A 44,405-nucleotide genomic window follows, 5' to 3' on the forward strand; every position below is an offset into this window, starting at 1 on the left:
TCCTGGTCCGGTGCGCGCCGGAGTCCCGGGCGATGCGGAACGCGGCCACGGCACGCTCCTCGGCTCCGGCCCCGGCGTCGGCGGCGTCGGGGCGCAGCGCGGCGGCGAAGCGGGCCTCGAACTCGGCGCCGGCGGTCGCGTCGCCGGGTGGGACCGGTCCGTCGACGAGGCCGGCCGGGTGCGCGTGCCGGCGCCGGGGCGGCCCGTCGCCGCTGTGCCGTTCACCCATGTCCGTTCCCGTTCCTGGTCCGTCCGGCCCGGCCGCGCGGATCCGCCGGGCGCCTCGCTCCACTGGTTCTCGTGGAGGTATACGGCCGGTGGCCGTCGCCGTTCATTTCGACTCCCCCAGCGTCCGGGGGCCGTCATCCGTCACACCCGCGTCCGCGGCGTCCCGGGCGCCCAGTTGGCGGGCGAGCCGTTTCAGGCCCCGGTAGGCGGCCGTGCGCACCGCGCCGGGGCGCTTGCCGAGCACCCGGGCGACGGCGGGGCCGTCGAGGCCCACGACCACCCGCAGCAGGACCGCCTCGGCCTGGTCGCGGGGCAGTCCGCGCAGCAGGGCCAGGGCGCGCTCGGTCGACAGGGACTCCAGCGCCTGCTCGTACGTGCTGTGCGGGCCCGGCAGTTCCAGTACGTCCTGTTCGAGCGCCGTCCCCCTGGGCCGTACCCGCTGTCGGCGCAGGTGGTCCAGGGCCCGGTGGCGGGCGATGGTCGCGGTCCAGCCTCGGAAGCCGGCGCCGTCGCCCTTGAACCGGCCGAGGTCGCGGGCTATCTCCAGCCAGGCGTCGGAGGCCACGTCCTCCGCGTCCTCGCCGACGAGCCCGCGCAGATAGCCGAGCAGGCCCGGCTGCACGATCCGGTAGGCCACCGCGAAAGCGCTCTCGTCACCGTCCTGGGCCCGCGCGACGGCCGCGCCCAGCTCCCCGTCGCGCGCCTGCTGGCGACGGGGCTCTCGTCCCTGGCCCAAGAACCGTCCTCGTCCGTACCGGCGGCACGGGCCCGGGCCCGTGCCCACGTCGACTCGGCATGGCGCGACACGACCGTCCGTGTCCCATGCCCCACGGTGATCAGCGCCAGGGCGCACGGATGTGTCACAGCCGCGGGCACACGGCTGTCGGTGCCCCGCCCCCATGACCGGTGCGTGCGGCGCACGGCGATCGCTGGTCATCCGTGCCCGCGGGGCGCTCGCCGATCAGCCGGCTCAGCCGCTCAGGCCCAGCACCTGCGGGTCGTCGCCGGGGAAGTTCCCGGGCATGCCCGGGACGTCGATGGTGCGCCCGTACACGCCGGCCAGGAACGCGGCGGCGCCGACCGGAAGAACTCGAACCAGTCGGCGTTGTCCGTGCGGACGACCACCGGCCACGCGTCAGCAGCCCCGGCACACGCCACCGCGTCATCGACGGAAGCGCGGCCTCCAGCTCTTCGAGGCTCGTCATGTCGTCCGCCGATCCGTGGCTGTGGCTGTGGGGGCTGACCTTCACGAGTCGCCCGCCCGCACCACGGAGTGACGTCTGGTCAGGTGCGTGCGCTGTCCAAGTGGCACCCGTGACTCGTGGTGCCGTCGTGATTCTTGTCTAGGGGTGGGGTAGTTGAGTCCTCGCAGGACCCATGCGTACAAACCGCTCAGTCTGAAGAGACGGGCGTGGCTGACGGCCGGTGCGGTCGTGCTGAGCGGAGCCGGCATCGTCACGTACGCGATGGCGGACCCGGCGGCGCGGTCCGGCGGCGGGCAGGGCCGGGCGCCGTCGGTCCACACGCTGAAGCTGGAGAACCGGGGCTCGGGCAGGAGGGGCCTCGGGCAGAAGGGCACCGACCGGTTCAGCGCCGTCCTGCTGACGTGGAACGACGCCGACGCCGAGGCCAAGGGCACTCCGGAGGTGCGCACCCGGGACCGGGAGAGCGGCAGGTGGTCCGGCTGGCAGAAGCTGCCGGACGACCCGTACCAGGCCGACGGCGCGGAGGCCGCCCGGGCCGGGAGCGACGTGCGCGGCGGTACGGCCTCGCTGTGGACCGGTGACTCCGACGGCGTCCAGGTGCGCGTGGTGAAGGCCGACGGCACCGAGGCGGGCGGCCAGCCGTCCGGCATGGACGTCAAGCTTCTGGACCCGGGCACGGATCCGGCGAGCGGCCCGCGGCCGGCCGCGTTCGTTGCGGAGACGACGACACCCGGGCCGGCCGGCTCCTCGGCGTCGGACACGCCCGCGCCGACGGACCCCGCGCCCTCCGGGTCGCCCGAGCCCACCGGCACGGTGTCGGCCCCCGAGTCGGTGTCCGCCTCCCCCTCGGTGTCCGACTCCGCCTCCCCGTCCCCGTCCAGCACGGTCCCGGCCCCCGTCCCGTCCACGGTCGCCAAGCCGCCGGTCATCACGCAGGCCGAGTGGGGCGCCTCCACCGCCTATGACGGCACGCCGAGCTACGGCACCGAGATCAAGGCGGCCGTCATCCACCACACCGGCGTCGACAGCGACAACACGCTGTCGTGCGCCGACTCGCGGGCCCGGATGCGGACCATCCAGCAGGAGCACTTCTCCCGCGGCTACTTCGACATCGGCTACAACTTCGTCGTCGACCGCTGCGGGCAGATCTTCGAGGGCCGCAGCGGCGGCATGGACCTGCCGGTGGTCGGCGCGCACGACATCGGGTTCAACACCGACACGGTCGGCATCTCCTACATCGGCAACTACATGACGGCGCGGCCGTCGCGGGCCGCCCTGGACTCGATCGCCCGGGTCGTGGCCTGGAAGTTCGGGATGTACGGCGTCGACCCGACCGGCAAGGTCACGCTCGCCTCGGGCAGCCCGAAGGGCCAGGACGGCAACCTGGTCGACAAGGGGCAGCAGATCACCCTGCCCCGGGTCTTCGGGCACCGCGACACCAACGCCACGGCCTGCCCCGGCGACAACCTCTACAAGAAGCTGGCGCTGATCGCCACGCTCGCGAAGACACCGGGCGTCTCGCACGCGCTGTCCACCTCGGACGTCGACCGGGACGGCCTGCCCGACCTGGTGGCCGGCACCCCGAAGGCGAACTCGGTGACGGTCGTGCCGGGCGGCACCGCCGGACCGGCCGTCTCCAGGAAGGTCACGCTCAGCCAGAGCAGCCCGGGCGTGCCCGGCACCTCCGAGACCGGTGACGGCTTCGGCGCCGCGACCGCCTGGGGCGACGTCAACGGCGACGGCTACGCCGACCTCGTCGTCGGCGCGCCCGGCGAGGACGACACCAGCGGCCACGCCGACCGGGGTGCGGTGACCGTGCTCTACGGCCCGGCGCTGAACTCCGGCTACTCGTACACCACCTCCGGGGGTGTCACCTCGACCGGCGCCAAGCTCGGATCGACCGTCGCGGTCGGCGACTTCAACGGGGACGGCAAGGCGGACGTGTTCGCGGCCGGCACCGGCAAGGGCGGCGACTGGAACGCCCGGCTCACCGGCGGCGCCACCTCCGCCGGCACGCTGACCACGGCCACCGGCGCGGTCGCCTACCTGGACGCGGCGACCGGCGACTTCAACCGCGACGGCTACGCCGACGTGGCGCTCAACTACCGGGACACGGGCGGCGCCGGACGCGTGGTCAGGTTCGCGGGCTCGGCGAGCGGTCTGACCAAGGTGGGCGTCATCTCGGTCAAGGGCGGCCGCGCGGTCGCCGCGGGCGACGTGGACGCCGACGGCTACGACGACATCGTCGTCGGGCAGCCGTACGCGAGCGAGTCCGCCGGCCGGGCGGGCGGCCAGATCACGCTGGTGCGCGGCTCGGCGAGCGGCTTCACCACGACCGGCATGACCACCGTCCACCAGGACACCGCGGGCGTCCCCGGCGCCGACGAGTCCGGCGACGCGCTCGGCGCCTCCGTCTCGCTCGGCGACTACGACGGCGACGGGTACCCCGACGTGCTCGCGGGCCTGCCCGGCGAGGACATCACCCGGTCCGGCGCGAACCGCTCGAACGCGGGCTCCGCGCTGCTGGTCAAGGGCGGCGCCACCGGCCTGACCGGCTCCGGCGCGATCGCCGTCTCGCAGGACACCTCGGGCGTCCCCGGCTCCACGGAGACCGACGACAAGCTCGGTTCCTCGGTGTCGCTGACCGACCTGTCCGGGTACGGGCGCGCCGATCTGGCGCTGGGGGTCGCGGGCGAGGACGGTGGCGACGGCATCCTGATGTACCTGCCGAGCAGCAGCACGGGGCTCGGCTACGCGCAGACGTCGGTGCTGAGCGGCAAGACGCTCGGGACACCGGCCGCCGCGGCGCTGGGCACGGCCCTGACACCGTAACCGCGCCGCGATCCGTCCGGCCGGGGCCCGCTCGCACGAGGGGGTCCCGGCCGCACGTGGGTCAGCCGGAGGCGGACGCGTCCCGGCACAGCAGGCGCAGCGAGCCCTGGCCGGCGTAGCACCGGCGGGCCTCGTCGAAGGGGTCCCAGAGCCGGCCGTCGGGCGTGCGCAGCCAGTGGTCGCCGCCGCTCGCCCACCACTCGGCCCCGGTCTGGCGGACCACGACCTCGCCGGCGTAGGCGGCGAAGCCGCGCAGCACGCTCTCGACGGCCGCGTAGGGCGGTTCCTCGCGCCGTATCTCCTCGATCATCCGGTCCACCCGCCACAGGCTCTGCGCCGAGTAGTCGAGCCGCAGCCGGGCACCCTCGCGCATGGTGGCCACCGCGTCCGCCGCCCACCGCACGGGTTTCGCCGCGGCGTGCGGCCTGGTCTCCTGGTGTGCTGTCACATACTGCGCTGTCACATAGGAAAGAGCGGCCGGAACCGCCCATCCGTCACCCGGATCCGGGCTGTTTCAACAACCGTTCCAGGACCACCGCACCGCCACCGCACGACGCTCACAGGACTCACCCGCGAACGAGGTTTGGGGGAAGGGCCCGCAGGACCGGAGCGCGCCCGCGAGCGATGCCGCGGCCCGGCCCCGGGGTCAGCCGCGGCTGCGGGCTCGGCGGGAGACCACCGCACGGAGTACGCGGCGGCCCTCGACGGACACGTCCAGGGCGCCGCGCAGGCCGTTCGTGCCGTGTTCGGCGAGCAGTTCGAGGACGGCGACCTGGCGCCGCAGCTCGGCGGCGACCAGCGGGGAGGTTTCCTCGGCGCCGCCCGCCCGGCCGGCCTCCAGCGCCTCGGGCGACGGGCTCTCGCCTGGAGCGGGGTCCAGCAGCCGGTGGATGTGCAGGGAGGCGACGGAGCAGGCGTCGGCCCAGTCCCGTACCGCCTCGCCGGTGCGCTCGGCCGGGGCCGCGTCCAGCATGCGGCGGGCGAGCGCCGCCGCCTCGTCCTCACCGGTCCCCTCCGGGCCGAGCGCGCCCCGGGCCTTCTCCAGGCCGCCGGCCCACGCGGAGCCGTCTGCGAGGCTCGCCCAGAGCGGGCGCAGCACCTCGTCGTCACCGCCCAGCAAAGGCACGCACCGATCCAAACAGGCCAGCCCGCTCGCGGCCAGCCCGCGCTCGTCGGCCTGCGCGATCAGTTCAACCAGGCTCATGAAAGCCTCCCTCGCCAGGGCGCCGCCTTTACGGAGCCCGCACTTCCCCTTACTGCGTGCGACGGCGAGAGACTGTCACAGCAGAGCGTTTTCAGCCAAGAGCCGGGACAGGGATCGGTTGCGCGAGCGCCTTGCGGTGCTGCATCCGGGTCAGTCGCAGCACGAGGAGCAGGGCGAGCGCGGCGGCCGCCATGTCGGCGGTGTCCACGGCCATCGACTCGACCGCGGCGTTACGGAACTGCGCCGCGGTGTGCGCGGAGTCGTAGTCGTCCGAGATGAGCACCTGGGCCGTGGTGGACACCAGCCACAGCGCCCACCAGGCGTTGACCAGCCCGTGCCGGGCCGGTCCGGCGCCCGACCGGCTGGCGTCCCAGATGTCCAGGACGACCCGGCGCGGGTACCAGAGGTTCGCCAGGGGCACGATCCAGCCCGCTATCACCCAGGCACGCGCCTTGCTGTGGCCGTCGGGGCTGAACACCTCGGCGTTCACCCGCAGCCGGTACAGCCAGCACAGGAACACCACCCCGCAGGCCAGCCACAGCAGCGTCTGCGCGACCCCGGAGAGCAGGTACAGGGTGTCCGCGCGGTGCGCGGTGCCGGACGGCGTCCCGGTGCCGAAGGGCGAGGCGCCCGCCGCGAGGCCGTCCGCCCTCCGGCGGACCTCCAGACCGGCCCCGACGGCGCACGCGTCGCTCAGCATGACCAGCCCGAGCAGCGTGACCGTGGCCCGGCCCAGCCCCAGCGGTGAGCGCAGGCGTGCGACGGACATGATGGTGACCCCCCGTGTTCCCGTGTGTGCGGCACGCGGAAGATACGGCCCGTCACGCCCGCACGTCCACCAAGGGACTCGCGCGGAACTCAGCCCAGCCGGTCCGCCAGTGCCTTGAACTGCGTCCAGGACAGCGCGGGCGCGCCCGGGTCCCACAGCTTCTGCACGGTGGCCCGGAGCGGCATCCGGATCCCGGCGGCGACCTGCGCCTCGGTCTGGGCGTTGGGGAAGTCGGACCAGACCGCGAACACCCCGCCGAGGATCTGCGGGTCGTAGCGGGCCGGTACGGGGGTCGTGCCGCGGAGCACCCGGGGGGTCCACTGCTCGTAGATGCGCTGCCCGGTCGGGTAGACGAAGGTCTGCGGCTGTCCGAGGACGTAGTACAGGAACTCGTCGTTGTAGTTGATCACCTTGCGGCCGGTGCTCAGGTACTCGAGCGGCTGCCGGGCGCCGATCTCCTTGCCGGTCCAGTAGGCGACCTGGAGGTCCTTGGCCGGCTGCACGGAGGTGTTCCGGAAGAAGCCGTCGTTCCAGGCCCGCATGGTGCGGTGGTGGGCGCGCACGGTGGCGGCGCGGTCGTTCAGCCAGCCGGCCGCGAGGTCGGAGACCTTCGCGCCGGAGCCGTACTTCTGCCGGGCGGCCGCGGCGAGCTGCGGGAAGGACGCCTGCGGGTCGGAGACCGTCAGCGCCTGGTACTCGTCGCCGCCGAGGTGCCACTTGCCGCCGGGGAAGACTCCGGCGTACTCGTTCAGCAGGTCGTCGACGATCTTCGCGGAGCCGGCCTTGGAGATGTCGATCGCGCCCCGCGTCGCGACCCCGTTCACGTTGCGCAGCTGCAGGTCGGGGTGGGCGGCGATGACCGCGCCCAGGTGGCCGGGCGAGTCGATCTCGGGCACGACGGTGATGTGCCGGGAGGCGGCGAGGTCGACGATCCGCTTGACCTGCGCCTTGGTCAGGTGGTCCTTGGAGACGATCTCCGGATGGCTGCTGGACTCGATCCGGAACGCCTGGTCGTCGGAGAAGTGAAGTCCCAGCTCGTTGAACTTCAGGTCCCCCAGCTCGCGCACCCGGTCCTCTATCCAGGACGCGGAGTACGGCTTGCGCGCGATGTCCAGCATGAAGCCGCGCACCGGCTTCGCGGGGGCGTCGCGGACCACGCCCTCCGGGGCGGTGCCGCCGCCGTGGACCTCCTGCTTGAGGGTGCGGGTGCCGTAGAAGACGCCCGCGTCGCCCGGCCCGCTGATGTCGACCCGCCCGCCCTTGACGGTCATGGAGTACGACTCCTGGTCGCCGCCGCCGCCCAGCGCGAGCCGGAGGTCGCCGGCCCGTACGTCGTTCTTCCGGCCCGCGTACGACAGGCCCAGCTCGCCGGCTATCAGCCGCCCCTCGTCGGCCAGCCGCGGGTCGCTCACCACCACCCGCTCGCCGTGCCGCGGCTGCCAGCCGGGACCGCGCGCGGCGGTGTGCGAGCGCACCGCGGGTATGGTCCGCGGCGCCCGGGAGAGCGGGTAGGTGCGGGTGGGCGTGGGGCTGCTCGGCGCGGCGGCGCGGCCGGTCGCCCCGGTGGAGGCTCTGGGGGCCGGGGAGGTCTGCGCCACATCCGCGCCGGGTCTGGCGCCACCGTCCGCCGAGGCCCACACGCCGACGCCCACGCCGAGCGCGACGGTCCCCGCGAAGGCGGCGGCCACGACCGCCCGCTTCCGCCTCACCTGCTGCGCCGACACCCGGCGCCTGTGCTGGGTCACTCAGCCAACGTACGGCCGATCGACGGCACACCCGTCATCGAGCCGTTCCGAAACTCTCCCGTTCGAGTGAAATTCGGGCATCCGTCGGACACAGACTGACCACTCTCGATAACGTGGCGACACAGCCTTCACGACATCCCCTGCCACACCACATGTGACGCGAGGACCCACGCTGCCTGCGCACCGCCTGCCGTACCTCCCCAAGCCGCTGGACGCCTTCAACGCCGCCCATGCCGACGAGGCCTGCGCCCTGCTCCAGCACTGCCTGCGCAGCCTGCGCTGGGCCCGTCGCATCGCCGACCACCGCCCCTACCCGGACCTGGGCTCTCTCCTGGCGGCGGCGGACGAGGCGGCGTACGACCTGTCGCCGGCCGATCTGGCCGAGGCGCTGGCGGGAGAGTCGCTGCCCGAGCTGCCGGAGGACACCTACTCGGCCGCCCACATGGCCCTGAGCGCGGCGAACGCGGCCTACGAGGCGAAGTTCGGGCACACGTTCGTCGTCTTTCTGGGTGACGTGCCCCCGGAGGAAAGCCTCGATCACATTCTCGCGGGCATCCGGTCACGATTGGCGAACGATCCCGAGGAGGAGCGCGTCATGGCGGCGGAGGAACTGCGCCGCCTCGCGCGGGGCCGGCTGACGGACTTCCTCAGGGGCGCGGGAGCCTGCGCGCCCGCGGGCCCGGCGCGGGGCATGAGCAGTCCGAACGCGTCCGCACCCGGCACATAGCGGTACACGCCACCCCAGCAGCCCACTCCGCTAGCCCAACCGCGTGCCACTTTGATCACACAAGTAGGCCCCCCGTAAACCGCACGGCGGCGCACGGATACGATGCTGGGGGCCGGTGGACCGTACCCGGCCGGGCCCGACCGACAGTGAAGCCGGCGCGGCCCTAGTCCCCGCTCCCGGAGGGTTCTTCCGTGCCGGCTGGAACGCTGTACCGCGGCCGGGAAGGAATGTGGTCCTGGGTGGCTCACCGAGTCACCGGCGTCCTCATCTTCTTCTTCCTGTTCGTTCACGTGCTGGACACCGCTCTCGTGCGTGTCTCCCCCGAGGACTACGACAAGGTCGTAGCCACGTACAAGACGCCGATCGTCGCGCTGCTGGAGTACGGCCTCGTCGCCGCCATCCTCTTCCATGCGCTCAACGGCCTGCGCGTCATCGCCGTCGACTTCTGGTCGAAGGGCCCGCGCTACCAGAAGCAGATGTTCTGGACCGTGATGGGTGTCTGGGTCGTCCTGATGGCCGGCGCGATCTACCCGGTCCTCGGCCACGCCGCCCGTGTCCTCTTTGGGAGCTGACGCCGATGTCCACGACTGAATCCCCCGCGTCCGGCGTCGGCCCCGTCGAGGGCGCGCCCGTCCACACGGTGGACAACCCGGCCCCGCTGATCGAGGCGCCGCGCAAGCGCACCAAGAAGTCCCCCAAGTCCACCCGGGGCAACTTCGAGCTGGCCGCCTGGCTGTTCATGCGCCTGTCCGGCGTCGTGCTGGTCGTCCTCGTGATCGGCCACCTGCTGATCCAGCTGGTGCTCGACGGCGGTGTCTCCAAGATCGGCTTCGCCTTCGTGGCCGGCCGCTGGGCCTCCCCCTGGTGGCAGGTCTGGGACCTGCTGATGCTGTGGCTGGCCATGCTGCACGGCGCCAACGGCCTGCGCACGGTCATCAACGACTACGCCGAGCGGCCTGCCTCCCGCATGTGGCTGAAGGCCCTGCTGTACACCGCCACGGTGTGGACCATCCTGCTGGGCACGCTGGTGATCTTCACCTTCGACCCGAACATCCGCTAGGCACGGGGCTGCGAGAATCATGAAGATCCACAAGTACGACACCGTCATCGTCGGCGCCGGTGGCGCCGGTATGCGCGCCGCCATCGAGTCGACGAAGCGCAGCCGCACCGCCGTGCTGACCAAGCTCTACCCCACCCGCTCCCACACGGGCGCAGCGCAGGGCGGCATGGCCGCAGCGCTGGCGAACGTGGAGGAGGACAACTGGGAGTGGCACACCTTCGACACGGTCAAGGGCGGTGACTACCTGGTCGACCAGGACGCCGCCGAGATCCTGGCGAAGGAGGCCATCGACGCCGTCCTCGACCTGGAGAAGATGGGCCTTCCGTTCAACCGGACGCCCAACGGGACGATCGACCAGCGCCGCTTCGGCGGTCACTCCCGCAACCACGGCGAGGCCCCGGTCCGCCGGTCCTGCTACGCCGCGGACCGCACCGGCCACATGATCCTCCAGACGCTGTACCAGAACTGCGTCAAGGAGGGCGTGGAGTTCTTCAACGAGTTCTACGTCCTGGACCAGCTGATCACCGAGGTCGACGGCGTCAAGAAGTCGGCCGGCGTGGTGGCGTACGAGCTGGCCACCGGCGAGATCCACATCTTCCAGGCGAAGGCCGTGATCTACGCCTCCGGCGGCACCGGCAAGTTCTTCAAGGTGACGTCGAACGCGCACACGCTGACCGGTGACGGCCAGGCCGCCGTCTACCGCCGCGGGCTGCCGCTGGAGGACATGGAGTTCTTCCAGTTCCACCCGACCGGCATCTGGCGCATGGGCATCCTGCTGACGGAGGGCGCCCGTGGTGAGGGCGGCATCCTCCGCAACAAGGACGGCGAGCGCTTCATGGAGAAGTACGCGCCGGTCATGAAGGACCTCGCGTCCCGTGACGTCGTCTCCCGCTCCATCTACACGGAGATCCGTGAGGGCCGCGGCTGCGGTCCCGAGGGCGACCACGTCTACCTCGACCTCACGCACCTCCCGCCGGAGCAGCTGGACGCCAAGCTCCCGGACATCACCGAGTTCGCGCGCACCTACCTCGGCATCGAGCCCTACACGGACCCGATCCCGATCCAGCCGACCGCGCACTACGCGATGGGCGGCATCCCGACCAACGTCGAGGGTGAGGTCCTGGCGGACAACACCACCGTCGTCCCGGGTCTGTACGCGGCCGGCGAGGTCGCCTGTGTCTCCGTGCACGGCGCCAACCGCCTCGGCACCAACTCGCTGCTGGACATCAACGTCTTCGGCCGCCGTGCGGGCATCGCCGCCGCCGAGTACTCCCACAAGGCCGACTTCGTCGAGCTGCCGGAGAACCCGGAGTCGCTGGTCGTCGAGCAGATCGAGCGGCTGCGCACCTCCACCGGCAACGAGCGGGTCGCCACGATCCGCCGCGAGCTGCAGGAGACCATGGACGCCAACGTCATGGTGTTCCGCACCGAGCAGACGATCAAGACGGCCGTCGAGAAGATCGCCGAGCTGCGCGAGCGCTACCGGAACGTGGCGATCCAGGACAAGGGCAAGCGGTTCAACACGGACCTCCTGGAGGCGATCGAGCTGGGCAACCTGCTCGAGCTGGCCGAGGTCATGGCGGTGTCTGCCCTGGCCCGCAAGGAGTCCCGCGGCGGTCACTACCGCGAGGACTACCCGAACCGCGACGACGTCAACTTCATGCGCCACACCATGGCGTACCGCGAGGTCGGCGCCGACGGCTCGGAATCCGTCCGTCTCGACTACAAGCCGGTCGTCCAGACCCGCTACCAGCCGATGGAGCGTAAGTACTGATGGCTACCCCTGTTCTGGACAAGGCGGACGCGGCCGGCCAGCCCGAGCCCGGCTTCGCCGACTCCCCCTACATCACCGTCACCTTCCGGGTCCGCCGGTTCAACCCCGAGGTCTCCGCCGAGGCGACCTGGGAAGACTTCCAGCTGGAGATCGACCCGAAGGAGCGCGTCCTCGACGGCCTCCACAAGATCAAGTGGGACGTCGACGGCACGCTCACCTTCCGCCGGTCGTGCGCGCACGGCATCTGCGGCTCGGACGCGATGCGGATCAACGGCAAGAACCGCCTGGCCTGCAAGACGCTGATCAAGGACATCAACCCCGAGAAGCCGATCACGGTCGAGCCCATCAAGGGCCTGACGGTCCTGAAGGACCTGGTCGTGGACATGGAGCCGTTCTTCCAGGCGTACCGGGACGTCATGCCGTTCCTGGTCACCAAGGAGACGAACGAGCCGACCCGCGAGCGGCTGCAGTCCGCCGAGGACCGCGAGCGCTTCGACGACACCACCAAGTGCATCCTGTGCGCCGCGTGCACGTCGTCCTGCCCGGTGTTCTGGAACGACGGCCAGTACTTCGGTCCGGCCGCGATCGTGAACGCCCACCGCTTCATCTTCGACAGCCGTGACGAGGCGGGCGAGCAGCGCCTGGAGATCCTCAACGACCGCGACGGCGTGTGGCGCTGCCGCACGACCTTCAACTGCACGGACGCCTGCCCGCGCGGTATCGAGGTCACCAAGGCGATCCAGGAAGTGAAGCGCGCGCTGATCACGCGTCGCTACTGATCCCCCAAGGCACAGCTCCGCGGAGCGCCTTCAGGAGCCCCACCGGACCCGTTCCGGTGGGGCTCCTCGCATAGGGGTGAGTTTCCCCCTTAATGTGACGACATGTCAGACGAAGAGTCGTACGAGCTGCTCGGGTTCGACAACGCACTGCTGCCCGTCGGGGACCTCACGGAGGCCGTCGGGTTCTACGAGCGGGCCGGGTTCACCGTCGGGTTCCGGTTCGACGAGGGCGGGATCGCCCAGCTGAAGGTGGGCGGCGAGACGCCCGGCATCCTGCTGCGCGTCGAGGAGGGCCTGGGGCACCGGCCGCCGCCGTGGCCCCCCGCGCGCCTGTGGCTGGAGGTGCCGGACGCGCGGGCGGCCGCGCGGGAGCTGGCCGCCGCCGGGATCGCGCCGCTGGACGAGGTGTTCTCCGTGGCCACCGGCTGGACGGTGGAGATCGCCGATCCCTGGGGCAACGTCCTGGGCTTCACGGACTACAGCAAGCGCCCGGCGCTGGGCCGCCGGGGCTGAGACGCGGTTACGCGGACCTGCGCACGCCCTTGAGTTGAACATGTTCAAAAGCAGGGCTACAGTCATGCACTGTCAGCGTTTTGAACGCGTTCAAGAAGGGGTGGGGCATGGACCGCACCGTCATCGCCTACGTGATCTACCTGGCCGTCAGCATCGCGCTGACCGTCTGGGTGGCCCGCACGCTCAGCCGCAACGGCCGGATCTTCCTGGCCGACGTGCTGCGCGGCGACGAGAAGCTCGCCGACGCCGTCAACCACCTGCTGGTGGTCGGCTTCTATCTCGTCAATCTCGGCTTCGTGGCGCTGTACCTGCACGGCAGCGGGGACATCGACGACACCCGCGGCATCTTCGAGGCCCTGTCGGCCAAGCTCGGGGTGGTGCTGCTGGTGCTCGGCGCGATGCACCTGGGCAACGTGTACGTGCTCAACAAGATCCGGCGCCGCGGGATCCTGGAGCGCGAGCAGCGGCCCCCGGTCGGCCCGCAGGGCTGGCTCCCGCCGACGGCCGGGGCGTGAGCGCCGTGACCGAAGCGCAGGACCGGGGCGCCGCCGGCGCCCCGGTCCTCGGGCTCACCGTCCTGTACGACGCGGAGTGCGGCCTCTGCGCCCACCTGCGCGACTGGCTGGTACGGCAGTCGCAGCTCGTGCCGCTGGAACTGGTGCCGGCCGGGTCGGCCGAGGCCCGCCGGCGCTTCCCCGGGCTCGACCCGGCGGCCACCCTCGACGAGGTCACCGTGATCGGCGACGCCGGACAGGTCTACCAGGGCTCCCGCGCCTGGATCGTCGTCCTGTGGGCACTGCGCGAACACCGCCCGCTCGCCCACCGGCTGAGCACCCCGGCCGGGGCCCGGCTGGCCCGCGGGGCGGTGCTGGCGGCGGCGAAGTGGCGGGGCGCGCAGTGGGGCGGGAAGTCGTACCGGCGGACCGACGGCTGGTCGTACGACCGGCACACGGGCTGGACCCACAACCCGCCGACCTGTGGCGGCGGCTCCTGCCCCACTGGTTAGGCTCGTGCCGTGCCCGCGAAGAACGAAGGCCCCGAAGCGGCCGGCCCCCAGACCAAGTCCGAGCAGACCCGAGCGCTGATCCTGGAGACCGCGATGCGGCTCTTCCAGGAGCGCGGCTACGACAAGACGACCATGCGGGCCATCGCCAAGGAGGCCGGCGTCTCCGTCGGCAACGCCTACTACTACTTCGAGGGCAAGGAGCACCTGATCCAGGGCTTCTACGACCGGATCGCCGCCGAACACCAGGTGGCGGTCCGGGAGATCCTGGACCGGGAGACCGATCTGGAGGCGCGGCTCGCGGGCGTGCTGACCGCGTGGCTGAACATCGCCGAGCCGTACCACGAGTTCGCGGTCCAGTTCTTCAAGAACGCCGCCGACCCCGACAGCCCGCTCAGCCCGTTCTCCCCGGAGAGCGAGCACGCGCGGGAGCAGGCCCTCAGCGTCCACCGGGAGCTGCTGGCCGGGTCGAAGGCCAAGGTCGCGCCCGAACTGCGGGACGTGCTGCCGGAGCTGATGTGGCTGTCCCAGATGGGCCTCGTGCTGTACTGGATCTTCGACCGGACCGAGGGCCGCGAGCGCAGCTACCGGCTGGCGCGCCGGGGGGCCCGGCTGACCGCGCGCGGCGTGGCCCTGGCCCGGTTCCGGGTGCTGCGCCCCCTGGTGCTCGAAGTCCACGAGCTGTTCACGGACTTCCTGCCGGGCATGACGAGGGCGCTGCCGGACCCGGCGGCCAGGGCCGGGCGCGAGGACGCGGGCGAGGGCTGAGCCCTCACCCGCGGGGCGTCAGATCCACTGCAGGCGCCACAGGCGGAACACGCCCGTGCCGTCCGAGAGGTACTGCCCGCCGCCGACGTCCTCGGTGCTGACCACGTACTCCTTGCGCTGCCACAGCGGGATCAGCGGCACGTCGGAGGCCACGTCCGCCTGGATGCCGCGGAAGTCGTTCGCGGCCCGTGCGCGGTCGGGGTACTGCTGGCTGTCCTGGATGAGGTGGTCGACGGCCTTGCTGCTGTAGCCGGTGCTCATCGTGGAGCCGGTCCCGACCAGCGGGGAGCCGAAGGTGTCCGCGTCGGGGTAGTCGGCCACCCAGCCGACGGCCCACGCGTCCATCTTTCCGGCGGCCCAGCGCTTCTGGAAGTCGGTCCACTCGTAGCCCTGGACGTCCACCTTGAACAGCCCGCTCGCCTCCAGCTGCTGCTTCAGCTCCGCGGCCTCCTCCGCGCCGGCGCCACGGTTGCGGCCGTAGCCGAGGGTGAAGCGCACCGGCACGCTCACGCCGGCCTGGAGCAGCAGCTCCCGCGCCTTCTTGGCGCTCTGCGTCGGGTAGGTGTCGAAGAACGACGTGGTGTGGCCGGTGATGCCGGTCGGGATCAGCGAGTACAGCGGGTCGACCGTGCCCTTGTACACCTTGACGGACAGCCGCTCGCGGTTGACCAGCCAGGCCATCGCCCGGCGCACGCGCACGTCGTTCAGCGGCGAGTTCGTGCGGGTGTTGAGGTAGAGGTTGCGGGTCTCGGAGCTGTCCGACACCGTGACGCGCTGCTTGGGATCGCTCGGGTTCAGCTCGGAGAGCACGCCCGGGGGCAGCGTCCGGGTGGCGACGTCGACCTGCTTGTCCGCCCAGGCGCTGCTGAGCTTCTGGGAGTCGGCGTAGTAGCGCAGCTCGATCGGCCGGCCGGTCCCGCTCAGGTAGCCGTTGTAGTTCTTGTACGGCGCGAGGTCCGCCTTCTTGTTCACCGTGTAGGCGGTCAGCGTGTACGGGCCGGTGCCGTCCACACCGTTGCCCGTGCGCAGCGAACGGGCCGGATACGCCTCCTTGTCGACGATGGAGCCGGCGCCGGTGGCCACCTTCAGCGGGAAGGTGGCGTCCGGCGTGCGCAGGTGGAAGCTGACGGTGGTCGCGTCGTCGGCGGTCACCGAACCGAGGGTGGAGAACAGGGACGCCGGACCGACGTCGGAGTTGATCTTCTTCACCCGCTCGAAGGAGTACTTCACGTCCTCGGCGGTCATCTTGCGTCCGCTCGGGAAGGTGATGTCGTCCCGCAGCCGGCACTGGTACGTCCTGAGCCCGCCGCCCTCGAAGACGCAGCTCTTCGCCGCGTCCGGGACCGGTTCGACACCGCCCGGCTCGAAGGTCAGCAGCGTCTGGAACACGTTGCTGAACAGGGCCCAGGATCCGGCGTCGTAGGCGCCGGCCGGGTCCAGTGACGTGACCGCGTCCGTCGTGCCGACGGTGATGGTCTTGTTCGTGTCGTCCTGCGACGGCAACAGTTGCCAGCCGCCGATTCCCACGACCGCCAGTACCAGCAGTGTCACGAGAATGCGCATGCGAACAGATCGCATGGTGGTGCCCTCCCCAGGCCCGCCAAGGCCCTACCCCTGGCACAGCACAAAAATGGCCACTCCCCATAGTGGCGCGGCTCACCTAATCACACGTGTTTCACGCGGGGGAAGAGCAATCCGGCGGTATGTGAAAGAACTTACCGAGGCGTTGTTTGCCCCGGGTTTCACAGCCTCTGCACAGAGTCTCAGGCGCGCGTCGAGGCCAGCTCGACGACCGTCACGTCCGAGGGCGCCCCGACGCGCGTGGGCGGTCCCCAGGCTCCGGCGCCCCTGCTGACGTAGAGCTGGGTGTCGCCGTAGCGTTCGAGACCGGCCACGGTGGGGTTGGCGGCGGCCGCGACGAGGTTCCCGGGCCAGAGCTGGCCGCCGTGGGTGTGGCCGGAGAGCTGCAGGTCGACGCCGTACCGGACGGCCTCGTGGATCTGCACCGGCTGGTGGGCGAGGAGCACGCACGCGCGTGTCCGGTCCCGGTCGCCCAGCGCCCGGCCGAAGTCGGGCCCCCGGCCCTCGCTCTCCCCTTGCAGGTCGTTGACCCCGGCCAGGTCGAAGTGGGGCAGCTCGGTGCGGGCGTTCTCCAGCGGGTGCAGGCCGAGGGTGCGCACCTCGGCCACCCACTGCTCGGCGCCGGAGAAGTACTCGTGGTTGCCGGTGACGAAGTAGGCGCCGTGCCGGGCGGTGAGCCCGGCCAGGGGCGCGGCGGCCGGGCCCAGGTCCTTCACGCTGCCGTCCACCAGGTCGCCGACGACGGCGATCAGGTCCGGCTGGGTGGCGTTGACCGTGTCGACGACCCGCTGCGCGAAGGAGCGCCCGAGGACCGGCCCCAGGTGGATGTCGCTGACGACCGCGATCCGGAAGCCGTGCGCGGCGCGCGGGAGTCTGGCCAGCGGTACGGTGACGCGCTTGACCCGCGGCCCGCGCAGCACCCCGTAGGTGCCCTGCCCGACGGTCCCGACGGCGGCGGCCGCGGCGGCCCCGCCGACCACCCGGGAGACGAACAGCCGCCGGGAGGGCGTGGGCGCCGCCCGCTCGGGTCCGGCCGCCCGCTCCGGCTCGCGCGGGGGCTCGGGTGCGCCCGGCGGGGGCCCCTGGGCCGGTACGGTCTGCGGCGCGGGCACGGCCGTCGCCCCGGGGGCCGGCCGGCGGGCGAGGAACCGCCGCAGCAGGGGCCGTACGGCCTCTCCGGCCGCCACCGCGAGCAGCAGGTACAGCGCCAGCGCCATCCACAGGAAGCCGGGCCAGGCGAGGGCGCGCTGGAGCCAGAAGGGTGCGCCGGAGCGTTCGGCCACCAGGGCCGTGATCATCAGCAGCGGTCCCGCGACGAAGACCGCGGTCCCCGCGCGGCGGGCGGGGCCCGGGCCGCGGGTGGTGTCGCGCACCAGGCGCCGCCACACGTACCAGTGCCCCAGTACCAGGACGGCGAGCGCGACCAGCGCGGCGAGGACGAAGACGACGATCACGCCGGTGTGTCCCCCGCTATGAGGTGCGGCGCAGGGCGCGCAGACCGCGCAACCCGATGACCCCGATGACCGTCCCCCATACGAAGGAGACGACGGCCAGCAGCAGATGCACCCAGAAGTAGGCGGTCGGGTGACCGTCGTCGAAGGCGAGGCCGCTGCCGTCCTTGACCAGGTTCTTGACGAAAGTGACCCAGATGACCCAGCTCCACACCCCGAAGGCGAGCAGGAACCAGGAGACCGGGCGGCTGAGCTTCATACGGACAGTATCGCCGTCCGCCGTCCGGTTCCGTGTCCGGGGTGGGGTGCGAGGCGGGACTTCGCGGCCGGTGACCGGTACGTTTCCGACCGTGCCCGCAACCGAGAAGGCCGCCAGGCGAGCCCTGCCGGTCACCACCGCCGCGCTGCTGTCCCTCTCCGTCACCGCCCCGGCCGCCTTCGCCGCCCCGACCCCCTCGACCGGCCCGACGGCCACACCCCCGGCGCAGATGTCTCAGGTCGGCGGCGCCCGGCTGGGACAGCCCGGGACGCAGGTGGACCTCGCCGTCGGTGCGCCGGTGCTCCCCAAGGACCTCACCGCCCGTTCCTGGATCGTCTCCGACGCCGAGTCCGGCGAGGTGCTGGCCGCGCACAACGCGCACTGGCGGCTGCCCCCGGCGAGCACCCTGAAGATGCTGTTCGCGGACACCGTGCTGCCGAGGTTCCCGAAGACGACCGAGCACAAGGTGGTGCCGTCCGACCTGGCGGGCATGGGCGCCGGCTCCAGCGTGGTCGGGATAAAGGAGGGCCACAGCTACACCGTCCACGACCTGTGGCTCGGGGTGTTCCTGCGCTCGGGCAACGACGCCGTGCACGTGCTGTCGGCGATGAACGGCGGTGTCCAGCGGACCGTCCGGGACATGCAGGACCACGCCGACGAGCTCCAGGCCCTGGACACGCACGTGGTCAGCCCGGACGGCTACGACGAGCCGGCGCAGGTGTCCTCGGCGTACGACCTGTCGCTGTTCGCCCGCTCCGGGCTGCAGAAGAAGGACTTCCGCGACTACTGCTCGACGGTGAGCGCGACGTTCGGCTCCGCCGAGATCCGCAACACCAACCGGCTGCTGAGCGGCGACACCGACGTACCCGTCTACCAGGGCATCGCCGGGGTGAAGAACGGCAACACCACCCACGCGGGCGCCACCTTCACCGGGGTCGCCGAACGGAACGGCAAGGTGCTGCTGGTCACGGTGATGAACCCGCGGAAGCGCGAGCACAACGAGGTCTACAAGGAGACCGCGAAGCTGTTCGACTGGGGTTTCCAGGCCGCGGACAAGGTCCGGCCGGTGGGTGTCCTGGTTCCGCCGAAGAGCGCCGCGGAGCCCAGCGCGGAGCCGTCCGGCCGGCCGGCCGCGACCGCCGCGGCCGGGCAGGCGCAGGGCACCGGCGGGCCCGGCGCCAAGCCGGTGGCGAGCGCCACCGCCGGGAACCGCTCCGGCGGCGTCGGCACCGCGCTGGCCGTCGCGGGCGGGCTGCTGGTGCTGCTCGGCGGTGCGGTGTTCCTGGTCAACCGCCGTTGGCCGCTGCCGGATCTGATGCGCCGCCGGGCCCGGCCGTGACGCCCTCCACCTCCACCTCCTTGCTCTGCGTCGCCGTCCATGCGGCGCAGAACAGGACCAGTTTCGCGGTGAAGTTGATCCACAGCAGCAGGGCCACCGGGACACCGAACGCGCCGTACATGCTCTTCGCGGCGACTCCCTGGATGTAGCCGCTGAGCAGCAGCTTCAGCAGTTCGAAGCCGACGGCGCCGGTGAGCGCGGCCACCACGAGGCGGCGGCGCGGGGGTTCGGCGCCGGGCAGCAGGGTCAGGACGTAGAGCAGCAGCAGGAAGTCGGCGAGCACGGCGACGGCGAACGCCACGACGCGCAGCAGCACGCTGCCCCAGCTCATCCGGTCGATGCCGAGCTGGTCGGTCACCCAGCCCACCATGGCGGAGGCCACGGTGGAGATGGCGAGCGTGGCGACGACGGCGCCGCCCAGACCGACCAGGATGCCCGCGTCCTTGAGCCAGGCCACGAACGGGTTCTGCTCGTCGTCGGGCAGGTCCCACACCACGCGCAGGCAGTCGCGCACCTGGCCGACCCAGTTGATACCGGTGAACAGCAGCACGGCACCGGCGATGACTCCGACCGTACCGGCGTTCTGCACCAGGGAGTTGATGTCCAGCTGGTCGGCGAGACCGGGGATCTGCTGGGTGATCTTCGTCTGCACGTTCTTCTGCTGCGACTCGCTGAGGGTGGCCGCGGCGATCGCACCGCCCAGGGTCAGCAGCGGGAACAGGGCCACGAAGCTGACGAAGGTCATGGCGGCGGCCAGCCGCGTCCACTTCACCCGGTCCAGCCGCTCGAACGACCGCCAGGCGTGCGTGAGCGTGAGCCGCGTGACGATCGGCCCGATGCCGGGAAGCCGCTTCAGCCAGTCCATGATCGGACTCTGCCCGCTGCGTGTGCGCGTGAACACCGCGTTTCTTCAGCAAGACGGACATATGAGGGCGATACGGTCGGCTGTCATGAAGGATGCGACCGAGCTGCCCCAGTCCCTGCTCGTCCTCGGCGGCACATCGGATATCGCGCTGGCCACCGCGCGCCGTCTGATCGCCCGCCGCACCCGTACCGTCTGGCTGGCCGGCCGCCCCTCGCCCGCCCTGGAGGAGGCCGCCGGCCGGCTGCGCGCCCTGGGCGCCGACGTCCGCACCGTCGCCTTCGACGCCCTCGACCCCGAGTCCCACGAGCCCGTCCTCGACAAGGTGTTCGCCGAGGGACGCATCGACATGGTGCTGCTCGCCTTCGGCGTCCTCGGCGACCAGGCCCACGACGAACGCGACCACCTGCGCGCGGTCCGCGTCGCGCAGACCAACTACATTGGCGCCGTCTCGGCCGGTCTGGTCGCCGGCCGCGCCCTGCAGACCCAGGGGCACGGCTCGCTGGTCGTGCTCTCCTCGGTCGCCGGGGAGCGGGCCCGCCGCGCCGACTTCATCTACGGCTCCAGCAAGGCGGGCCTGGACACCTTCGCCCAGGGCCTCGGCGACGCCCTGTACGGCACCGGCGTGCGCGTGATGGTCGTACGCCCCGGACCGCTGCGCGCCGGGGGGCCGCTCACGACGACCCCGGAGGCGGTGGCCACGGCGATCGAGCTGGGCCTGCGCAGGCGTTCGGAGGTGGTGTGGGTGCCGGGATCGCTCCGGGTGGTGATGTCCGCGCTGCGGCACGCGCCGCGGGCCCTGTTCCGGCGCCTGCCGCTCTAGGGCCTGGCGTCCGGACCGGCCCGGCGCGCCCCGCGGTCAGCTCACGGAGCTGCGGCCCACCCCGCGCAGCGCCTGCGGCGGCACCACGGCCCCGCCGAAGGTGTACTCGCGCAGCTTGCGCCACACGGCGTCGGCGCCCTGCTCGTAGAGCGCGAACCCGGTGCACGGCCACTCGGCCTCGAAGCCGGCCAGCTCCGCGAAGGCGCGGTCCATCGCCGCCTCGTCGATGCCGTGGGCGACCGTGACGTGCGGGTGGTACGGGAACAGCAGCTCGCGCGCCATGGGCCCGGAGGAGTCCCGGACCCGCTGCTGGAGCCAGGCGCAGGACTCGGCGCCCTGGACGACGCGGACGTAGACGACCGGCGACAGGGGCCGGAAGGTCCCGGTCCCGGACAGCCGCATCGGGAACGGGCGGCCGGCCGCGGCGACCCCGGTGAGGTGGGCGTCCACCGCCGGCAGGTCCGCCGCGTCCACCTCGGTCGGCGGCAGCAGGGTGACGTGCGTGGGGATGCCGTGAGCCGCGGCGTCGCCGAAGCCCGCGCGCCGCTCCTGGAGCAGGCTGCCGTGAGGCTCCGGGACCGCGATCGAGACGCCGATCGTTACGGTCCCCACGTCGTCTCCTGTCGTCGTGTGTTGTCTGCCGGCCGTCGTCGTGCGGGCCGTCGGATATCGACTGTACGACCACGGGTGTCCTGTCGGCAGGCGCAGCGGAAGTGATGTGCAGCGCTCCGCCCGGCCGGGCGTGCGAACGGTCGTGCGCCCCGGCGCCGGTCCGTGCCCCTCAGTGCTTCGCCGGCAGGAAGCCGACGCGCTCGTAGGCCTGCGCGAGCGTCTCCGCGGCCACGGCACGCGCCTTCTCCGCGCCCTTGGCCAGTACCGAGTCGAGCGTCTCGGGGTCGTCCAGGTACTGCTGGGTGCGCTCCCGGAACGGCGCGACGAAGTCGACCATGACGTCGGCGAGGTCCGTCTTGAGCGCGCCGTACATCTTGCCCTCGTAGTCCGCCTCCAGTTCCTCGACCGACCGGCCGGTGAGCGTGGAGTAGATGGTGAGCAGGTTCGACACGCCCGGCTTGTTCTCCACGTCGTAGCGGATCACGGTGTCGGTGTCGGTGACGGCGCTCTTGACCTTCTTGGCGGTGGTCTTGGGCTCGTCGAGCAGGTTGATCAGGCCCTTCGGCGTGGACGCCGACTTGCTCATCTTGATCGACGGGTCCTGAAGGTCGTAGATCTTCGCCGTCTCCCTGAGGATGTACGGCTTCGGGATGGTGAAGGTGTCGCCGTAGCGACCGTTGAAGCGCACCGCGAGGTCGCGGGTCAGCTCGACGTGCTGGCGCTGGTCCTCGCCGACCGGCACCTCGTTGGCCTGGTACAGCAGGATGTCGGCGACCTGGAGGATCGGGTACGTGAAGAGGCCGACGGAGGCACGGTCGGCGCCCTGCTTGGCGGACTTGTCCTTGAACTGGGTCATACGGCTGGCCTCGCCGAAGCCGGTGAGGCAGTTCATGATCCAGGCGAGCTGGGCGTGCTCGGGCACATGGCTCTGGACGAAGAGGGTGCAGCGGTCGGGGTCGAGACCGGCGGCCAGCAGCTGCGCGGCGGCCAGGCGGGTGTTGGCCCGCAGGTGGGCCGGGTCCTGCGGGACCGTGATCGCGTGCAGGTCGACGACCATGTAGAACGCGTCGTGGGACTCCTGGAGGGCCACCCACTGGCGGACGGCGCCCAGGTAGTTGCCGAGGTGGAACGAGCCTGCCGTGGGCTGGATTCCGGAGAGCACGCGGGGTCGGTCAGCAGAGGCCATGTCGCCCATTCTCTCATCGGCGGAGGGCGGCATCGGCCCGTGAGGGGGAGGAGTTCCGGGCGCGGGGGGCCGCGGGCCGCCCGTGGCCGCCCGCGCGGTTCCCCGCGCCCCTCACGGGGCGTTTCAGCCCAGGTCGACCTCCGGGTACAGCGGGAAGCCGGCCACCAGGTCCGTCGCCCGCTGGGCGATCTCCTCGGACACCTTCGTGTCCAGGACGTGGGCCGCCTTGGACGGGGCTCCCGACTTGGTGGTGCCCGCCTCGGTGGTGGTCAGGACGCGGTCGATCAGGCCCGCCACCTCGTCCATCTCCGCGGTGCCCAGGCCCCGGGTGGTGAGCGCGGGGGTGCCGACGCGGATGCCGGAGGTGTACCAGGCGCCGTTCGGGTCGGCCGGGATCGCGTTGCGGTTGGTCACGATGCCCGAGTCGAGCAGGGCGGCCTCGGCCTGGCGGCCGGTGAGGCCGTAGGAGCTCGCCACGTCGATCAGGTTGAGGTGGTTGTCCGTGCCGCCGGTGACCAGAGTGGCGCCCCGGCGCATGAGGCCCTCGGCGAGCGCGCGGGAGTTGTCGACGATGCGCTGGGCGTAGTCCTGGAAGGCGGGCTGCCGGGCCTCGGCGAGGGCGACCGCCTTGGCGGCCATCACGTGCGGGAGCGGGCCGCCGAGCACCATCGGGCAGCCGCGGTCGACCTGGTCCTTCAGGGAGTCGTCGCACAGCACCATGCCGCCGCGCGGGCCGCGCAGCGACTTGTGGGTGGTGGTGGTGACGATCTGGGCGTGCGGGATGGGGTCGTAGTCGCCGGTGAGGACCTTGCCCGCGACCAGGCCCGCGAAGTGGGCCATGTCGACCATGAGGGTCGCGCCGACCTCGTCGGCGATCTCGCGCATGATCCGGAAGTTCACCAGGCGCGGGTACGCGGAGTAGCCGGCGACGATGATCAGCGGCTTGAACTCGCGGGCCTGGGTTCGCAGCGCCTCGTAGTCGATGAGGCCGGTGGCCGGGTCCGTGCCGTAGGAGCGCTGGTCGAACATCTTGCCCGAGATGTTCGGGCGGAAGCCGTGGGTGAGGTGGCCGCCCGCGTCCAGGGACATGCCGAGCATCCGCTGGTTGCCGAAGGCCCGGCGCAGCTCGGCCCAGTCGGCCTCGGACAGGTCGTTGACCTGGCGGACGCCGGTCTTCTCCAGGAACGGGACCTCGACGCGGTCGGCGAGGACGGCCCAGAAGGCGACCAGGTTGGCGTCGATGCCGGAGTGCGGCTGGACGTAGGCGTGGCGGGCGCCGAACAGCGCCTTGGCGTGCTCGGCGGCCAGCGACTCGACCGTGTCGACGTTGCGGCAGCCGGCGTAGAAGCGGCGGCCGATGGTGCCCTCGGCGTACTTGTCGCTGAACCAGTTGCCCATGGTGAGCAGGGTCGCCGGGGAGGCGTAGTTCTCGGAGGCGATCAGCTTGAGCATCTCGCGCTGGTCGGCCACCTCCTGGCCGATGGCGTCGGCGACCGCCGGCTCCACCGCGCGGATGACGTCGAGGGCCGCGCGGAAGGCGGTGGACTCGGTGGAGAGGGGCTGCTGCTCTGGCATGGGGACCTCCGGACGGCGTGCGTTTCGGCGTTCACGTTCGGCCCAGGCGCACGGCACTGATTTCCCGCTCGGGCCGCTCCCCGATGGTCCGTCCCATCCCAGCGCGCCAGTCACGGCCCGCTGATCAGCCTACCGGGCACGCCGGAGCGGGGAGGTCCCGCGTCCACCATGCGAGCGACGATAGGAAGGGGTCCACCGTCCTAGCCGGGGAGAGGCCGTGACCGCTGCCGAAGACCTCATCGCCACCGCCGACGCGCACAGCGCGCCCACCTACCGTCCGCTGCCCGTCGTCGTGGCCACGGCGGAGGGGGCCTGGATGACGGACGTGGAGGGGCGGCGGTACCTGGACCTGCTGGCCGGTTACTCGGCGCTCAACTTCGGGCACACCAACCGGCGCCTGGTCGAGGCGGCCCGGCGGCAGCTGGAGCGGGTGACGCTGACCTCGCGCGCCTTCCACCACGACCGCTACGCCGCGTTCTGCGCGGAGCTGGCCGAGCTGTGCGGCATGGAGATGGTGCTGCCGGTGAACACCGGTGCCGAGGCCGTGGAGAGCGCCGTGAAGACCGCCCGGAAGTGGGGCTACCGGGTGAAGGGGGTGCCCGCCGAGATGGCGAAGATCGTGGTCGCGGGCGGCAACTTCCACGGGCGTACGACGACGGTCATCAGCTTCTCCACCGATCCGGAGGCACGCGCGGACTTCGGCCCGTACACGCCGGGCTTCGAGATCGTGCCGTACGGCGACCTGACGGCGATGAGGTCGGCGCTCACCGAGAACACCGTGGCCGTGCTGCTGGAGCCGATCCAGGGCGAGTCCGGGGTGATCGTGCCGCCGGCCGGCTATCTGCCGGGGGTGCGGGAGCTGACCCGCGAGCGGAACGTGCTGTTCATCGCCGACGAGGTGCAGTCGGGGCTCGGGCGGACCGGGCGGACCTTCGCGTGCGAGCACGAGGGGGTCGTGCCGGACGCGTACGTGCTGGGCAAGGCGCTGGGCGGCGGGATCGTGCCGGTGTCGGCGGTGGTGTCGAGCGCCGAGGTGCTGGGGGTGTTCCGGCCGGGCGAGCACGGGTCGACGTTCGGCGGGAACCCGCTGGCCTGCGCGGTGGCGCTGGAGGTGATCGCGATGGTGCGCTCCGGCGAGTTCCAGGCGCGGGCGGCCGCGCTGGGCGAGCGGATGCACCGGCGGCTGGCCGGGCTGCGTGGCACGGGCGGGGTGACGGCGGTGCGCGGGCGCGGCCTGTGGGCGGGCGTGGACGTCGCCCCGCGGGTCGGCACGGGCCGGGAGGTGTCGGAGCGGCTGATGGACCGGGGTGTGCTGGTGAAGGACACCCACGGGGCGACCGTCCGGATCTCCCCGCCGCTGGTCATCGGCGAACAGGACCTGGACTGGGGGCTCGACCAGCTCGCTGCCGTGCTCGAAGGTGCGGGCTGACGGGCATCAGGCGAAAAGCTCCGGCTGTCGTGCTCCCGCTAGAGGATCACGTGCGGCACGAAGCGGGCGTACTCGTCGGTGATCAGCCCCGAGGACTCGCGGATGCCGAGGCCGGCCGGTTCGTCCCGGACGACCCAGGCGCCGAGGACGACGTGGTTGCCGTCGAAGGCGGGCAGCGGGGCGAGGCCCTGGTAGCAGCAGGCCTCCTCGCGGGCGGCGGGCGCGGTGCCCGGCTCGTGCACGGTGACGCCCGCGCCCTCGCGGCCCAGCAGGGGCTTGGCGACCCAGCCGGTCGACGCGGCCAGTTCGCGGGGCCCGTCCAGGTAGGCCGGGAGCAGGTTCGGGTGGCCGGGGTACAGCTCCCAGAGGATCGCCAGCAGGGCCTTGTTGCTCAGCAGCATCTTCCAGGCGGGTTCGATCCACAGGGTGCTGCCCGTGCCGCCGCCGTTGTCCAGGGTGTCCAGGACGTGACCGGCGAAGAGGTCGGTGGTGAGCCACTCCCACGGGTAGAGCTTGAAGACGCCGCGGATGAAGCGGAGCCCGTTGTCCACGAAGCGGCCGGAGAGGGTGTCCCAGCCGATCTCCTCCATGGAGATCCAGTCGGTGGCGAGCCCGGCCTGCTCGGCGGTCTCCTTGAGGTAGGCGACCGTCATCAGGTCCTCGCCCAGTTCGTCGGCGCTGGAGTGCGCGAAGTGCAGCGGGCTGCCCGGCGGGAGCAGCGCGGCCTGCTCGCGCCAGGCGTCGACGAGCCGTTCGTGCAGGGAGTTCCACTGGTCGGCGCCGGGGAAGCGCTCCTCCATCCAGAACCACTGCGGTGAGGCGGCCTCGACCAGGGAGGTGGGCGTGTCGGCGTTGTACTCCAGCAGCTTCGCCGGGCCGGTGCCGTCGTAGCGGAGGTCGAAGCGGCCGTAGACGGAGGGGAGTTCGGCGCGGCGCCGCCAGGACTCGGTGACGGCCTCGGCGACGCGCGGGTCGGTGATGCCGAGGTCGGCGAGGCGGCCTTCGGCCACGATGTGCGCGGCGGCCGCGAGGCACATGCGGTGCAGTTCCGCGACGGTGTCCTCCAGCGCCTCGACCTCCTCCAGGCCGAAGACGTAGTAGGCGCTCTCGTCCCAGTAGGGGCGCAGCGAGCCGTCGGGATGACGGGTCAGGGGGTAGACGAGTCCCTGGGCCTCGACGGTCTGCTGCCAGCCAGGGCGGGGCGTGGTGGTAAGGCGTTCCATGGGGCGGGTCCTGCTCAGCCGCCGGAGCTGCCGTGGCCGCCGCCGAAGCCGCCGCGGTGGACGCCGCCGGAGGAGCCGCCCGAGCCGCCCGAGCCCTTGCCGGGCTTGGTGAAGGAGCCGCCGCCGACCCAGGAGCCCTTCTTCTTGCCGCCGTAGTACCAGCCGGCGTGGACGGACGACTTGGCGGTCTTGCAGTTCCGGTCCGAGACGACCTTGTAGCCCTTGGCCAGCTGGTAGCTGTCGCGGTCGACGCAGCGCTTGTCCGGCTCGGACGAGCAGGCGGTCAGGGCGGCGGCGAGCAGGCCCATTCCGCCGAGGACGACCGTGGTCGAGCGGAGCTGTCCGCGGATCTCCGGTCCGGTGTGCGCCATGGTGGTGTCTCCCCCGTTCGCTGCCTGTGTGCGGCGGTCAGCCTAGAGACCGGTGAGAGCCGGGGACTGCGCGGGGGTGGGGGCCGCGCCCTCCCCTAGAGTCGCTTCGTGCTCTTTGGAATGGTGTGCGCCCTGGCCGCGGCTCTCTGTTTCGGCACGGCGACCGTGCTGCAGGCGATCGCCGCGCGGGACGCCGGGACGGGTGGGGGCGGCGAGGCGGCCCTGCTGCTGCGGGCGCTGCGGCAGTGGCGGTACCTGGCCGGGCTGGCGCTGGACGGGCTGGGGTTCCTGTTCCAGATCGCGGCCCTGCGGTCCCTGCCGATCTACGCGGTCAGCGCGGCCCTCGCGTCGAGTCTCGCGGTCACGGCGGTGGTCGCGGCACGGCTGCTGCGGGTGCGGCTGAGCCGCACGGAGTGGAGCGCGGTGGGCGTGGTCTGCGCCGGTCTCGCGATGCTGGGGCTGGCGTCCGGGCCGGAGGGCGGGGAGCAGGGGTCGGCCGCGCTTCAGTGGGCGATGCTCGCGACGGCCGTGGGCATGCTGGTGCTCGCGCTGCTGGGCGGCCGGCTCTCGGGGCGGCTGCGGGCCCTGGTGCTGGGGCTGGGGGCGGGCTTCGGGTTCGGGGTGGTGGAGGTGTCGGTCCGCCTGATCGACTCGCTGCGGCCGGCCGACCTGGTCGCCGACCCGGCGGTCTACGCCCTGCTGACCGGCGGTGCCGCCGCGTTCATCCTGCTGACCTCGGCCCTGCAGCGCGGCTCGGTGACGACGGCCACGGCCGGCATGGTCATCGGCGAGACGATCGGCCCGGCCGCGGTGGGCGTCGTCTGGCTCGGCGACCGCACCCGCGAGGGCCTGGCCTGGCTGGCGGTCCTGGGCTTCGCGGTGGCAGTGGCAGGCGCCCTGGCCCTGGCCCGCTTCGGCGAGGCACCGCCACCCGTGGACCAGGACGAACCCGAGAACGCTCCGGCCCACTGAGCGACGGACCCGACGCACGGGCATCACCGCTCCTCGCCGCCGGCCCCGACGCGGGCGTCGCCGGGCCGTCACGGCAGCGCCTGCCGCGAGCGTCCCGCCCCTCACGGCAGGACCCTGCACAAGGCCTCCAGCGCCCCTGTCCACGCGCTGTCCGGTGGCGTCCCGTAGCCCACCACCAGGGCGTCCAGTGGCTCGGTGACGGCCTGGGGGTGCCGGTGGAAGGTCAGGCCGTGCAGGGCCAGGCCCTGCCAGGTGGCGGCCTGGACGACCGACTGCTCGGTGCCGGGTGGCAGGCGCAGGACGGCGTGCAGGCCGGCCGCGATGCCGGTGACCCGGACCTCGGGCGCGCGGTCCGCGACGGCGGCGGCGAGGGCGTCCCGGCGGCGCCGGTAGCGCAGCCGGGCGGAGCGCACATGGCGGTCGTATGCGCCGGAGGTGATGAACTCGGCCAGGGTCAGCTGGTCCAGCACCCCGCAGGTGTCGATGGCGCCCTTGGCGGCGATCACCTCCTCCAGCAGGGACGGGGGCAGCACCATCCAGCCGAGGCGCAGACCGGGGGCGAGGGACTTGCTGGCGGTGCCGAGGTAGACGACCCGGTCGGGGGCGAGGCCCTGGAGGGCGCCGACGGGCTGGCGGTCGTAGCGGAACTCGCCGTCGTAGTCGTCCTCCAGGACCGGCCCGCCGGTCCGGCGCGCCCACTCCACGACGGCGGCCCGCCGGTCGGGGTGCAGCGGGGTGCCCATGGGGAACTGGTGGGCGGGCGTGACCAGGACCGCACCCTCGTCGCCCAACGCGTTTGTGTCGGTGCCCAGTTCGTCGTACGGCAGTGCGCGGGTAGCCAGATCCGCGTCCCGCAGCAGTCCCCAGTGGGCGTCGAGGCCGTACGACTCCACCGCCACCGTCCGCGCCCCGCGGGCCCGCAACACGGTGCCGAGGAGGCGCAGCGCGTGCGAGAAGCCCGCGGTGATCACGACGGCCCCGGGGTCGGTGCGCACGCCGCGTGCCCGGGCGAGGTAGCCGGCGAGGGCGGTGCGCAGTTCGGGCCGGCCGCGCGGATCCCCGTAGCCGAGGGCGTCGAAGGGCGCGGTGGCCAGGGCGCGGCGGGCGGCCCTGAGCCACTCGGCGCGCGGGAAGGCGGCCAGGTCCGGGGTGCCGGGGACGAGGTCGTGGACCGGCCGGCCCGGCTCGCGGGGCCGGCGCGGCGCACCCTGCGAGGACGCCGGGACCGCCCTTCCCGGCGGGGCGGAGGGCGTGACGGGCACCCCCGTGGCGACCCGGGTCCCGGAGCCCTGGCGGGCGGTGAGCCACCCCTCGGCGACCAGGTCGGCGTAGGCCTCGGCGACGGTGTTGCGGGCCAGGCCCAGGTCGGCGGCGAGACCGCGGGAGGACGGCAGCCGGGTGCCGGGAGCGAGGCGCCCGGTGCGCACCGCGTCCCGCAGCGCGTCGGTGAGACCTTTGCGCAGCCCGTTGGAACCGGCCGGTTCCAGGTGGAGGTCGACTCCCAGAGTGGCCCATGAATTCGCCATGGAAATGGACCATACTCCTGGGCTTCCCGGCTCCTAGGGTCGAACCATGAGCACTGCACAGGAAACCGTCGAGTACGCCACCGAACACGCCCCCCGGCTCGCCTGGGCCGAGCACGCGCCCGAGGTCTACAAGGCGATGATCCGCCTGGACGCGGCCGCCAGGCGGGGCCTGGACCCCACGCTGTACGAGCTGGTGAAGATCCGCGCCTCGCAGCTCAACCACTGCGCCTTCTGCCTCGACATGCACACCAAGGACGCGCTCGCGGCCGGCGAGAGCGTGGAGCGGATCGTCCAGCTCAGCGCGTGGGAGGAGTCGCGGCACTTCTACACGGGGAAGGAGCTGGCCGCCCTCGAACTGACCGAGGCCGTCACCGTGCTCACCGACGGCTTCGTGCCGGACGAGGTGTACGAGCGGGCCGCCAAGCACTTCGAGGAGGCCGAGCTGGCGCAGCTGATCGCCGCGATCGCGGTGATCAACGCGTGGAACCGGTTCGGGGTGGCCACCCGGATGGTGCCGGGCCACTACAAGCCGGGGCACCAGTGAGCCGGACGCGGACGCTGGACCGCGAGGTCGGCTACAGCGAACGGGAACGAGCCGCGCCGGCGCTGACCGAGGCGGTCACCGTGCTGACGGACCGGTTCGTGCCCGACGACGTGTACGGCACCGCCGCCAAGCATTTCGACCAGGGCGAACCGGCCCACCTCATCGGGCTGGTCGCCTCGTCAACGGCTGGAACCGCCTGATGGTCAGCCACCGCGTCCCACCGGGAGGGTACCGGCCATGAGCGCACCGGCCACGGACAAGGCGGACCTGTTCCGCACGCTGCACCGGGTGCGCCCGCACGGCGACCCGCTGGTGCTGCCCGGCCCCTGGGACGCGGCGAGCGCCCGGGTGTTCGCCGAGGCCGGGTTCCCCGCGCTGGCCACGCCCAGCGCCGGGGTCGCCGCCTCCCTGGGGTACGAGGACGGCGAGACCCCGGCCGACGAGATGTTCGCCGCGGTCGCCCGGATCGCCCGGGCCGTGGACGTGCCGGTGTCGGCGGACGTCGAGGGCGGCTACGGGCTCGCGCCGAAGGAACTGGTGGAGCGGCTGCTGGAAGCCGGCGCCGTGGGCTGCAACCTGGACGACTCCGGGCCAGGGGGCGTCCTGCGGGACGTGCACCGGCACGCCGACCACCTCGCCGAGGTGCGCGCGGCCGCCGCCGACCGGCTCTTCGTCAACGCCCGCGTCGACACCTTCGTGCACGGCGACGGCGATCCCGAACGGGCCATCGAGCGGGCCGCGGCCTACGTGGCGGCGGGCGCGGACTGCGTGTACCCGATCCTCGCCCCGGCCGACGTGCTGCCCCTGCTGCGGTCCGGCATCGCCGGCCCGCTCAACATGCTCGCCCGGGCGGACGGCGAGGGCCCCTCGCCCGCCGTGCTCGGCGAACTGGGGGCCACCCGCGTCACGTTCGGGCCGGGACTCCAGCGGCGGTCGGCGGCCGCGCTGCGCGAGATCGCCGCGGAACTGTCCTGACCCGGCTCAGGACAGCCACCGCTTCCACACGGAGGGGTGGCTGTCCACCCACTTGCGCGCAGCCTCCTGCGGCGACAGCTTCCGGTCGGCGATCATCAGGGAGACCTCGTTCTGGTCCTCCGTCGTCCACTGGAACTTCTTCAGGAACGCGGCCGCGCTGCCGCCGGACTTCGCGAACCCGGCGTTGAGGTACTTCTGCAGCGGGGTGTGCGGGTAGGCGCAGGCCACCTTGGCCGCATCCGCGTCGCAGCCCTCCTTGTACGGCGGCAGCTTCACCTCCGTCATGGGGACCTTCTTGAACAGCCACTGGGGCGAGTACCAGTAGGTCAGGAAGGGCTTCTTCTCCTTGGCGAACTGCTTCATCTGGGTGATCTGCGCCGCCTCGGAGCCGGCGAAGACGACCTGGTAGTCCAGCTTCAGGTTCTTCACCAGCGCCTTGTCGTTGGTGACGTAGGACGGGGAGCCGTCCATCAGCTGGCCCTTGCCGCCGCTCTCCGCGGTGCGGAACAGCGAGGCGTACTTGTCGAGGTTCTTCCAGTCGGTGATGTCGGGGTGCTGCTTGACGAGGTACGTCGGCACGAACCAGCCGATGTGCCCGGTGACGCCGAGGTCGCCGCCGCGCGTGATGGTCCGCTTGTCGGTGACGTAGCGCTTCTCCTGGTCCGGGTGGCCCCAGTCCTCCAGGATCGCGTCGACCCGGCCCTGGCTGAGCGCGTCCCAGGCGGGCACCTCGTCCACCTGGACGGTGTCGACGCGGTAGCCCAGCTTGTGTTCGAGCAGGTACTGGGCGACGGCCACGTTGGACTGGGCGCCCACCCACGACTGCACGGACAGGGTCACGGACTTCGCGCCCCGGGCGTTCGCGAACGGCGAGGCCTGCTTGGTCATGTCGGCGGCGCCGCAGCCGGTGAGCAGCGCGAGCGCGGACGCGCCTGCGGTCACCGTGAGGGTCGTACGGAATCGCATGTCAGGCTCCCTTCCCCGGGCGGCGTCCGGTCGGCTGGGTCACCCGGTCGAGCATCAGGCCGAGGCAGACGATGGCGGCTCCGGCGACCAGACCGGTCGCCAGGTCGCCCTGGGCGAGGCCGAAGGTCACGTCGTAGCCGAGGGCGCCGCCGCCGACCAGGCCGCCGATGATGACGACGGCGAGGACCAGGACCACGCCCTGGTTGACGGCGAGCAGCAGCGACCGCCGGGCGAGCGGCAGTTGCACCTGCCAGAGCTGCTGGCGGCCGGTGGCGCCGAGCGAGCGCGCGGACTCCAGGGCGGCGGCGTCGACCTGGCGCAGGCCCTGGGTGGTGATCCGCACGACGGCCGGGAGGGCGTAGACGACGGCCGCGGCGACGGCGGGGGCGCGGCCGACGCCGAACAGGGCGACGACCGGGATCAGGTACACGAACTGCGGCATGGTCTGGAAGACGTCCAGCACCGGGCGCAGGACCCGTTCGACGCGGTCGCTGCGGGCGGCGGCGATGCCGGTCGCGAAGCCGAGGACGAGGGTGACGGCGACGGCCGCGAGGACCTGCGAGAGCGTGTCGAGGGAGGGCTGCCACACGCCCAGGACTCCGATCGCGGCCATGGCGAGCACCGCGGTCAGGGCGGTGCGCCAGGTGCCGATCAGCCAGGCCGCGGCGGCGACCAGCAGCAGCACCGCCCACCAGGGCAGCCACTGCAGGCCGGCCCTGACCGGGTCCAGGACCCAGGTGGTGAAGTGGCCGGCCCAGTCCGCGGTGCCGCCGACGACGGGGACGCCGGAGTACAGGTGGGCGGTCATCCAGTCGACGGCACGGTTGACCGGCTCGGCGATGGCCAGGGTCCAGGAGGACGGCCAGTCCAGGCGGCCGAGCAGCCGGCCGCCCACGGCGACGGCCACGGTGACGGCGAGCGCGTAGGGCAGGCCGATGGTGCGCGAACGGGTGGTGCCGTCGCCGGCCGCCGCGGTGACGCGGTCCAGGACGACGGCGAGCAGCACGATCGGGATGCCGGCCGCGAGGGCCGCGCCCACGTCGACGGAGGCGAGTGCCTGGTAGACGCGGTCGCCGAGGCCGCCGGCGCCGATCACGGAGGCGATGACGGCCATGGACAGCGCCATCATGATGGTCTGGTTGAGGCCGAGCAGGAGTTCCTTGCGGGCCAGCGGGATGCGTGCGGTGAGCAGCCGCTGCCGGGCGGTGGCGCCTAGCGACTCCACGGCCTCCAGGACTTCGGGGTCGGCTCCGCGCAGGCCGAGCGCCGTCAGGCGGGCCATCGGCGGGGCGGCGTACACGACGGTGGCGAGCACGGCCGCGGGGACGCCGATGCCGAAGACCAGGACGACGGGGAGGAGGTACGCGAACGCCGGCAGCACCTGCATGGTGTCCAGCACCGGGCGCAGGGCGCGGTCCAGACGGTCCGAGAGACCGGCGGCCAGGCCGAGCACGGCGCCGACGGCCACGGAGACGAGGACGGCGACGACCATCAGCGCGAGCGTCTGCATGGTGGGCACCCACATGCCGAGCGCTCCGCAGGCCAGGAAGGCGACGGCGGTGCCGGCGGCGAGGCGGACCCCGGCGACCCGCCAGGCGACCAGGGCGGTGAAGGCGGTGACGCCCATCCAGCCGGCGGCGAGCAGGGTCAGGTAGACGGCGCGCACGGAGAGCACGACCGCGTTGCTGATGTAGCCGAAGAAGTAGAGGAACAGCGGGTGGCTGTCGCGGTTGTCGATGACCCAGTCGCTGGCGCCGGCGAGCGGCTTGGACAGGTCGACGGTGAGCGCGTGCGGCCAGGCGCCGCTCCCCCAGCGGCTGTGCAGCAGGGGTACGGCGACGGCGGCCACGACGGCCAGCACGAGCAGCTTGGCCGCGGCGCGGTTTCCGAGCAGGCCGGGCAGGGTGGGCCGGGAGGCCGGGGCGGCGATCGTGGCCATCAGACGACCTCCGGGCTGGTGCGGGGCGCCGGTGGGCCCGGGAGCGGGTCCGGGGCCCCGGTGTCACCGGCGCCGGCGTCGGCGTCCTGGCCGTCGGTGCGGGCGTCCGTGGTCCCGGCGTCGGGGCCGTAGGTGCCGACGCCGGCCACGACGCCGAGCAGGCGGTCCTGGTCCACCACGCCCAGGCACCTGCCGTCGTCCATCACGCGGGCCGGGGCGCCGGCGCGGGCCACCGCCTCGATGGCCTCGGCGACCGTGGCGTCCGGGCCGATGGCGGGGCCGGAGCCCGCCTCCTCCAGGGCGGCCGGGCGCATGGCCGTACGGGCCGTCATGACCTGCTCGCGCGGCACGTCGCGGACGAATTCGCGGACGTAGTCGTCGGCCGGGGACCCGACGATCTCCTCCGGGGTGCCGAGCTGGACCACGCGGCCGTCGCGCATCAGGGCGATGCGGTCGCCGAGCTTCAGGGCCTCGGACAGGTCGTGGGTGATGAAGACCATGGTGCGGCCCTCCTCGCGGTGCAGGCGGGCCACCTCGTCCTGCATGTCGCGCCGGATCAGCGGGTCGAGGGCGCTGAACGGCTCGTCGAAGAGCAGGACCTCGGGGTCGACCGCGAGCGCGCGGGCGAGGCCGACGCGCTGGCGCTGGCCGCCGGAGAGCTGGGCGGGGCGGCGCTTCTCCATGCCCGCGAGGCCGACCTTCTCGACGAACTCGGCGGCCCGCTCGCGCCGTTCGGACCTGCCGACGCCCTGGACCTCCAGGCCGTAGGCGACGTTGTCCAGGACCGTGCGGTGCGGGAGCAGGCCGAAGTGCTGGAAGACCATCGCGGCGCGGTGGCGGCGCAGCTCGCGCAGCCTGGTCCGGTCCATGGCGCGGACGTCCTCGCCGTCGATGGCGATGGTGCCCGCCGTCGGCTCGATCAGCCGGGTCAGGCAGCGCACGAGGGTGGACTTGCCGGATCCGGACAGGCCCATCACCACGAACACCTCGCCCCGGCGCACGTCGAAGGAGACGTCGCGGACGGCGGCGGTGCAGCCGGTGCGGGAGCGCAGCTCGGCGGGGTCGAGCGCGCTGAGGTCCGGGTCCGCGGGGACGCGGTCGGCCTTCGGCCCGAAGACCTTCCAGAGTCCCTCCACGGAGAAGACGGGAGCGTCGCCGGTAGGGGGCTTGCGTGTGGGTACCGTGAGCGTCATCGGACGTCACCTCCGATCAGGTCGACGGCCTTCTCCCCGACCATGAGCACCCCGATCATCGGGTTCACGGCGGTCATGGTCGGGAAGACGGACGCGTCGGCGATGCGAATTCCGTCGAGGCCGCGGATCCTCAGTTCGGGATCGACCACGGCGAGTTCGTCGTCGGCGGCGCCCATCCTGCAGGTGCCGGCCGGGTGGTAGACGGTGTGCGCGACCTTGCGGGCGTACTCGCTCAGCTCGGCGTCGTCCACGACGTCCGGGCCGGGGCAGACCTCGCGCTTGAGCCAGCCGGCCAGCGGCTCGCTGTTCGCGATCTCGCGGGCGATGCGGATGCCGTCGACGAGGGTGCGGGCGTCGTAGTCCTCGTCGTCGGTGAAGTACCGGAAGTCCAGGGCGGGCTTGACCGACGGGTCGGCACTGGTCAGGTACAGGCGGCCGCGGCTGCGGGGCTTTGGGATGTTCGGGGTCATCGAGACGCCGAACTCCGGCCGCTCGTAGCCCAGTCGCTCCGGGTTGTCGGTGAACGGGATCTGGTAGAAGTGGAACATCAGGTCCGGACCCGGGTGTTCGGGGTCGCGGCGCACGAACAGGCCCGCGTCGGAGTCCATCGCCGAGTTCTCCGGGATCGGCCCGTGGGTCTCCCAGACGATGACCGACTCGGGGTGGTCGAGCAGGTTCTCGCCGACGCCCGGCAGGTCGTGCGCCACGGGGATGCCGAGCGCCTCCAGGTCGGCGCGGGGGCCGATGCCCGAGTGCAGCAGCAGCCGGGGCGAGTCGACGGCGCCCGCGCACAGCAGCACCTCGTTGCGGGCCCGGACCAGCAGTTCCTCGCCGGCCTTGGTGCGCACGTGGACGCCCTCGGCGCGGGTGCCGTTCAGCTCCAGGCGGTGGGCCCAGGTCTCCAGGAACAGGGTGAGGTTGGGGCGCTCGTCCATCACCGGGTGCAGGTACGCCACCGAGGCCGAGGAGCGCTTGTTGTCCTCGGGGTGGTAGGCGAGGTCGAAGAAGCCGACGCCCTCGGTGAACGGCTTCGTGTTGAAGCCCTCGACGCGGGGCACGCCGAGCGCCGACTGGGCGGCGTCGACGAAGTCGCGGGCGATGGCGTTCCGGTCGTTCTCGTCGACCGGGACGATGTTGTTCTCGAGCCGGGCGAAGTAGGCCTCCATGGGGACGGCGCCCCAGCCCTTGGCGCCGGCCGCCTCCCACTCGTCCCAGTCGGACGGCAGCGGCTTGAAGGAGATCAGGGTGTTGTGGGAGGAGCAGCCGCCGAGGACCCGGGCGCGGCTGTGCCGGATGTGCGAGTTGCCGCGCGGCTGTTCGGTGGTCGGGTAGTCGTAGTCGAGGTCGCCACCGAGCAGGCCCATCCAGCGGCGCAGGGTCAGCACGTCGTCGCGGCCGACGTCGCTGGGGCCGCCCTCGATGACGGCGACGGTGACGCCGGGGTCCTCGGTCAGCCGCGAGGCGATGACGGAACCGGCGGTTCCGCCGCCGATGACGACGTAGTCGAACTCGTGGGTGTGATCGGGCATGAGGTGGTTACTCCTGGGGGGTGGGAGGACAGGCGGAGTCCGGGAGCGGGGATGTGTGGGGCCCTGCTCCCGGACTCGTGCGCCGCGGGCTCGCGACGCCGACCGGGACGGGCGGGTCAGCCGGCGAACCAGCGCACCGGCTTCGGTGCGAGGTTCTGGTAGACGTGCTTGGTCTCGCGGTACTCGGCGAGCCCGGCGGGGCCCAGTTCGCGGCCCGTGCCGCTGCGGCCGAAGCCGCCCCACTCCGCCTGCGGCAGGTAGGGGTGGAAGTCGTTGATCCAGACGGTGCCGTGGCGCAGCCGGCCCGCCACCCTGCGGGCCCGGCCGGCGTCGGCGGACCACACGGCGCCGGCGAGGCCGTACTCGGTGTCGTTGGCCAGGAACACGGCTTCCTCCTCGGTGCGGAAGGTCTCCACGGTGAGCACCGGGCCGAAGACCTCCTCACGCACGACCTTCATCTCGCGGTGGCAGGCGTCGAGGACGGTCGGCTCGTAGAACCAGCCGCTCTCCGGGCGTTCCGGGGCCGGTTCGGGACGCCGGCCGCCGCAGCGCAGCACCGCGCCCTCGGCGAGTGCGGAGGCGACGTACGCCTCGACCTTGGCCCGCTGCTGCTCGGAGACGAGGGGGCCGCACTCGACACCGTCCTCGGTGCCCCGGCCGAGCCTGATCCGCTGGGCACGGCGGGCGAGTTCGGCGACGAAGCGGTCCCGGACGGACTCCTCCACGATGAGCCGGCCACCGGCCGAGCAGACCTGGCCGCTGTGGATGAAGGCGGCGTTGAGGGCCTGGTCGACGGCGGTGTCGAAGCCCTCCTCGGTGGCGCAGGCGTCGGCGAAGACGACGTTCGGGTTCTTGCCGCCGAGTTCGAGGGCGACCTTCTTCACGGTGGGGGCGGCCGCCTGGGCGACCTTGGTGCCGCTGGCCAGGCCGCCGGTGAAGGAGACCAGGTCGACGCCGGGGTGCTCGGCGAGCCGGGCGCCGACGGTGTGGCCGGGTCCGGTGACGAGGTTGGCCACACCGGCCGGCAGGCCGGCCTCGGCGAGCAGTTCGAGCAGCGCGATCGTCGTCATGGGGGTGATCTCGCTGGGCTTGATCACGAAGGTGTTGCCCGCCGCGAGCGCCGGGGCGATCTTCCAGCTGGCCTGGAGCAGCGGGTAGTTCCAGGGGGTGATCAGCGCGCAGACGCCGACCGGTTCGTGCACGACGACGCTGTGGACGTCGGGTGTGCCCGCGTCGACGACCCGGCCGGGGGCCTCGGCCGCGACGAGGTCGGCGAAGTAGCGGAAGGCGTCGGCGACGCAGTCGATGTCGACGCGGCCCTCCTCGGCGGTCTTGCCCGCGTCGCGGCTCTCCAGCAGGCCGAGCCGCTCGCGGTCGCGCACGAGCAGGCCGGCGACCCGGCGCAGCAGGGCGGCGCGCTCGGCGACGGGGGTGCCGGGCCAGGGGCCGTGGTCGAACGCCTGGCGCGCGGCGGCCACCGCCCGCTCCGCGTCCTTCTCGTCGCCCTCGGCGACCACGGCGAACGGCCGGGCGTCCGCGGGGTCGAGGATGTCGCGCGTGGCGCCGGAGATCGCCTCCAGCCATTCGCCGCCCGCGTGGATCGTCGCCCGGGCCTGTCGTTCCGTTCTGTCCGCCATGATCGGTATTGCCTTCCGTTCCTGTTCCGTGCCCCTCTGTCACAGTCGTGTCACGCTCGGGGACCGCCACCGCCTGCCCAGGCCCCGTCGTCCGTATGCGCGATCGATGGGGGAAAGTAAGCGGGGTCACTGAACGGCGGGGAGAAACCGGACATAGCCGACCCGGTGCCGACCGGGCGGGCACGGTGGGTCACCGGCCGGGCGGCTCGCTCCGCAGCACCTCGCGTACGCAGCCGCGCAGCCAGGCGTGCGCGGGATCGGCGTCGTGGCGCGGATGCCAGGCGAACCCGACCTTGAGCGGGGGGAGTTCGAGCGGCACCTCGAAGGCGACCAGGCCCAGGGTGGTGGCCAGCGGGCGGCCCCAGTGGCCGATCAGCCCGATCAGGTCGGTGTCGCGCAGCACGAAGAGTGACGCCGGATAGGTGCCGACCGTGCCCACCACCCGCCGCCGCAGACCGAGAGCGGCCAGCGCGTCGTCGACCGGCCCGTGCTGCCGGCCGCGCCGCGAGACGATGAGGTGGCCGGCCTCCACCGCGAACCGCTCGGCCGTCAGCCCGCCCGTGAGCAGCGGGTGCCCGGACCGTACGACGCCCAGCATGCGCTCCTCGTGCACGGTCTCCACATGTACCTCGGGATCGACCGTGTCGATCACGCCGACCTCCAGATCGGCGGTGCCCTGGCGCAGGAACGGGCCGTCCACGTGGCTCTCGGACAGGAAGCGCAGGCGGACGCCGGGCGCCTCGCGGGCGGCCCGCGCGAACAGGGCGGCGCCGTGGGTGGCGGCGATCGTGTCGTGGCCGAGGATCGTGAAGGTGCGGCTGACGGTGCGCAGGTCGGTGTCCCGGCCCGGCGTGAACAGGGCCCGGGCCCGCTCCACCACCGCGCCGACCTCGGCGCGCACGGCGAGCGCGTGCGGGGTAGGCACCATCCGCCGGCCGGCGCGCACCAGCACCGGGTCGCCGAGCGCCTTGCGGATGCGGCCCAGGGTGCGGCTCATGGCCGGCTCCGACAGGTGCAGGCGGCGCGCGGCGCCCTGGACGCTCTGCTCCTCCAGGAGCACGTCAAGGGCGAGCAGCAGGTTGAGGTCGACGCCGGCGGGTGAGCCGGTGGATTGCGTCATGCGCAACCGTCCTTTGCAAAGGTTGCACTGGAAAGCAGGTCAGGGGCGAGCCTACGGTGACGGGGCATCCCACACCAACCGCTCAGCTCCCGGGAGGAGCCGTGCCCGTGCACGCCCTGAAACGCCCCACCCTGCTCGCGCTGTGCGCCTGCGTCCTGGTCGCCCAGAGCATGGTCGCCGCCATCAACCTGCTGATCCCGCAGCTCGCCGCGTCCTCGCTGCACCCCTCGCACAGCGAGATCATGTGGACGGTCGACGCGTACGTCATCGTCTTCGCCGGGCTCCTCGTCCCGGCGGGCGCGCTCGGCGACCGGTTCGGCCACAAGGGCGCGCTGCTCACCGGGCTCGGCCTGTTCGCGGCGGGCGCCGCCACCAGCGCGCTGGCCATCGGCCCGGCCGTGCTGATCGCGGGCCGTGGCCTGTCCGGCGCCGGAGCCGCCCTGATCACCCCGGCCACCCTGTCAATCCTCATGCGGCTGTCCGCGCCCGGGCACCGGGCCCGCTCGATGGCCGCCTGGACCCTGGCGCTCGGCCTGGGCGGCGCCGCCGGCAACCTGGGCGGCGGCCTGGCCGGGCAGTTCCTGTCCTGGCGGGCCCTGTTCGCGGTCATGGTCCCGCTCGCCGCGCTGCTCGCCGCCGCGGTCGCGGTCACGACCCCGCGCACCGAGCGCTCCCGCCTCGCCCACCCGGACCCGGCCGGCACCCTGCTGCTCACCGCCGGGCTGGTCGCGGTCCTGTTCGGCATCATCGAGGGTCCCGACCACGGCTGGGCCTCCGCCCGCATCCTCGGGGCCTTCGCCGCGGGCGTCCTGCTGCTCACCGCGTTCACCGTGCACGCCCTGCGCTCGGCCGCCCCGCTGTTCGACCCGCGCGTCTTCGCCTCCTCCCGGCTGCGCGCCGCCTCCCTCGGCACCGCCACCGGCTTCTTCGGCCTGTTCGCCCTGTTCTTCGTCAACTCGCAGTACCTGCAGGAGGTGAAGGGCTACGGGGCGGCTCTCACCGGGGTAGCGATCCTGCCGCTGCCCGTCGGCATGGCACTCGCGCAGCGGCTGGCCGCGCGCTGGGCGGACCACCCGCGCGCGGTGATCGGCACCGGGCTCGCCCTCATCGGCCTCGGTCTGCTCGGCGTCTCCACGGTCGACTCGGGCACCTCCTACGGGGCCTACGCCGGCTGGCTGCTGGTCGTCTCGGCCGGCACCGGTCTGTCGATGCCCGCCCTGACCCTCGGGGTCGTCACCTCGCTCCCCGCGCACCAGGCGGGGCTCGGCTCCGGCCTGGGCACCACCGCCCGCGAGACCGGCGCCGCCCTCGGCGTCGCGGTCACCGGGACGGTCCTGTCCGCCCACCCCGACCTCGCCCACGGCATGGGCCCGGCCCTGCGCGCGGTCGCCCTGGTGGTCCTGGCGGCCACGGCACTGGTGACCGCGGGCTACGGCGGCCGCACCACCGACCGCGTGGTCACGGCCGGCCCGGCGGAGCGCCGGGAAGCGGCACTCCCCCGCGCCTGAACCACTACGAGCAGGCGGCATCCGTCGGGCAGAACGAGGCCAGGGCCGTGGTGAGCGGCGCCCGGACCAGGGCGTCGGAGAGCCGCTCCGGTCCGCTGGCGCGGAGGGCGTACAGGGTGCCGTCGGCCGCCCGGAAGCGGTGGTCGACGACGCGGCGGGCGCCCTTGTCGGGGTCGTCGTAGCGGTACGACAGCTCGGCCCAGGTGTCCCCGGTGGCGCGGTCGAGGGCCTGGTAGCCGGGCTCGCGGGCGTAGCCGTAGCCGGGGTCGTTCTCGGCGAGGTCCAGCGACTCGGCGACGGTGGCCTCGGACAGCTCGAAGATCTGCAACTGGCGGCCGTCGGACGGGGAGTCGTAGAACACCACGGCCGCCTTCTCCCCCTGCTTCTCGCGCCGGGTCCAGCCCGCGGGGACGGAGACGGCGTAGCCGACCGGGTCGTGGACGAGGCGGTAGCCCGCCGGTGCCGTCCGGCCCGGGGCGGCGGTCGCCGGGTCGGAGGACGCGCCGGAGGCCGTGCTGGAGCCGGAACCGGAATCCGGGGCCGAGCCGGAGCCGGCGGAGTCGTCCGAGGCGTCGGAGGCGGAGGCGGAGACGCCGGTGGCCGGCGCGGACGACGCCGGGGTACCGGTGCCGCCGCGGTCCCGGCCGAGGTACCAGACCCCGAAGCCGGCCCCGGCTCCGACCAGCACCATCGCCAGGACCAGGGCGACCAGCCGGCCGCCGCGCGCGGAACGGGAGGCGGGGGCGGGCCCGGGCCCGTACGACGGGTGCGACGGCGGGTACGCCCGCGGGTACGACGGCGACGCGTCCGGTACCGGCGTGGGCGAGGCGCCTGCCTGGGTGGGGGCGGTGGCCCAGGGCGGCGGTGCCGGGGTGTCGGCGGGTGCCGGGGTCAGGGGCGCGGTGCGGGTCTCCTCGGACGCCCACGCGGGCGGGGTGACCGGCCCGGACGGCCAGGCCGGCCGGCCTCTGTCGGCACCCGGCTCACCCTCGGGACCCGGGTCGTGCCCCTCCCCGCCGGTCCATCCGTTCCATCCGCTCATCACGAACCCCCCGAAACGCCCGCCCTGTACTGCTGTCGACAGTAGCGGCGAAAAGGGGCGCGGGCCCCGCTCCGGACGAAACCGGAACAGGGCCCGCGCACACGCGTGGCGAAACCGCCCGAGTCGGGCTCAGATGAGGCCCAGGGAGCGGACCGCCTCGCGCTCCTCGGCGAGCTCCTGGACGGAGGCGTCGATACGGGCGCGGGAGAACTCGTTGATGTCCAGGCCCTGGACGATCTCGTACTTGCCGTCCTTGGTGGTGACCGGGAAGGAGGAGATCAGGCCCTCCGGGACGCCGTAGGAGCCGTCCGACGGGATGCCCATGGAGGTCCAGTCGCCCTCGGCGGTGCCGTTGACCCAGGTGTGCACGTGGTCGATGGCGGCGTTGGCGGCGGAGGCCGCGGAGGAGGCGCCACGGGCCTCGATGATCGCGGCACCGCGCTTGGCTACGGTCGGGATGAAGTCCTCGGCCAGCCACTTCTCGTCGTTCACGACCTCGGCGGCGTTCTTGCCGGCGACCGTGGCGTGGAAGATGTCCGGGTACTGGGTGGCGGAGTGGTTGCCCCAGATGGTCAGGCGCTTGATGTCCGCGACCGTCGAGCCGGTCTTCTTCGCGAGCTGGGTCAGCGCGCGGTTGTGGTCCAGACGGGTCATCGCGGTGAAGCGCTCGGCCGGGACGTCCGGCGCGGCGGCCTGCGCGATCAGCGCGTTGGTGTTGGCCGGGTTGCCGACCACGAGGACCTTGATGTCGTCGGCGGCGTGGTCGTTGATGGCCTTGCCCTGCGGCTTGAAGATGCCGCCGTTGGCCTCCAGCAGGTCGCCGCGCTCCATGCCCTTGGTGCGGGGGCGGGCGCCGACGAGGAGGGCCACGTTGGCGCCGTCGAAGGCCACGTTGGGGTCGTCCGTGATGTCGATGCCCTGGAGCAGCGGGAACGCGCAGTCGTCCAGCTCCATGGCGGTGCCCTCGGCGGCCTTGAGCGCCGGGGTGATCTCCAGGAGGCGCAGCTTGACCGGCACGTCCGCGCCGAGCAGCTGGCCGGAGGCGATGCGGAAGAGCAGGGCGTAACCGATCTGGCCGGCCGCGCCGGTGACGGTGACGTTCACGGGAGTGCGGGTCATGGCGTTCTCCGTATGACAGCTGGCGGTGGGGCTTCGCTGCCCCGTGCGGATGATCGATCTCTTGGCGTCAAGAGAGATCCAGCGGTCAGGCTATCGCGCATCCGGCATGCGAGACGTCCGGGGCCCTGTGGCCCAGCCCACAAGCCGGATGCCCGGTCGGCAAAAGGCGGCCGCCCGTCCGGGAGAGGAGGGACGAGGACGGCCGCCGGGGGGTACCGGATTGCCGGACTCCCGTGGGGGTACGGTTCGCGTTCCCAGGATCCGGCGGGCCATGCGTCCGCCTCACGAATTCCACCCGGAACAGTGACCGCGGGCCGCCGTTCGCCGCTTTCCGGCCGTGCGGCGCCGTGCGGCGCCGTCCGCGCCTCCGGCCGACTGAGCCGTCCGGCCGACTGAGCCGACTGAGCCGACCACACCGGCTACTTCGTACAGCCGGTGCGCCCGGAGGCGAGGGTCGCGCAGGCCTTGGCCTCGGCCGCGTCCTTCACGGCGACCATGGGCGTGTAGGCGATGGTGTCGCCGACCTCGGTGATGTCACCGCTCTGCCGCACCTTGCCCGCGGAGACCCGGACCTGGTCGCCCTGGGTGCCGCCGGTGATCCGTCCCCAGGCCGCGCCGCAGGTCTTGCTGTAGCGGACCTCCAGGGTGGCGGTGCCGAGGGCGGCCGTCTTGGCGGTGGTCACCAGGTCGCCGCTGCACCCCATGGACTCGGCGTCCTTGCCGGTGCAGGAGGAGCCGCTGCACTTGACCCCGGGGGGCGGGGTGGGGTCGCTGCTGGCGCTCGGGGAGGGCGACTTGGCGGCGTTCGCGTCCTTGCCGCCGCCGTCCGGCCGGGTGAGGAAGAAGACGGCCGCGACGACGACGAGGACGCCGACGACCCCCGCGAGGAACATCGTCAGCCGCCGCTTGCCGCCCGTGCCGGTGGCGCCCACGGCGGGCCGCGGCGCCTGCGGCTGACCGCCGTACGGGTCCGGGGTGCCCGGCGGCCGGCCCGGGCCGCCCGGCGCGGGCTGGGGC

General features: G+C 72.8%; 43 protein-coding genes, 1 pseudogene and 1 riboswitch (1 of these 45 running past the window's edge). Of the genes and pseudogenes, 18 read left to right on the plus strand and 26 right to left on the minus strand.

The features are described 5' to 3' along the window. The 3 genes from PV343_RS17805 to PV343_RS17815 form a co-directional block, all read right to left on the minus strand. On the minus strand, positions 1 to 229 hold the beginning of the coding sequence (locus PV343_RS17805; RefSeq protein ID WP_319147905.1) for a hypothetical protein. It extends 593 nt beyond the left edge of the window; 229 of the gene's 822 nt are visible here — the first part of the coding sequence; it begins with the start codon at positions 227 to 229; its stop codon lies off the left edge, out of view. A gap of 102 nt (positions 230 to 331) precedes the next feature. Further along, positions 332 to 964, minus strand: coding sequence for an RNA polymerase sigma factor (locus PV343_RS17810; RefSeq protein WP_319147906.1), 633 nt, complete (start codon positions 962 to 964; stop codon positions 332 to 334). Positions 965 to 1,198: 234 nt separating this feature from the next. Beyond that, on the minus strand, positions 1,199 to 1,360 hold the full coding sequence (locus PV343_RS17815; RefSeq protein WP_319147907.1) for a hypothetical protein: 162 nt from the start codon (positions 1,358 to 1,360) through the stop codon (positions 1,199 to 1,201). 301 nt (positions 1,361 to 1,661) lie between these two features. Here PV343_RS17815 and PV343_RS17820 point away from each other — a divergent pair, with 301 nt between their 5' ends. Then, positions 1,662 to 4,265, plus strand: a complete 2,604-nt coding sequence (locus tag PV343_RS17820) for an FG-GAP-like repeat-containing protein (protein ID WP_319147908.1) — start codon at positions 1,662 to 1,664, stop codon at positions 4,263 to 4,265. Between the two features lie 61 nt (positions 4,266 to 4,326). On the opposite strand, the gene PV343_RS17825 is transcribed toward PV343_RS17820, so the two are convergent. The 4 genes from PV343_RS17825 to PV343_RS17840 form a co-directional block, all read right to left on the minus strand. Further along, positions 4,327 to 4,713: a hypothetical protein gene (locus tag PV343_RS17825; protein ID WP_319147909.1), complete on the minus strand. Its 387-nt coding sequence runs from the start codon at positions 4,711 to 4,713 to the stop codon at positions 4,327 to 4,329. A gap of 198 nt (positions 4,714 to 4,911) precedes the next feature. Then, entirely contained in the window at positions 4,912 to 5,469 is a 558-nt protein-coding gene (locus PV343_RS17830) for a hypothetical protein (protein WP_319147910.1), read from the minus strand. A 91-nt stretch (positions 5,470 to 5,560) separates the two neighbouring features. Beyond that, positions 5,561 to 6,238, minus strand: coding sequence for a DUF4328 domain-containing protein (locus tag PV343_RS17835; RefSeq protein WP_319147911.1), 678 nt, complete (start codon positions 6,236 to 6,238; stop codon positions 5,561 to 5,563). 89 nt (positions 6,239 to 6,327) lie between these two features. Beyond that, positions 6,328 to 7,983, minus strand: a complete 1,656-nt coding sequence (locus PV343_RS17840; protein WP_319147912.1) for a glycoside hydrolase family 20 protein — start codon at positions 7,981 to 7,983, stop codon at positions 6,328 to 6,330. Between the two features lie 154 nt (positions 7,984 to 8,137). On the opposite strand from PV343_RS17840, the gene PV343_RS17845 reads away from it, so the two are divergent. From PV343_RS17845 to PV343_RS17885, 9 genes are all read left to right on the plus strand, one after another. Beyond that, complete coding sequence (locus PV343_RS17845) at positions 8,138 to 8,710, plus strand: 2-oxo-4-hydroxy-4-carboxy-5-ureidoimidazoline decarboxylase (protein ID WP_319147913.1); 573 nt, start codon at positions 8,138 to 8,140, stop codon at positions 8,708 to 8,710. A gap of 191 nt (positions 8,711 to 8,901) precedes the next feature. Next, a complete protein-coding gene (sdhC, locus tag PV343_RS17850; protein ID WP_076087831.1) occupies positions 8,902 to 9,282 on the plus strand; it encodes a succinate dehydrogenase, cytochrome b556 subunit in 381 nt (126 codons plus the stop codon). Positions 9,283 to 9,287: 5 nt separating this feature from the next. Next, complete coding sequence (locus PV343_RS17855) at positions 9,288 to 9,770, plus strand: succinate dehydrogenase hydrophobic membrane anchor subunit (RefSeq protein ID WP_319147914.1); 483 nt, start codon at positions 9,288 to 9,290, stop codon at positions 9,768 to 9,770. A 19-nt stretch (positions 9,771 to 9,789) separates the two neighbouring features. Beyond that, positions 9,790 to 11,544, plus strand: a complete 1,755-nt coding sequence (gene sdhA / locus PV343_RS17860) for a succinate dehydrogenase flavoprotein subunit (protein ID WP_319147915.1) — start codon at positions 9,790 to 9,792, stop codon at positions 11,542 to 11,544. Then, positions 11,544 to 12,323 (plus strand): succinate dehydrogenase iron-sulfur subunit, encoded by a 780-nt coding sequence (locus PV343_RS17865; RefSeq protein WP_020941799.1) that lies wholly within the window; start codon positions 11,544 to 11,546, stop codon positions 12,321 to 12,323. Before sdhA ends, PV343_RS17865 begins: the two co-directional genes overlap by 1 nt. A gap of 102 nt (positions 12,324 to 12,425) precedes the next feature. After that, positions 12,426 to 12,836, plus strand: coding sequence for a VOC family protein (locus tag PV343_RS17870; RefSeq protein WP_319147916.1), 411 nt, complete (start codon positions 12,426 to 12,428; stop codon positions 12,834 to 12,836). Between the two features lie 107 nt (positions 12,837 to 12,943). Then, entirely contained in the window at positions 12,944 to 13,351 is a 408-nt protein-coding gene (locus PV343_RS17875; RefSeq protein ID WP_133919939.1) for a hypothetical protein, read from the plus strand. Then, the gene (locus tag PV343_RS17880) at positions 13,348 to 13,842 is read left to right on the plus strand and encodes a thiol-disulfide oxidoreductase DCC family protein (RefSeq protein WP_319147917.1); all 495 of its coding nucleotides are present in this window, start codon (positions 13,348 to 13,350) and stop codon (positions 13,840 to 13,842) included. The genes PV343_RS17875 and PV343_RS17880 overlap by 4 nt, the downstream gene beginning before the upstream one ends. Before the next feature lie 9 nt (positions 13,843 to 13,851). Continuing rightward, the gene (locus PV343_RS17885) at positions 13,852 to 14,607 is read left to right on the plus strand and encodes a TetR/AcrR family transcriptional regulator (RefSeq protein ID WP_319147918.1); all 756 of its coding nucleotides are present in this window, start codon (positions 13,852 to 13,854) and stop codon (positions 14,605 to 14,607) included. 18 nt (positions 14,608 to 14,625) lie between these two features. Here the strand turns inward: PV343_RS17885 and PV343_RS17890 are convergent, their stop codons facing one another. The 3 genes from PV343_RS17890 to PV343_RS17900 all read right to left on the minus strand — a co-directional run bounded on the left by PV343_RS17890 (position 14,626) and on the right by PV343_RS17900 (position 17,898). Beyond that, positions 14,626 to 16,170, minus strand: coding sequence for an ABC transporter substrate-binding protein (locus tag PV343_RS17890; protein WP_319147919.1), 1,545 nt, complete (start codon positions 16,168 to 16,170; stop codon positions 14,626 to 14,628). Between the two features lie 200 nt (positions 16,171 to 16,370). Further along, the gene (locus tag PV343_RS17895; protein WP_319147920.1) at positions 16,371 to 17,642 is read right to left on the minus strand and encodes a metallophosphoesterase; all 1,272 of its coding nucleotides are present in this window, start codon (positions 17,640 to 17,642) and stop codon (positions 16,371 to 16,373) included. Between the two features lie 16 nt (positions 17,643 to 17,658). Beyond that, the gene (locus tag PV343_RS17900) at positions 17,659 to 17,898 is read right to left on the minus strand and encodes an SCO4848 family membrane protein (RefSeq protein ID WP_133919934.1); all 240 of its coding nucleotides are present in this window, start codon (positions 17,896 to 17,898) and stop codon (positions 17,659 to 17,661) included. A gap of 91 nt (positions 17,899 to 17,989) precedes the next feature. Here PV343_RS17900 and PV343_RS17905 point away from each other — a divergent pair, with 91 nt between their 5' ends. Then, on the plus strand, positions 17,990 to 19,237 hold the full coding sequence (locus tag PV343_RS17905; RefSeq protein WP_415923498.1) for a D-alanyl-D-alanine carboxypeptidase family protein: 1,248 nt from the start codon (positions 17,990 to 17,992) through the stop codon (positions 19,235 to 19,237). On the opposite strand, the gene PV343_RS17910 is transcribed toward PV343_RS17905, so the two are convergent. After that, positions 19,185 to 20,102 carry a YihY/virulence factor BrkB family protein gene (locus tag PV343_RS17910; RefSeq protein ID WP_319147922.1) on the minus strand — a complete coding sequence of 306 codons (918 nt, stop codon included), beginning with the start codon at positions 20,100 to 20,102 and terminating at the stop codon, positions 19,185 to 19,187. The two genes, PV343_RS17905 and PV343_RS17910, sit on opposite strands and share 53 nt — an antisense overlap. An 85-nt stretch (positions 20,103 to 20,187) precedes the next feature. Here PV343_RS17910 and PV343_RS17915 point away from each other — a divergent pair, with 85 nt between their 5' ends. Continuing rightward, entirely contained in the window at positions 20,188 to 20,922 is a 735-nt protein-coding gene (locus tag PV343_RS17915; RefSeq protein ID WP_319147923.1) for an SDR family NAD(P)-dependent oxidoreductase, read from the plus strand. 36 nt (positions 20,923 to 20,958) lie between these two features. On the opposite strand, the gene PV343_RS17920 is transcribed toward PV343_RS17915, so the two are convergent. The 3 genes from PV343_RS17920 to PV343_RS17930 form a co-directional block, all read right to left on the minus strand. Then, complete coding sequence (locus PV343_RS17920; RefSeq protein ID WP_319147924.1) at positions 20,959 to 21,534, minus strand: 2'-5' RNA ligase family protein; 576 nt, start codon at positions 21,532 to 21,534, stop codon at positions 20,959 to 20,961. Between the two features lie 169 nt (positions 21,535 to 21,703). Then, positions 21,704 to 22,729 carry a tryptophan--tRNA ligase gene (trpS, locus tag PV343_RS17925; RefSeq protein ID WP_387952603.1) on the minus strand — a complete coding sequence of 342 codons (1,026 nt, stop codon included), beginning with the start codon at positions 22,727 to 22,729 and terminating at the stop codon, positions 21,704 to 21,706. Between the two features lie 114 nt (positions 22,730 to 22,843). Beyond that, positions 22,844 to 24,295 (minus strand): glycine hydroxymethyltransferase, encoded by a 1,452-nt coding sequence (locus PV343_RS17930; RefSeq protein ID WP_319147926.1) that lies wholly within the window; start codon positions 24,293 to 24,295, stop codon positions 22,844 to 22,846. 33 nt (positions 24,296 to 24,328) lie between these two features. Continuing rightward, positions 24,329 to 24,419, minus strand: a riboswitch (ZMP/ZTP riboswitch). 93 nt (positions 24,420 to 24,512) lie between these two features. On the opposite strand from PV343_RS17930, the gene rocD reads away from it, so the two are divergent. Next, complete coding sequence (gene rocD, locus PV343_RS17935) at positions 24,513 to 25,724, plus strand: ornithine--oxo-acid transaminase (RefSeq protein ID WP_319147927.1); 1,212 nt, start codon at positions 24,513 to 24,515, stop codon at positions 25,722 to 25,724. Between the two features lie 38 nt (positions 25,725 to 25,762). On the opposite strand, the gene PV343_RS17940 is transcribed toward rocD, so the two are convergent. Then, positions 25,763 to 26,947 (minus strand): glutathionylspermidine synthase family protein, encoded by a 1,185-nt coding sequence (locus PV343_RS17940; RefSeq protein WP_319147928.1) that lies wholly within the window; start codon positions 26,945 to 26,947, stop codon positions 25,763 to 25,765. Positions 26,948 to 26,961: 14 nt separating this feature from the next. Then, positions 26,962 to 27,318: a hypothetical protein gene (locus PV343_RS17945; protein ID WP_319147929.1), complete on the minus strand. Its 357-nt coding sequence runs from the start codon at positions 27,316 to 27,318 to the stop codon at positions 26,962 to 26,964. 120 nt (positions 27,319 to 27,438) lie between these two features. On the opposite strand from PV343_RS17945, the gene PV343_RS17950 reads away from it, so the two are divergent. Continuing rightward, complete coding sequence (locus PV343_RS17950; protein ID WP_319147950.1) at positions 27,439 to 28,290, plus strand: DMT family transporter; 852 nt, start codon at positions 27,439 to 27,441, stop codon at positions 28,288 to 28,290. A 101-nt stretch (positions 28,291 to 28,391) separates the two neighbouring features. On the opposite strand, the gene PV343_RS17955 is transcribed toward PV343_RS17950, so the two are convergent. Continuing rightward, positions 28,392 to 29,816, minus strand: a complete 1,425-nt coding sequence (locus PV343_RS17955) for a PLP-dependent aminotransferase family protein (protein ID WP_319147930.1) — start codon at positions 29,814 to 29,816, stop codon at positions 28,392 to 28,394. A gap of 46 nt (positions 29,817 to 29,862) precedes the next feature. On the opposite strand from PV343_RS17955, the gene PV343_RS17960 reads away from it, so the two are divergent. The 3 genes and pseudogenes from PV343_RS17960 (at position 29,863) to PV343_RS17970 (ending at position 31,335) form a co-directional block, all read left to right on the plus strand. Continuing rightward, positions 29,863 to 30,360 (plus strand): carboxymuconolactone decarboxylase family protein, encoded by a 498-nt coding sequence (locus tag PV343_RS17960; RefSeq protein ID WP_319147931.1) that lies wholly within the window; start codon positions 29,863 to 29,865, stop codon positions 30,358 to 30,360. Positions 30,361 to 30,392: 32 nt separating this feature from the next. After that, positions 30,393 to 30,601 (plus strand): annotated as a pseudogene (locus PV343_RS17965) (carboxymuconolactone decarboxylase family protein); the annotation flags it as partial. Continuing rightward, positions 30,598 to 31,335, plus strand: a complete 738-nt coding sequence (locus PV343_RS17970) for an isocitrate lyase/phosphoenolpyruvate mutase family protein (protein ID WP_319147932.1) — start codon at positions 30,598 to 30,600, stop codon at positions 31,333 to 31,335. The pseudogene PV343_RS17965 and the gene PV343_RS17970, both read left to right, overlap by 4 nt. 6 nt (positions 31,336 to 31,341) lie before the next feature. Here PV343_RS17970 and PV343_RS17975 read toward each other — a convergent pair whose 3' ends face one another. The 6 genes from PV343_RS17975 to PV343_RS18000 form a co-directional block, all read right to left on the minus strand. Continuing rightward, entirely contained in the window at positions 31,342 to 32,301 is a 960-nt protein-coding gene (locus PV343_RS17975; protein WP_319147933.1) for an ABC transporter substrate-binding protein, read from the minus strand. Position 32,302: 1 nt separating this feature from the next. Beyond that, on the minus strand, positions 32,303 to 34,240 hold the full coding sequence (locus PV343_RS17980; protein ID WP_319147934.1) for an ABC transporter permease: 1,938 nt from the start codon (positions 34,238 to 34,240) through the stop codon (positions 32,303 to 32,305). Next, the gene (locus PV343_RS17985; RefSeq protein ID WP_319147935.1) at positions 34,240 to 35,433 is read right to left on the minus strand and encodes a quaternary amine ABC transporter ATP-binding protein; all 1,194 of its coding nucleotides are present in this window, start codon (positions 35,431 to 35,433) and stop codon (positions 34,240 to 34,242) included. The genes PV343_RS17980 and PV343_RS17985 overlap by 1 nt, the downstream gene beginning before the upstream one ends. Continuing rightward, the gene (locus PV343_RS17990) at positions 35,430 to 36,962 is read right to left on the minus strand and encodes a GMC family oxidoreductase (RefSeq protein WP_319147936.1); all 1,533 of its coding nucleotides are present in this window, start codon (positions 36,960 to 36,962) and stop codon (positions 35,430 to 35,432) included. The genes PV343_RS17985 and PV343_RS17990 overlap by 4 nt, the downstream gene beginning before the upstream one ends. Before the next feature lie 116 nt (positions 36,963 to 37,078). Then, positions 37,079 to 38,599 carry an aldehyde dehydrogenase family protein gene (locus tag PV343_RS17995; RefSeq protein ID WP_319147937.1) on the minus strand — a complete coding sequence of 507 codons (1,521 nt, stop codon included), beginning with the start codon at positions 38,597 to 38,599 and terminating at the stop codon, positions 37,079 to 37,081. A gap of 190 nt (positions 38,600 to 38,789) precedes the next feature. Further along, the gene (locus tag PV343_RS18000; RefSeq protein ID WP_319147938.1) at positions 38,790 to 39,719 is read right to left on the minus strand and encodes a LysR family transcriptional regulator; all 930 of its coding nucleotides are present in this window, start codon (positions 39,717 to 39,719) and stop codon (positions 38,790 to 38,792) included. 101 nt (positions 39,720 to 39,820) lie between these two features. Here PV343_RS18000 and PV343_RS18005 point away from each other — a divergent pair, with 101 nt between their 5' ends. Then, positions 39,821 to 41,227 carry an MFS transporter gene (locus tag PV343_RS18005; RefSeq protein WP_319147939.1) on the plus strand — a complete coding sequence of 469 codons (1,407 nt, stop codon included), beginning with the start codon at positions 39,821 to 39,823 and terminating at the stop codon, positions 41,225 to 41,227. A gap of 4 nt (positions 41,228 to 41,231) precedes the next feature. On the opposite strand, the gene PV343_RS18010 is transcribed toward PV343_RS18005, so the two are convergent. The 3 genes from PV343_RS18010 to PV343_RS18020 all read right to left on the minus strand — a co-directional run. Then, a complete protein-coding gene (locus PV343_RS18010; RefSeq protein WP_319147940.1) occupies positions 41,232 to 42,269 on the minus strand; it encodes a hypothetical protein in 1,038 nt (345 codons plus the stop codon). A gap of 129 nt (positions 42,270 to 42,398) precedes the next feature. Next, positions 42,399 to 43,388, minus strand: a complete 990-nt coding sequence (locus PV343_RS18015; RefSeq protein WP_020941770.1) for a malate dehydrogenase — start codon at positions 43,386 to 43,388, stop codon at positions 42,399 to 42,401. 419 nt (positions 43,389 to 43,807) lie between these two features. Next, positions 43,808 to 44,405: DUF2690 domain-containing protein (locus PV343_RS18020; RefSeq protein ID WP_319147941.1), on the minus strand; the 598-nt coding region annotated here is incomplete at its 5' end.

Source organism: Streptomyces sp. WI03-4A (assembly GCF_033792105.1).
Classification (GTDB): domain Bacteria; phylum Actinomycetota; class Actinomycetes; order Streptomycetales; family Streptomycetaceae; genus Streptomyces; species Streptomyces collinus_A.

Coding starts and splice junctions, on each gene's coding strand:
- PV343_RS17930 (WP_319147926.1), bottom strand. CDS start 24,295: ATGCCAGAGCAGCAGCCCCTCTCCACCGAGTCCACCGCCTTCCGCGCG.
- PV343_RS17910 (WP_319147922.1), bottom strand. CDS start 20,102: ATGGACTGGCTGAAGCGGCTTCCCGGCATCGGGCCGATCGTCACGCGG.
- PV343_RS17870 (WP_319147916.1), top strand. CDS start 12,426: ATGTCAGACGAAGAGTCGTACGAGCTGCTCGGGTTCGACAACGCACTG.
- PV343_RS17835 (WP_319147911.1), bottom strand. CDS start 6,238: ATGTCCGTCGCACGCCTGCGCTCACCGCTGGGGCTGGGCCGGGCCACG.
- PV343_RS17915 (WP_319147923.1), top strand. CDS start 20,188: ATGAAGGATGCGACCGAGCTGCCCCAGTCCCTGCTCGTCCTCGGCGGC.
- trpS (WP_387952603.1), bottom strand. CDS start 22,729: ATGGGCGACATGGCCTCTGCTGACCGACCCCGCGTGCTCTCCGGAATC.
- PV343_RS17970 (WP_319147932.1), top strand. CDS start 30,598: ATGAGCGCACCGGCCACGGACAAGGCGGACCTGTTCCGCACGCTGCAC.
- PV343_RS18000 (WP_319147938.1), bottom strand. CDS start 39,719: ATGACGCAATCCACCGGCTCACCCGCCGGCGTCGACCTCAACCTGCTG.
- PV343_RS17955 (WP_319147930.1), bottom strand. CDS start 29,816: ATGGCGAATTCATGGGCCACTCTGGGAGTCGACCTCCACCTGGAACCG.
- PV343_RS17995 (WP_319147937.1), bottom strand. CDS start 38,599: ATGGCGGACAGAACGGAACGACAGGCCCGGGCGACGATCCACGCGGGC.
- PV343_RS17855 (WP_319147914.1), top strand. CDS start 9,288: ATGTCCACGACTGAATCCCCCGCGTCCGGCGTCGGCCCCGTCGAGGGC.
- PV343_RS17945 (WP_319147929.1), bottom strand. CDS start 27,318: ATGGCGCACACCGGACCGGAGATCCGCGGACAGCTCCGCTCGACCACG.
- PV343_RS17865 (WP_020941799.1), top strand. CDS start 11,544: ATGGCTACCCCTGTTCTGGACAAGGCGGACGCGGCCGGCCAGCCCGAG.
- PV343_RS17985 (WP_319147935.1), bottom strand. CDS start 35,433: ATGACGCTCACGGTACCCACACGCAAGCCCCCTACCGGCGACGCTCCC.
- PV343_RS18015 (WP_020941770.1), bottom strand. CDS start 43,388: ATGACCCGCACTCCCGTGAACGTCACCGTCACCGGCGCGGCCGGCCAG.
- PV343_RS17830 (WP_319147910.1), bottom strand. CDS start 5,469: ATGAGCCTGGTTGAACTGATCGCGCAGGCCGACGAGCGCGGGCTGGCC.
- PV343_RS17900 (WP_133919934.1), bottom strand. CDS start 17,898: ATGAAGCTCAGCCGCCCGGTCTCCTGGTTCCTGCTCGCCTTCGGGGTG.
- PV343_RS17980 (WP_319147934.1), bottom strand. CDS start 34,240: ATGGCCACGATCGCCGCCCCGGCCTCCCGGCCCACCCTGCCCGGCCTG.
- PV343_RS18010 (WP_319147940.1), bottom strand. CDS start 42,269: ATGAGCGGATGGAACGGATGGACCGGCGGGGAGGGGCACGACCCGGGT.
- PV343_RS17960 (WP_319147931.1), top strand. CDS start 29,863: ATGAGCACTGCACAGGAAACCGTCGAGTACGCCACCGAACACGCCCCC.
- PV343_RS17890 (WP_319147919.1), bottom strand. CDS start 16,170: ATGCGCATTCTCGTGACACTGCTGGTACTGGCGGTCGTGGGAATCGGC.
- PV343_RS17950 (WP_319147950.1), top strand. CDS start 27,439: ATGGTGTGCGCCCTGGCCGCGGCTCTCTGTTTCGGCACGGCGACCGTG.
- PV343_RS17875 (WP_133919939.1), top strand. CDS start 12,944: ATGGACCGCACCGTCATCGCCTACGTGATCTACCTGGCCGTCAGCATC.
- PV343_RS17975 (WP_319147933.1), bottom strand. CDS start 32,301: ATGCGATTCCGTACGACCCTCACGGTGACCGCAGGCGCGTCCGCGCTC.
- sdhA (WP_319147915.1), top strand. CDS start 9,790: ATGAAGATCCACAAGTACGACACCGTCATCGTCGGCGCCGGTGGCGCC.
- PV343_RS17940 (WP_319147928.1), bottom strand. CDS start 26,947: ATGGAACGCCTTACCACCACGCCCCGCCCTGGCTGGCAGCAGACCGTC.
- PV343_RS17990 (WP_319147936.1), bottom strand. CDS start 36,962: ATGCCCGATCACACCCACGAGTTCGACTACGTCGTCATCGGCGGCGGA.